This is a genomic window from Negativibacillus massiliensis (assembly GCF_900148495.1).
Classification (GTDB): Bacteria; Bacillota; Clostridia; order Oscillospirales; family Ruminococcaceae; genus Negativibacillus; species Negativibacillus massiliensis.
Genome location: NZ_FTRU01000008.1, coordinates 1,153,433 through 1,210,456, shown reverse-complemented (window position 1 = coordinate 1,210,456; position 57,024 = coordinate 1,153,433). Strand labels below are relative to the sequence as shown.

Annotated in this window: 59 protein-coding genes, 1 pseudogene and 1 riboswitch (2 of these 61 only partly in view); of the genes and pseudogenes, 35 read left to right on the top strand and 25 right to left on the bottom strand. The window is 44.7% G+C overall.

Annotated features, from left to right (window positions below):
• Positions 1-464, bottom strand: partial view of an ABC-F family ATP-binding cassette domain-containing protein gene (locus tag BQ5375_RS11625; protein WP_022132354.1) — the 5' end (the start) only. 1,369 nt of this gene lie to the left of the window's left edge; the window shows 464 of its 1,833 coding nt (coding positions 1-464); it begins with the start codon at positions 462-464; its stop codon lies off the left edge, out of view.
• A gap of 323 nt (positions 465-787) precedes the next feature.
• Here BQ5375_RS11625 and BQ5375_RS11620 point away from each other — a divergent pair, with 323 nt between their 5' ends.
• The 6 genes from BQ5375_RS11620 (at position 788) to BQ5375_RS11595 (ending at position 5,343) form a co-directional block, all read left to right on the top strand.
• A complete protein-coding gene (locus BQ5375_RS11620; protein ID WP_022132353.1) occupies positions 788-1,456 on the top strand; it encodes a trimeric intracellular cation channel family protein in 669 nt (222 codons plus the stop codon).
• A 195-nt stretch (positions 1,457-1,651) separates the two neighbouring features.
• A complete protein-coding gene (locus BQ5375_RS11615; protein WP_022132352.1) occupies positions 1,652-2,194 on the top strand; it encodes a flavodoxin family protein in 543 nt (180 codons plus the stop codon).
• Between the two features lie 15 nt (positions 2,195-2,209).
• Positions 2,210-2,836, top strand: coding sequence for a cyclophilin-like fold protein (locus tag BQ5375_RS14555; protein ID WP_022132351.1), 627 nt, complete (start codon positions 2,210-2,212; stop codon positions 2,834-2,836).
• Positions 2,837-2,851: 15 nt separating this feature from the next.
• On the top strand, positions 2,852-3,604 hold the full coding sequence (locus BQ5375_RS11605; protein WP_022132350.1) for a carboxymuconolactone decarboxylase family protein: 753 nt from the start codon (positions 2,852-2,854) through the stop codon (positions 3,602-3,604).
• A 31-nt stretch (positions 3,605-3,635) separates the two neighbouring features.
• A complete protein-coding gene (locus BQ5375_RS11600) occupies positions 3,636-4,157 on the top strand; it encodes a flavodoxin family protein (protein WP_022132349.1) in 522 nt (173 codons plus the stop codon).
• Positions 4,158-4,176: 19 nt separating this feature from the next.
• A complete protein-coding gene (locus BQ5375_RS11595) occupies positions 4,177-5,343 on the top strand; it encodes an iron-containing alcohol dehydrogenase (protein ID WP_022132348.1) in 1,167 nt (388 codons plus the stop codon).
• A gap of 39 nt (positions 5,344-5,382) precedes the next feature.
• Here the strand turns inward: BQ5375_RS11595 and trhA are convergent, their stop codons facing one another.
• Positions 5,383-6,039 carry a PAQR family membrane homeostasis protein TrhA gene (gene trhA, locus BQ5375_RS11590; RefSeq protein ID WP_022132347.1) on the bottom strand — a complete coding sequence of 219 codons (657 nt, stop codon included), beginning with the start codon at positions 6,037-6,039 and terminating at the stop codon, positions 5,383-5,385.
• A gap of 185 nt (positions 6,040-6,224) precedes the next feature.
• On the opposite strand from trhA, the gene BQ5375_RS11585 reads away from it, so the two are divergent.
• Positions 6,225-6,815 (top strand): DUF1836 domain-containing protein, encoded by a 591-nt coding sequence (locus tag BQ5375_RS11585; protein WP_022132346.1) that lies wholly within the window; start codon positions 6,225-6,227, stop codon positions 6,813-6,815.
• Between the two features lie 278 nt (positions 6,816-7,093).
• On the opposite strand, the gene BQ5375_RS11580 is transcribed toward BQ5375_RS11585, so the two are convergent.
• Positions 7,094-7,366, bottom strand: coding sequence for a DUF1905 domain-containing protein (locus tag BQ5375_RS11580; protein WP_022132345.1), 273 nt, complete (start codon positions 7,364-7,366; stop codon positions 7,094-7,096).
• Positions 7,367-7,386: 20 nt separating this feature from the next.
• The gene (locus BQ5375_RS11575) at positions 7,387-8,766 is read right to left on the bottom strand and encodes an NAD(P)/FAD-dependent oxidoreductase (RefSeq protein ID WP_076917961.1); all 1,380 of its coding nucleotides are present in this window, start codon (positions 8,764-8,766) and stop codon (positions 7,387-7,389) included.
• Positions 8,767-8,980: 214 nt separating this feature from the next.
• On the opposite strand from BQ5375_RS11575, the gene cls reads away from it, so the two are divergent.
• Complete coding sequence (gene cls, locus BQ5375_RS11570; protein WP_076918168.1) at positions 8,981-10,504, top strand: cardiolipin synthase; 1,524 nt, start codon at positions 8,981-8,983, stop codon at positions 10,502-10,504.
• A 48-nt stretch (positions 10,505-10,552) separates the two neighbouring features.
• On the opposite strand, the gene BQ5375_RS11565 is transcribed toward cls, so the two are convergent.
• On the bottom strand, positions 10,553-11,329 hold the full coding sequence (locus tag BQ5375_RS11565; RefSeq protein WP_022132342.1) for a hypothetical protein: 777 nt from the start codon (positions 11,327-11,329) through the stop codon (positions 10,553-10,555).
• Between the two features lie 82 nt (positions 11,330-11,411).
• The gene (gene glgB / locus BQ5375_RS11560; protein ID WP_022132341.1) at positions 11,412-13,247 is read right to left on the bottom strand and encodes a 1,4-alpha-glucan branching protein GlgB; all 1,836 of its coding nucleotides are present in this window, start codon (positions 13,245-13,247) and stop codon (positions 11,412-11,414) included.
• A gap of 229 nt (positions 13,248-13,476) precedes the next feature.
• Between glgB and ald the strand changes: the two genes are divergently transcribed.
• Entirely contained in the window at positions 13,477-14,586 is a 1,110-nt protein-coding gene (gene ald, locus BQ5375_RS11555) for an alanine dehydrogenase (RefSeq protein ID WP_022132340.1), read from the top strand.
• Between the two features lie 59 nt (positions 14,587-14,645).
• Here the strand turns inward: ald and BQ5375_RS11550 are convergent, their stop codons facing one another.
• Positions 14,646-15,836, bottom strand: a complete 1,191-nt coding sequence (locus tag BQ5375_RS11550) for a pyridoxal phosphate-dependent aminotransferase (protein ID WP_076917960.1) — start codon at positions 15,834-15,836, stop codon at positions 14,646-14,648.
• Between the two features lie 87 nt (positions 15,837-15,923).
• Complete coding sequence (locus tag BQ5375_RS11545; RefSeq protein WP_022132338.1) at positions 15,924-16,694, bottom strand: DUF8091 domain-containing protein; 771 nt, start codon at positions 16,692-16,694, stop codon at positions 15,924-15,926.
• Between the two features lie 492 nt (positions 16,695-17,186).
• On the opposite strand from BQ5375_RS11545, the gene BQ5375_RS11540 reads away from it, so the two are divergent.
• The 5 genes from BQ5375_RS11540 to BQ5375_RS11520 all read left to right on the top strand — a co-directional run bounded on the left by BQ5375_RS11540 (position 17,187) and on the right by BQ5375_RS11520 (position 22,090).
• Positions 17,187-18,272 carry a PucR family transcriptional regulator gene (locus BQ5375_RS11540; protein WP_022132337.1) on the top strand — a complete coding sequence of 362 codons (1,086 nt, stop codon included), beginning with the start codon at positions 17,187-17,189 and terminating at the stop codon, positions 18,270-18,272.
• A 345-nt stretch (positions 18,273-18,617) separates the two neighbouring features.
• The gene (gene ftsE / locus BQ5375_RS11535; RefSeq protein WP_022132336.1) at positions 18,618-19,313 is read left to right on the top strand and encodes a cell division ATP-binding protein FtsE; all 696 of its coding nucleotides are present in this window, start codon (positions 18,618-18,620) and stop codon (positions 19,311-19,313) included.
• A complete protein-coding gene (gene ftsX, locus BQ5375_RS11530) occupies positions 19,303-20,229 on the top strand; it encodes a permease-like cell division protein FtsX (RefSeq protein ID WP_022132335.1) in 927 nt (308 codons plus the stop codon). The genes ftsE and ftsX overlap by 11 nt, the downstream gene beginning before the upstream one ends.
• 25 nt (positions 20,230-20,254) lie before the next feature.
• Positions 20,255-21,571 carry a murein hydrolase activator EnvC family protein gene (locus BQ5375_RS11525; protein ID WP_076917959.1) on the top strand — a complete coding sequence of 439 codons (1,317 nt, stop codon included), beginning with the start codon at positions 20,255-20,257 and terminating at the stop codon, positions 21,569-21,571.
• A gap of 102 nt (positions 21,572-21,673) precedes the next feature.
• Complete coding sequence (locus BQ5375_RS11520) at positions 21,674-22,090, top strand: hypothetical protein (RefSeq protein ID WP_022132333.1); 417 nt, start codon at positions 21,674-21,676, stop codon at positions 22,088-22,090.
• Here BQ5375_RS11520 and BQ5375_RS11515 read toward each other — a convergent pair.
• From BQ5375_RS11515 to BQ5375_RS11500, 4 genes are all read right to left on the bottom strand, one after another.
• Positions 22,087-22,590, bottom strand: a complete 504-nt coding sequence (locus tag BQ5375_RS11515) for a GNAT family N-acetyltransferase (protein WP_022132332.1) — start codon at positions 22,588-22,590, stop codon at positions 22,087-22,089. The two genes, BQ5375_RS11520 and BQ5375_RS11515, sit on opposite strands and share 4 nt — an antisense overlap.
• A 79-nt stretch (positions 22,591-22,669) precedes the next feature.
• Entirely contained in the window at positions 22,670-24,622 is a 1,953-nt protein-coding gene (gene lysS, locus BQ5375_RS11510) for a lysine--tRNA ligase (protein ID WP_022132331.1), read from the bottom strand.
• A 357-nt stretch (positions 24,623-24,979) separates the two neighbouring features.
• Positions 24,980-25,450, bottom strand: coding sequence for a transcription elongation factor GreA (gene greA, locus BQ5375_RS11505; RefSeq protein WP_022132330.1), 471 nt, complete (start codon positions 25,448-25,450; stop codon positions 24,980-24,982).
• A 261-nt stretch (positions 25,451-25,711) separates the two neighbouring features.
• Entirely contained in the window at positions 25,712-26,572 is an 861-nt protein-coding gene (locus tag BQ5375_RS11500; RefSeq protein WP_076917958.1) for a hypothetical protein, read from the bottom strand.
• Between the two features lie 185 nt (positions 26,573-26,757).
• On the opposite strand from BQ5375_RS11500, the gene BQ5375_RS11495 reads away from it, so the two are divergent.
• The 3 genes from BQ5375_RS11495 to BQ5375_RS11485 are packed head-to-tail and all read left to right on the top strand — an operon-like array spanning position 26,758 to position 29,716.
• Positions 26,758-27,192 carry a MarR family winged helix-turn-helix transcriptional regulator gene (locus BQ5375_RS11495; RefSeq protein ID WP_022132328.1) on the top strand — a complete coding sequence of 145 codons (435 nt, stop codon included), beginning with the start codon at positions 26,758-26,760 and terminating at the stop codon, positions 27,190-27,192.
• A gap of 56 nt (positions 27,193-27,248) precedes the next feature.
• The gene (locus BQ5375_RS11490; protein ID WP_022132327.1) at positions 27,249-29,477 is read left to right on the top strand and encodes a heavy metal translocating P-type ATPase; all 2,229 of its coding nucleotides are present in this window, start codon (positions 27,249-27,251) and stop codon (positions 29,475-29,477) included.
• A 38-nt stretch (positions 29,478-29,515) separates the two neighbouring features.
• A complete protein-coding gene (locus BQ5375_RS11485; protein WP_022132326.1) occupies positions 29,516-29,716 on the top strand; it encodes a heavy-metal-associated domain-containing protein in 201 nt (66 codons plus the stop codon).
• A 515-nt stretch (positions 29,717-30,231) separates the two neighbouring features.
• Here BQ5375_RS11485 and BQ5375_RS14550 read toward each other — a convergent pair.
• The 3 genes and pseudogenes from BQ5375_RS14550 to BQ5375_RS11475 form a co-directional block, all read right to left on the bottom strand.
• Positions 30,232-30,438 carry a hypothetical protein gene (locus BQ5375_RS14550; protein ID WP_235850016.1) on the bottom strand — a complete coding sequence of 69 codons (207 nt, stop codon included), beginning with the start codon at positions 30,436-30,438 and terminating at the stop codon, positions 30,232-30,234.
• Positions 30,421-31,329: pseudogene (pyrB, locus tag BQ5375_RS11480) on the bottom strand (aspartate carbamoyltransferase); the annotation flags it as partial. The pseudogene pyrB and the gene BQ5375_RS14550, both read right to left, overlap by 18 nt.
• Positions 31,330-31,535: 206 nt before the next feature.
• Positions 31,536-32,894, bottom strand: coding sequence for an MATE family efflux transporter (locus tag BQ5375_RS11475; protein ID WP_022132900.1), 1,359 nt, complete (start codon positions 32,892-32,894; stop codon positions 31,536-31,538).
• Between the two features lie 231 nt (positions 32,895-33,125).
• On the opposite strand from BQ5375_RS11475, the gene BQ5375_RS11470 reads away from it, so the two are divergent.
• Together BQ5375_RS11470 and BQ5375_RS11465 are read left to right on the top strand one after the other, a co-directional pair.
• Positions 33,126-33,599 carry an HAD family hydrolase gene (locus BQ5375_RS11470; protein ID WP_022132899.1) on the top strand — a complete coding sequence of 158 codons (474 nt, stop codon included), beginning with the start codon at positions 33,126-33,128 and terminating at the stop codon, positions 33,597-33,599.
• Between the two features lie 211 nt (positions 33,600-33,810).
• On the top strand, positions 33,811-34,149 hold the full coding sequence (locus BQ5375_RS11465; RefSeq protein ID WP_076917955.1) for a hypothetical protein: 339 nt from the start codon (positions 33,811-33,813) through the stop codon (positions 34,147-34,149).
• A 135-nt stretch (positions 34,150-34,284) separates the two neighbouring features.
• Here BQ5375_RS11465 and BQ5375_RS11460 read toward each other — a convergent pair whose 3' ends face one another.
• On the bottom strand, positions 34,285-35,430 hold the full coding sequence (locus tag BQ5375_RS11460; RefSeq protein ID WP_083687613.1) for a MalY/PatB family protein: 1,146 nt from the start codon (positions 35,428-35,430) through the stop codon (positions 34,285-34,287).
• 264 nt (positions 35,431-35,694) lie between these two features.
• On the opposite strand from BQ5375_RS11460, the gene BQ5375_RS11455 reads away from it, so the two are divergent.
• The 10 genes from BQ5375_RS11455 to scfB all read left to right on the top strand — a co-directional run bounded on the left by BQ5375_RS11455 (position 35,695) and on the right by scfB (position 44,987).
• A complete protein-coding gene (locus BQ5375_RS11455; protein ID WP_022132897.1) occupies positions 35,695-36,243 on the top strand; it encodes an adenylyltransferase/cytidyltransferase family protein in 549 nt (182 codons plus the stop codon).
• A gap of 293 nt (positions 36,244-36,536) precedes the next feature.
• On the top strand, positions 36,537-37,451 hold the full coding sequence (locus tag BQ5375_RS11450; RefSeq protein ID WP_076917954.1) for a phosphate ABC transporter substrate-binding protein: 915 nt from the start codon (positions 36,537-36,539) through the stop codon (positions 37,449-37,451).
• A 150-nt stretch (positions 37,452-37,601) separates the two neighbouring features.
• Positions 37,602-38,462, top strand: coding sequence for a phosphate ABC transporter permease subunit PstC (gene pstC, locus BQ5375_RS11445; RefSeq protein WP_076918166.1), 861 nt, complete (start codon positions 37,602-37,604; stop codon positions 38,460-38,462).
• A gap of 3 nt (positions 38,463-38,465) precedes the next feature.
• Positions 38,466-39,314, top strand: coding sequence for a phosphate ABC transporter permease PstA (gene pstA, locus BQ5375_RS11440; RefSeq protein ID WP_022132894.1), 849 nt, complete (start codon positions 38,466-38,468; stop codon positions 39,312-39,314).
• A gap of 43 nt (positions 39,315-39,357) precedes the next feature.
• Positions 39,358-40,113 carry a phosphate ABC transporter ATP-binding protein PstB gene (gene pstB / locus BQ5375_RS11435; protein WP_022132893.1) on the top strand — a complete coding sequence of 252 codons (756 nt, stop codon included), beginning with the start codon at positions 39,358-39,360 and terminating at the stop codon, positions 40,111-40,113.
• Between the two features lies 1 nt (position 40,114).
• Positions 40,115-40,777 (top strand): phosphate signaling complex protein PhoU, encoded by a 663-nt coding sequence (gene phoU / locus BQ5375_RS11430; RefSeq protein ID WP_022132892.1) that lies wholly within the window; start codon positions 40,115-40,117, stop codon positions 40,775-40,777.
• Positions 40,778-40,803: 26 nt separating this feature from the next.
• Positions 40,804-41,484, top strand: coding sequence for a response regulator transcription factor (locus BQ5375_RS11425; protein WP_022132891.1), 681 nt, complete (start codon positions 40,804-40,806; stop codon positions 41,482-41,484).
• Positions 41,481-43,205: a sensor histidine kinase gene (locus BQ5375_RS11420; protein ID WP_022132890.1), complete on the top strand. Its 1,725-nt coding sequence runs from the start codon at positions 41,481-41,483 to the stop codon at positions 43,203-43,205. Before BQ5375_RS11425 ends, BQ5375_RS11420 begins: the two co-directional genes overlap by 4 nt.
• A 64-nt stretch (positions 43,206-43,269) precedes the next feature.
• Positions 43,270-43,413, top strand: a complete 144-nt coding sequence (gene scfA, locus BQ5375_RS11415) for a six-cysteine ranthipeptide SCIFF (protein WP_022117453.1) — start codon at positions 43,270-43,272, stop codon at positions 43,411-43,413.
• Positions 43,414-43,589: 176 nt separating this feature from the next.
• Entirely contained in the window at positions 43,590-44,987 is a 1,398-nt protein-coding gene (gene scfB, locus BQ5375_RS11410) for a thioether cross-link-forming SCIFF peptide maturase (protein ID WP_076917952.1), read from the top strand.
• A gap of 96 nt (positions 44,988-45,083) precedes the next feature.
• Here the strand turns inward: scfB and BQ5375_RS11405 are convergent, their stop codons facing one another.
• The gene (locus BQ5375_RS11405) at positions 45,084-45,731 is read right to left on the bottom strand and encodes a LexA family protein (protein WP_022132888.1); all 648 of its coding nucleotides are present in this window, start codon (positions 45,729-45,731) and stop codon (positions 45,084-45,086) included.
• Positions 45,732-45,979: 248 nt separating this feature from the next.
• On the opposite strand from BQ5375_RS11405, the gene BQ5375_RS14360 reads away from it, so the two are divergent.
• Both BQ5375_RS14360 and BQ5375_RS11400 read left to right on the top strand, forming a co-directional pair.
• Positions 45,980-46,144, top strand: coding sequence for a hypothetical protein (locus BQ5375_RS14360; protein ID WP_022132887.1), 165 nt, complete (start codon positions 45,980-45,982; stop codon positions 46,142-46,144).
• Between the two features lie 244 nt (positions 46,145-46,388).
• Entirely contained in the window at positions 46,389-47,015 is a 627-nt protein-coding gene (locus BQ5375_RS11400; RefSeq protein WP_022132886.1) for an RICIN domain-containing protein, read from the top strand.
• A 56-nt stretch (positions 47,016-47,071) separates the two neighbouring features.
• Here the strand turns inward: BQ5375_RS11400 and BQ5375_RS11395 are convergent, their stop codons facing one another.
• The 8 genes from BQ5375_RS11395 to asd form a co-directional block, all read right to left on the bottom strand.
• Positions 47,072-47,965, bottom strand: a complete 894-nt coding sequence (locus BQ5375_RS11395; protein WP_022132885.1) for a DUF3298 domain-containing protein — start codon at positions 47,963-47,965, stop codon at positions 47,072-47,074.
• Positions 47,966-48,445: an RNA polymerase sigma factor gene (locus BQ5375_RS11390; protein WP_022132884.1), complete on the bottom strand. Its 480-nt coding sequence runs from the start codon at positions 48,443-48,445 to the stop codon at positions 47,966-47,968. It lies immediately after the preceding gene.
• 114 nt (positions 48,446-48,559) lie between these two features.
• A complete protein-coding gene (locus BQ5375_RS11385) occupies positions 48,560-49,501 on the bottom strand; it encodes a glycosylasparaginase (protein WP_022132883.1) in 942 nt (313 codons plus the stop codon).
• Complete coding sequence (locus tag BQ5375_RS11380) at positions 49,498-49,707, bottom strand: hypothetical protein (RefSeq protein ID WP_076917951.1); 210 nt, start codon at positions 49,705-49,707, stop codon at positions 49,498-49,500. Before BQ5375_RS11380 ends, BQ5375_RS11385 begins: the two co-directional genes overlap by 4 nt.
• On the bottom strand, positions 49,697-50,161 hold the full coding sequence (locus BQ5375_RS11375; protein ID WP_022132882.1) for an ACT domain-containing protein: 465 nt from the start codon (positions 50,159-50,161) through the stop codon (positions 49,697-49,699). The genes BQ5375_RS11380 and BQ5375_RS11375 overlap by 11 nt, the downstream gene beginning before the upstream one ends.
• A 50-nt stretch (positions 50,162-50,211) precedes the next feature.
• Entirely contained in the window at positions 50,212-50,958 is a 747-nt protein-coding gene (dapB, locus tag BQ5375_RS11370) for a 4-hydroxy-tetrahydrodipicolinate reductase (RefSeq protein WP_022132881.1), read from the bottom strand.
• A 99-nt stretch (positions 50,959-51,057) separates the two neighbouring features.
• A complete protein-coding gene (dapA, locus tag BQ5375_RS11365) occupies positions 51,058-51,951 on the bottom strand; it encodes a 4-hydroxy-tetrahydrodipicolinate synthase (protein WP_022132880.1) in 894 nt (297 codons plus the stop codon).
• A gap of 14 nt (positions 51,952-51,965) precedes the next feature.
• A complete protein-coding gene (gene asd / locus BQ5375_RS11360) occupies positions 51,966-53,045 on the bottom strand; it encodes an aspartate-semialdehyde dehydrogenase (RefSeq protein ID WP_022132879.1) in 1,080 nt (359 codons plus the stop codon).
• A gap of 188 nt (positions 53,046-53,233) precedes the next feature.
• A riboswitch (Lysine riboswitch) is annotated at positions 53,234-53,416 on the bottom strand.
• A gap of 302 nt (positions 53,417-53,718) precedes the next feature.
• On the opposite strand from asd, the gene queA reads away from it, so the two are divergent.
• From queA to BQ5375_RS11335, 4 genes are all read left to right on the top strand, one after another.
• Complete coding sequence (gene queA, locus BQ5375_RS11350) at positions 53,719-54,765, top strand: tRNA preQ1(34) S-adenosylmethionine ribosyltransferase-isomerase QueA (protein ID WP_022132878.1); 1,047 nt, start codon at positions 53,719-53,721, stop codon at positions 54,763-54,765.
• Between the two features lie 522 nt (positions 54,766-55,287).
• Positions 55,288-56,418 (top strand): tRNA guanosine(34) transglycosylase Tgt, encoded by a 1,131-nt coding sequence (gene tgt, locus BQ5375_RS11345; RefSeq protein WP_076917949.1) that lies wholly within the window; start codon positions 55,288-55,290, stop codon positions 56,416-56,418.
• Positions 56,419-56,559: 141 nt separating this feature from the next.
• Positions 56,560-56,904: a preprotein translocase subunit YajC gene (gene yajC, locus BQ5375_RS11340; RefSeq protein ID WP_022132876.1), complete on the top strand. Its 345-nt coding sequence runs from the start codon at positions 56,560-56,562 to the stop codon at positions 56,902-56,904.
• Between the two features lie 80 nt (positions 56,905-56,984).
• Positions 56,985-57,024, top strand: partial view of a TIGR04086 family membrane protein gene (locus tag BQ5375_RS11335; RefSeq protein WP_022132875.1) — the 5' end (the start) only. The gene runs 410 nt beyond the window's last position; only the first 40 of its 450 coding nucleotides appear in the window; its start codon is at positions 56,985-56,987; its stop codon lies off the right edge, out of view.

The window sequence follows — 57,024 nt, the reverse complement described above, 5'->3', positions numbered from 1 at the left end:
TCCAGAATCAGTACCTCTGCTTCAGCAGCAAGGGCGCACGCCATGGCTACACGGCGCTTCTGGCCGCCCGAGAGGAGACTGATTTTCTGGTCATAGTCGTTCAGTCCCAGTTTTGTCAAAATCGTTTTGCACTGGTATTCATCTGCCTGCTGGCGCACCTTTGCCTCTTCCGCGAGCTCCTCGCTGATGGCAACACCTTTCATGACCTGCTCCAGAACGGTTGCATTCTCGCTAAACACAGGATTTTGTGGTAGATAAGCCACACGAACACCACCGGCACGGGTGACGGTTCCGCTGTCGGGAAAGTCCAGTCCGGCAATAATTTTAAGAAGGGTGGATTTTCCAGTTCCGTTAACACCAATCAGACCAATTTTATCTCCCTCGTTGACTGCAAGGGAACATCCATCCAAAAGCTGGCGGTCGCTGTAACCTTTGGAAAGGTTTTCTGCGTTGAGTAAAATCAAAACAATAGGCCTCCATTTCTCTATCAAAAAGTAAAGAATCATCATATTTTGCTATTTAGATTATACGGCAGATAGGGGAAAACTGTCAATCAAAGGTTATACAGGACAATGAAATTGGAAAAGTAATAGGAGCTATGTGATGAAAGAAGATGATATTTGTTTATTACAACAATTTTTATAAATTCATTATGTCTTTATTGACATTTTAAGCTCTTTGCGTTATTCTTGAACACAAGACAGTGAGTTGTCAGATATGCTGCAAAACTTGACAATATTTTGTCAGTATCAAACAAAGAAACATGGATGAAAGGGAGTGCATCAGGATGTCAGTTTTGGAAGTGGTTGTTTTTGCGCTGGAGATGATTGGAACGGTCGTATTTTCGATTTCCGGAGGTCTAGTTGGAATCGAAAGAGGGCTGGACTATTTTGGAATACCGGTTTTGTCGATGACCACAGCGGTGGGAGGCGGCATGCTGCGGGATCTGATTTTAGGCAAGACACCGCCAAGTATGTTCCTTAATCCAATTTATGTTGTTGTGGCAATTGTCACTTCATCCCTGATGCTTTTCCTGCTGCATCGATATGGAAACTTTGTGGAGAATGGAAAATTTGTCAGCTTTATGGGGCTGATTACCTTTTTTGATGCTTTAGGCCTTGGAATCTTTACTATCATCGGGGTTAACACGGCATTGGACAGCGGATATCACAACGCTTTTCTTGCAGTCTTTGTCGGTGTTATGACCGGTGTGGGCGGTGGAATGCTGCGGGATATCATGGTAAGACGCACTCCTTTGGTTTTGCGTCGAGAAATCTACGCCGTAGCGGCTATTCCGGGAGCGTTGATCTACTATTATCTGCAGAATTTCCTTCCGAAAACACTGTGTATGCTGTTATGTGCCGCACTGATTGTTGCACTGCGGCTGATATCCATCCGTTTCCACTGGAATCTTCCAAACTCGGTAGAACCGGGAAGAAATACGACAGCACAATAGATAAGATACAAAAATCTCTGTTCGTTTGTTCGGACAGAGATTTTTTGTAAAAAAATAAAAACAGGGTATTGACTTTGAGTGAACTCCAGGTTCTATAATAGGGGCAAAGAAACCCAACTGAGGTTTATCCATGATAAAAGATCTTATTCTTTTATCAAAACAACAGATTTGTTATGACAGGAAAGGAAGAAAAAAATGAGCAAAAATATTTTGGTAATCAAAACAAGTCTTCGTGGCAATAGTAATTCGGATGCACTGGCAGATGCGTTTGTAGATGGTGCACAGCAGGCTGGAAACCATGTCGAAACAATCAGCCTGAAAGACAAACAGATTGCGTTTTGTAAAGGTTGCCTGGCTTGCCTGAAAACAGGCAGCTGTATCATCCGCGATGATGCACCGGCAATTGTACAGAAGATGCATGATGCAGATGTAATCGTTTTTGCTACACCGATCTACTATTATGAGATGGCAGGACAGATGAAAACAATGCTGGACCGTGCAAATTCTCTTTATGGTTCAGATTATGCATTTGGTGATATCTATCTTCTCTCCACTGCAGCAGAAGACGCAGAGGGCGTAGACCGCAGAGCGCTCAGCGGCCTGGAAGGATGGATTGACTGCTTTGAGCGCGCAAGACTGGCAGGAACCGTATTTGCAGGCGGCGTAGATGCTGCAGGCAGCATCAAAGGCCATCCAGCTCTGAAAGAAGCTTATGAGATGGGAAATAAAATTCAGTAAAAAGGAGAGGGAAGAATGAGAAATTCATGGGCATTGATGCTGATAACCTGTGTGGTTTGCTGCATTTTTCTGACTGCCTGTGAGACACAAAGCACGACAGACTCACAGCAGATGGGGACAGAGTCTGCCCCACAGAGCGAAAGCAGCGAAATTTCGGAAGAAGATGAGCAGCAAATTCAGAATGAAGCAAAGATCCCAAAAAAGGAAGAACTGGCATCAGAGGCTCTTTTATCAGAAGATAAGGAAGAGGCAGTGCCCGGAATTTCTCAGTCATCCCAGACAGGTGATATGCTGAAAATAGAAATCGGACAGGAAACTTTTACCGCGACACTGGCAAACAATTCGTCGGTGGATGCACTGAAGGAACTGTTAAAAGATGGACCGCTTACTCTTAAGATGAGTGACTATGCCGGCATGGAAAAAGGAGCTGATCTGGGAGTTACTTTGCCACAGAACAATCAGCAGATGAACACAACTGCCGGTGATATTATTCTGTATCAGGGAAGAACGCTGGTCATTTATTATGACACCAATTCCTGGAGTCTGACTCCAATTGGAAAAATCAATGATCTGGATGAAGCATTACTAAAAGAAACATTAGGCAGCGGAGATGTTACTGTAACATTTTCCCTGCAATCATAATAGGGGGCAATCAATATGGCAGTAAAACAGACAGCAGGCAGAGATACTTTGGGAGAATTTGCCCCGAAGTTTGCACAGTTAAATGACGATGTGCTGTTTGGAGAGGTTTGGAGCCGTGAGCAGGCATTATCTTTGCGGGACCGCTCTTTGGTGACCATTACCTGCCTGATGGCACAGGGACTGGTGGATTCTTCTTTCCAATATCATTTGATGACTGCAAAACAGAATGGAATTACCAGAACAGAAATCGCAGAGATTTTGACCCATGCCGCCTTCTATGCAGGATGGCCAAAGGCATGGGCAGCATTCAGAATGGCAAAAGATGTATGGGCAGAACCAGAAGCTGCAAACGCAAAGGAAGAGCATCAGCGTTCGATGATATTCCCAATTGGCCAGCCAAACGATGCTTTTGCAAAATTCTTTGTCGGCCAAAGTTATCTCGCTCCGATTTCTACCAGTCAGGTTGGAATTTTTAATGTAACCTTTGAGCCAGGATGCCGCAATAACTGGCATATTCACCATGCAAAGAGCGGCGGCGGACAGATTTTAATCTGCATCAGCGGCAGAGGTTATTATCAGGAATGGGGAAAAGAAGCGCAGGAACTGCATCCAGGGGATGTTGTCAATATTCCGGTTGGGGTAAAACATTGGCACGGAGCAGCTTGTGACAGCTGGTTTTCTCATCTGGCGCTGGAAGTACCAGCAGTGGAAGGCAGCAATGAATGGCTGGAAGCGGTAGATGAGGAAACTTACAGTAAGTTAAAATAGTGATTGGACACAACAGAGGAGCTTTGAAACAATGAATATTCTGGTACTCAATGGCAGTCCACGCCCAAACGGCAATACAGCGGCTATGGTGAAAGCATTTGTGGATGGGGCAGAGACAAACGGACATCAGGTTACGGTGATTTCGGTTTGCCAGAAGAAAATTGCCGGATGTCTTGCATGTGAATATTGCCACACAAAAGGAAACAGAACCTGTATTCAGCAGGACGATATGCAAGAAGTTTATCCCCTGCTTGATAAGGCAGAGATGATTGTACTGGCTTCACCAGTTTATTATCACAGCTTTACCGGTCAGCTTCAATGTGCCATCAACCGAATTTATGCACTGGATAAGCCTAAAAATCTAAAAAAGGCTGCCCTGATTTTAAGTTCGGGCAGCGATGATGTGTATGGTGGTGCAGTCTATGAATATCAGAATTCTTTTCTGGACTATCTGAAACTGGAAAATATGGGAATTTTTACCGCCTTTGGAGAACAGAATCAGTCCGAAGAAAAGATGAAGGAACTGTACGAATTTGGAAAAGCTCTGAAATAAACGCTTAGGAGGAATATAGATGCTTGGAAATTTTAGCTACTGCAATCCAACCAGACTCTATTTTGGAGAAGATTCACTGAATTATCTGCATGATGAATTGTCCAAATATGGTCCAACAGTGATGCTTTGCTATGGAAGTGGTTCCATTAAGAAAAATGGTATTTACGATCAGGTAATGGATATCCTGAAAGCAAGCGGAAAAACGGTTGTTGAAGATGCGGGTGTTATGCCAAATCCAACTGTTGAAAAGCTGTATGAAGGATGCCGCCTTGCAAAAGAAAATAACGTAGATTTTATTCTGGCGGTCGGAGGCGGTTCGGTTTGTGATTATGCCAAAGCGGTATCGGTTTCTGTATACTGCGAAGAAGATCCATGGGAAAAATATTATCTGAAGATGGAGGACGTCTCCTGCAAAATTGTTCCGGTAGGTTGTGTTTTGACCATGGTAGGAACCGGCTCTGAAATGAACGGCGGTGCAGTTATCACAAACCACAGTCAAAAACGCAAGATCGGTCACGTGTTTGGGGATCAGGTATTTCCTAAGTTTGCAATCCTCAATCCGAGATACACCTTCACTCTGCCAAAATATCAGATGGTAGCGGGATTCTATGATATTTTTAACCATATCACAGAGCAGTATTTTTCCGGAGAGGACGACAGCACCTCTGACTATATCGCAGAAGGCTTGATGCGCTCGCTCGTTCATTCCAGCCGGATTGCAGTAAAAAACCCAGAAGATTATGAAGCACGCAGCAACATCATGTGGACGGCGACTTGGGCACTGAATACCCTGATTGCACAGGGTAAGAGTACCGACTGGATGGTTCATATGATTGGTCAGTCGATAGGAGCTTATACAGATGCAACCCATGGTATGACTTTAGCAGCTGTTTCACTGCCGTATTACCGCCATATCTGTCCGTATGGCTTAAAGAAGTTCTGCCGCTTTGCTGTAAATGTATGGAATGTTGATGCAGCAGGAAAAACCGAAGAAGAGGTTGCAGCCGAAGGACTTTCCCGAATGGAAAGCTGGATGAAGGAAATTGGGCTGGTCATGAATATTACCCAGCTGAGTGTCAAGGAAGAAATGCTGGAAGGCATTGCAGATGGAACCTTCATTATGCAGGGTGGATATCATGTGCTGACCCATGATGAAATTGTAGAAATTCTAAAAGAAAGTATGTAAATAAAAAACACCTTCGCATATTAAGCGAAGGTGTTTTTACTATAATACAACATAAAAGACGACTGCCAAGAAGTGGAAGAAGGTACCAAGTAGAATAAATACATGAAACAGCTCGTGGAATCCAAAGATGGAAGAAAAGTTTGGTTTCTTTGCGATGTAAAATCCAGCGCCAACAGAATAAGCGATGCCACCTGCAAGAAGCAGTGCAATAGCACCAGCAGGAATCATCTGAAGCGCTTTCCAGTCAAATACAATTGCCCAGCCCATCAGCAGATAAAAGCTGGTATAGAGCCATCTGGGGGCGTTCATCCAGAACATCTTGACTAAAATACCGCACAGTGCGATTGCCCAAATAACGCTGACAAAGATGATGCCATAGCTGCCTTCCATAAATTTCAGACAGATTGGGGTATAGGAGCCGGCAATCAGAACATAGATCATTGCGTGGTCCAGTTTGCGCAGCCGCTCCTGTTTAAACAGAGGGCCATTGTAAAAATGATAGATGGAACTTGCACTGTATAACGCAAGCATGGAGAATCCAAAGACCAGAATGGATACCAGCATTCGTACCGAAAAATCTCCGTTAATTGTGTTTAGCAGAACAAGAAAGATAGTTGCAGCAGTCGAAAAAATCATTCCCAGAAAATGTGTGTAGCTGCTCATGGGTTCTCTGGCGTTCTTAAAAAGACGATACATATTAAGCCTCCTTACATAATGTAGTTATTAAAACTACTTTATGTATTTTATAATAACAAATAAAGGCAACGTTTGCAATACATCTTGCGAAAATTTAAAAAATAATATAAAATAAGAAACAATGGAAATGATCTGCGGGATAACCCTGCCTTTTCAGAAAAGGGAAAGGAGAAGAAAAAAAGAGTATGGAAGTAAATAAAGGGAGCCTGGGAAAGATTATCAGCTCTACGGTCAATCAAAATCGTCTGGAACCTGATCAAATTCCAGAACTAGATTTATATATCGATCAAATTTTAATGCTGTTCGAGGACAAACTGGGAGAAACCCGCCGGCGGGAAAAGGATAAAATCCTGACCAAGTCGATGGTAAACAATTACAGCAAAGAAAAAATGATTCGTCCAATGCGTGGGAAAAAATACAGCCGTGAACAGATTTTACAGATTCTGATCATCTGTAATCTCAAAAATGTACTTTCGATTGGGGACATCAAACAGGTAATGACCCGTTTGATGGAAGAAGGGGTTCGTTCCGATGGTCTGGAAGAAATTTTCGAGAAGGATACCGTCAATCAGCTCAAACTCAAAGAGGGCATTAGTACTATTGTAAACGGCCTGAGGGAGAACTATGCAGAAGAAATGGACATCAAAGCGCTTGTTTCGCTTTTGTTGAGTCTGGCAAGTATCTCCAGTTACTGCAAACGGGTTTCGGAAGCAATGATTGACAGCTTCTTTGTGCAGGATGAAAAGACAAAACCTTCATCCAAATCAGCAAGATAACAATAAAAGCAGAAGCCGCATCCCATACGGAATACGGCTTCTGCTTATTTTTTATTACACAACAAATGAATGAAAGATTTAAAATAATGTAATTATATTATCAGTCAAACTGAGAAAAATCAAGAGGAAAGAATCAAAAAAAACAAAAAAACTAGTGAAAAACGTCAAAAGTTGCAAATTTTTTTGGGAAAAGTCAATCAGTTTCTATCATGCTGACAGAAAAAAGGCGGTCTGAATTTCAGACCGCCTTTTTATTTTAGAATAAGGTTTTTGTTTGTTTAAGATTCGCGCTCCCAAAGGACAACAGAAATGGTATCGCCGGGAACTTTTTGCAACTTCTGCCGAATGTCCTTGCGTACACCAATAATGTGACAGGGCGTTCCCATACGGATCAAAGAGCCATCATAAGGGACTCCGTCAAATTCAGCATGAACCTTGACACGACCTTTGCCAAATTCCTTTTTTACATCAAAAGGGATTTCGATGTAAGCACCATCGATGTCAGGAACCTTCTGCAAAACTGCAGAGAAATGATAAATCTTTTTATCCATACACAAATTTTCTTAACAGACTAATTTTCCGAACAAATCTGATCAGCAACATACAATCCGTTTGCAGCTGCCTGAGAAAGAGAACGGGTGAAGCCTGCGCCATCGCCGATAGCATAAATGTTTTTGCAGCCGGAAATCATGAAATTTTCGGTCTGAGGACGGGCAGAATAATATTTGCACTCGATACCATAAAGGAGGGTATCGTAGTTTGCAGTACCAGGAGCAACCGCATCCAAAGCATGAAGTGTTTCAATGATGTTGTCGAGCTGACGTTTTGGCATACAAAGGCTGAGGTCACCCGGAACAGCATTGAGGGTTGGCTGAGTGGTGGAGTTAGCTAGACGCTTTGCATCGGTGCGTCGTCCATTTTCCAGGTCACCCAAGCGCTGAACCAGTACACTGCCGCCGGAGATCAGGTTTGCCAGACTTGCTACGTGGCGTGCATAATCGATTGGCTGTTTGAACGGTTCGGTGAATCGAATGGTAGAGAGCAGTGCAAAGTTGGAGTTTTCTGTTTTGCGGCTCTGGTCGCGGTAAGAGTGACCATTTACAGTCAGTACGCCATCTGTATTTTCGGTTACAACGCTGCCGCGCTCGTTAAAGCAGAACATTCTGGTTTTGTCCCCATATCCTTTGGAACGGTACCAGATTTTTGGCTCGTAGATACGTTTGGAGAAATCTTCCCAGACAATGGCAGGAAGTTCAACACGTACGCCGATGTCAACCTGATTATTGCTCAGCGCAATGTTGTTTTCTGTACACCAGCGGGAGAAGAAACGGCTTCCAACGCGTCCTACGGCAAAGATAACCTTTCCAGCTTTACAGGAAGAATCTCCCTGTTTGCTGTGCATCAGGATTTCCAGAGTATCACGATTTACATCGGTAACCTCTGTATCAGTGATGATGTCGCAGCGGGTGCGAAGATCCTCGATCAGACGGCGCATTGTCTCAAAGTTGGAATCGGTTCCAAGATGTTTGAGCTGTGCCTGATTCATGTGCAGGTCGTGGCGCAGACAAAGTTTTTTCAGCTCATTGTCCGGAGAAAAACGTTCTGTGGTTGCGCCAAAGGAAACCAGAATCTTGTCAGCCTGCTCGATGTAATCAATAACTGTTTGAGGCTTGAGAAATTCGGTCAGCCATCCGCCGTATTCGGTGGAGATTACGTATTTTCCATCTGAAAAAGCGCCTGCACCGGCCAGACCTTCCATAATTGCACAGGAAGGACATTTAATGCACTTGTCTACTTTTTTGGTAACAATAGGGCAGGTGCGCTGTTCGATGGCATGTCCTTTTTCGATGATACACACCGAAGCGGAAGGATTCTTTTCGGTGATGCGGTAAGCAGTCATTAATCCGCCGATGCCGCCACCGATAATGGCAATGTCGTAGTAGTTTTTCATAGTACAATCCTCCAGAGAAATTTGAGTCGGCGTAATAACTTTTTCTCTTTTTTTCTTTTGCCTTCACATTTTTCCCATACATATTTAAGTTTATCATAAAATCAAAAGAAAAACCAGTCCTTCTTTTAATTTACAAAAAATTACATGATTGAAAAGCAATAGGGGATATGATAAGATAGATGAAAAGAAAGCCGAGAAAGGAAGAAAAAAGATGCTGAAAAAGGTTCTGCGTTTTTTGACACAACGCGTTGTAATTACAGCGTTGTTCATTTTGATTCAGGCAGTACTGCTGTTTGGGATTATCTGGAAACTCAATAATTATTTTGTTTATTTCTATGCAGCAAGTGTTTTGCTGAGTGTTGTAATGACATTAAAAATTATCAACGACAAAAGCAATCCGGCATACAAGATTGCCTGGTTGATCCCGATTTTGCTGCTTCCGGTATTTGGCGGATTAATCTATATTCTGTTTGGTTCAGACCGTACCGGACATTACATGCGTAAAAAATTAAAGCAGATCGGAACGGAAATGAGGGAACCGATTCAGCGAATGAGTGAAGCTTCGGGTATTGAAAAGGAATCAGAAGATGCTGTCAATCAATCGCAGTATATCACCCGCAATGCCTACAGCCCGCCATATAAAAATACACAGACAGAATATCTTCCAATGGGAGAAATCAAATTTGAACGAATGGTGGAAGAACTGAAAAAAGCAAAGAAATACATCTTTATGGAGTATTTCATTATTCAGGAAGGAAAGATGTGGAACACCATTCTGGATATCCTGAAGGAAAAGGCAGCTCAGGGCGTAGATGTCCGCGTGATTTATGATGACATGGGATGTATCATGACATTGCCGAACGGATACAACAAAAAACTGGAAAGCTACGGAATCAAATGCAGTGTCTTTAATCCGTTTGTGCCGATTTTGTCCAGCAAATTCAATACCCGTGATCACCGAAAGATCTGTGTAATTGACGGAAATGTCGGCTTTACCGGAGGAATCAATCTGGCAGACGAATATATCAATGCCTATGAAAAGCATGGACATTGGAAGGACACTTCGGTCATGCTTAAAGGAGAAGGTGTATTTGCACTGACAGCAATGTTCCTGTCCATGTGGGACTACCTGCATGAAGAAAAGGAAGATTACTCCAAATACTATCCTACCGAATGGGATACCAGTGCCCCGGGCTATGTTCAGCCATTTACCGACAATCCACTAGATGACGAGGCAGTGGGAGAGACAGTATATCTTAACCTGATCAACAAGGCAAAACACTATGTTTATATCACAACCCCATATCTGATTCTGGACAGCGAAATGATCACCGCTTTGAGCATTGCAGCAAAAAGCGGAGTTGACGTCCGAATCATCACACCGCACATTGCGGACAAATGGTATGTGCATGCTGTTTCTCGCGCTCACTATGAAAATCTGACCGAAGCAGGGGTAAAGATTTATGAATATACGCCCGGCTTTATTCATGCGAAAACCTTTGTAGTGGACGACGATTATGCAGTAGTGGGAACCATCAATCTGGATTACCGCAGTTTATATCTGCATTTTGAGTGTGCTGCATGGATGTATCAGACAGACAGCGTTGCGGCGGTAAAGGAAGACTTCTTTAAGACCCAGCAGCTAAGTCAGGAGATCACCCTGGAAGAATGCAGGAAAGTTTCTTTTGTGCGCAAACTTGGCCGTTCGGTATTAAGAGTATTTGCACCTTTGATGTAATGAAAATAAAAAAGGAAGAGCATTTTGCTCTTCCTTTTTTGTATGCTGTTATTTGGAAAGAAGGTCGAGAAGATAGCTGTTTAAAGCATCTGAATCAGAAAAATCAACGAAATCTTCCGGTGTAAAAGTAACATTTCCAACTTCCTGAGCATTTCCCAAAAGATCCTGACGCATTGCATCAAATTCTTCTAAAGAGATTTCGTTTGCACCGGCCATAATGCTGTCATAGTAGGTATCCACTCCGTCGTAGGTAGTGGAGAACAGGATTTCCTGCAAAACTTTTCCGTCTTCCATCATGATATAGCTTTCCTCTGTTTCGTTTTGAGTCTCAGAGGTCAGTTCCCGAACTGCAACATGTTTGAGAATCGCGCCATTTTCTCCCTGATACACAGTGAAGTTCAGTTCCGGTGAGGTGTTGGAGAGAACAAAGGTTCCAAGCTCTTCGGTTTTATCGCCGCTGATCCGGTAGACTACAGCGTTAAAGTTTACATCGTTGTCATACAGGAAGATCAGCTCTTTTGCTCCATCGTTGTCCATATCTTCCAGAAATGCACGCCCCTGTTGATTGCTGGTAACGCCTTCCTCTTCGATTTGTGCCCATTTGTCTGCCCAAACAGTACAGAAATCTTTGGCAATTTCTTCGTTGGAACGACTAAACGAAACATCAGTGGTTGAAGTATTTTCTTCCACGCCAGATTCATCAGATGTTTCCTGTGTGGTTTGTCCGGAAGATTCCTGCTCGTTCTGCTGAGAGCATCCAAACATTCCAACTGCAATCACTGCTGCCAGAATAGATGCGAATATTTTTTTATTGTATTTTGTCATGGCAATTCCCCCATTTTACAAATCCAAATCATTTTTTCTGATTCTATTGTACCATAGGATTTGTATGAAAGAAATGCAGGAATTATGAAATCTTCTTTTTTATGTTTTTCTTTTGAGGTTCAGATGGCTTTAAAACGACACCGCTGAGAGCGGGAACAGTCAAGGAAAGAGTGATTTTATCACTGTAAGGATATTTGCTTTTGACAGTAACATCGCAAACGTTTGTTTCCTCCGGATCAAGTGTATCCAGAATCGAAACAAGACCACAATCCAGTTCCAACGTACATTGAGCATCCTTGTCCGAAAGATTGATGGCAGCAATCAGGCTGTTTTGCTGATAATCGCTGCGCTGAATGACAAAAATAGACGGTCCCATATGCAGCCAGCGAAAATACCGACTGTCGTAGTCCTGTTCCCACAGGCAGGGAAATTCAAGATATAGCTTGTGGAGTTTTTGCAGAAACTGATGAAATTTTTGATGAGCAGGATAGCTTAAAAGATTCCAGCCGGGTTCACGCTGTTCGCTCCATTCCAAAAATTCGGCAAGTTCGTTGCCCATAAAGGAAAGCTTTTTGCCCGGATGGAAGAACAAATACAGATACAGGCATCGCAGCTGTGCAAATTTTTGCTCATAGTTGCCCCAAAGCTTGTCAATGATCGTTTTCTTGCCATGGACCACCTCATCGTGTGAAAGAGGGAGAAGGTGGTTATTCTGATAAAAGTAGCTCATCGAGAACAAAAAGCGATTGGTCATGGCAGAACGTTCTCCAAATGGGGTAGCAAGGTAATCCAGAGTATCGTGCATCCATCCCAGATCCCATTTGTAGTCAAATCCCAGTCCGCCATAAACTACTGGTGCAGTCACTTTTGGGTAGTCACTGGAATCTTCCGCAATCAGCATGACTTCGGGGTGTTCCTGCCACAGGTCATAATTGACACTGCGCAAAAACCAAAGGCCGGCATCATTTAGTCCATCTTCTTTTTTTTCATTGCGGTAAATTAGGTTTGCAACAGCATCGTAGCGGATACCGTCCGCATGGTAGACGGAGATCCAGAAATTTAAAGAGGAGCGCAGAAAGCTGATAACGTGAGGCTTTGTAAAATCAAATAAAGCGGTGTCCCATGGGCTGTAGCGCTGATTTTCGTCATCCGGCTCGTACATACAGGAACCATCAAACAAATGAAGCGCATGAAAATCCCGAACGAAATGGGTGGGAACAAAATCAAAGATAACCCCAATTCCTGCCTGATGACAGCAATCGATCAGCTTCATCAGCTGTTCGGGTTTTCCATAGCGGCTGGTAGCGCTGAAGTATCCCGAAACTTGATATCCCCAGGAGGCATCCAGAGGATATTCGGTCAGTGGGAGCAGTTCGATATGGGTATATCCCATCTCTTTTAAATAAGGGATCAGCTGGTCGCAGATTTCATCATACTGGTAGAAACATTCTGCATCCTCTCCATCTTTTCGTTTCCAGGAGCCGAGATGCAGCTCATAGATGTTGAGCGGGCGATCGAAGTTTTTACCGCGTTTGGAAAGCCATTCGCTGTCCTGCCATATGTGGTGATTTAAACAGGTGATGACAGAAGCATTTTCTGGTCGGAGTTGACTGCTGAACGCAAACGGGTCAGCACGGTCCCACACCTCACCGCTCTGGGTAGTGATCTGGTATTTATAACGCTGTCCTTCCTGCGGGTCAGGGGAGACCAAGGTCCACACGCCGCAGTCCAGCCGCTGCATCTGCCAGGGCTGCCAGGAACTGAAGTCACCGATCAGGCAGACGTTTTTTGCATTGGGGGCATAAACGGTAAAGCGCACCTGAGAGCAGTTATCCTCCCATACAAAGTGTGCGCCGAAGTGTTCATATCCAAACAGCCCCCGTCCGCGCAGATATTCGATTATTTTTTCTCTATCCATTCTCACGCCACCTTCCTGTAATTTCTGATTCTATTATACGATTTTCCAGTGCAGTTGAACAGTACCATCTGACTTTTCGTCAGAAATTTTAAAAAATAGTTGATAAAAAATTATCAACTATTGAAAAATTACTGTGAATCATGCATAATGTAGAAGGAGAGAAATCTTGGAACATAGTTTGGAGAGGTCTTTCCAAATATCGGATTCGAGGAAAGTGAGGCATGAATTTATGAAGATCGGAAGCGTTAAGGAAATTAAAAAGTATGAGTACCGTGTTGGTCTGACCCCAGATAATGTAAAGAGTTATGTCAATGCAGGACATCAGGTATATATTGAACGCAACGCCGGAGTCGGTTCTGGTTTTATGACCGAGGACTATGTCAAAGCCGGTGCAATTATTCTGGAAAGCGCAAAGGAAGTCTGGGCAACTGCAGATATGATCGTTAAGGTAAAAGAACCGCTTCCCGATGAATACCCACTTTTCCGAAAAGGGCAGATTATCTATACCTACCTGCATTTGGCAGCAGACCGTGCACTGACCGATGCAATGCTGGCAGCAGGAGTGTCCGGAGTTGCTTATGAAACACTGGAAGACAGAGGCTATCTGCCGCTGCTTGCACCGATGAGCCAGATTGCCGGCAGACTGAGTGTGCAGGAAGGTGCAAAATATCTGGAGAAATTGTATGGTGGTTCCGGTGTATTGCTTTCGGGTGTACCAGGAACGCCAAAAGCAAAAGTTGTCATCCTTGGCGGCGGAAGCGTCGGAACCAATGCGTGCAAGATTGCTGTGGGCATGGGTGCGGATGTTACCATCATGGATATCAACATCCACCGACTGGAATATCTGGATGATATTTTTGGCTCCAGAATCCAGACACTGTATTCCAACGATGTAAACGTCGAGAATGCACTGAAAACGGCAGATCTTGTCATCGGCAGTGTATTGATTCCGGGCAAGAAAGCGCCGAAGATCATTCGTCGTTCCTACCTGCGTGAGATGCGTCCAGGTTCGGTTATCGTTGACGTAGCGGTTGACCAGGGCGGTTGCTGTGAAACCACCCATATGACCTATCACGATGACCCGATTTACAAAGTAGATGGAATCGTACATTATTGCGTGGGAAATATGCCGGGTGCTGTTCCAAGGACATCCACCATTGCGCTGACCAATGCAACTTTGAGCTATGGCCTGCTGCTTGCAGAAAATGGTCTGGAAGCTGCCTGCCACAAAGATCCAAGAATGTACTCCGCAGTCAATACCTATGACGGTAAGCTGACCTACAAGAACGTTGCAGACAGCTTCAAGATGGAATACACTGATATCCATGAATGCTTTTAAATACTATTAAAAGATAAATAAAAAAGATTCGTCCACTTTTAAGTGGGCGAATCTTTTTGTTAAGAATGAAAGATTTCTTTTGCAAGCTTTTCAAAGGCAGGCAGCGAGCGCAGAATCTGTTCCTTGCTGACACAGTAGGAGAGACGGAAATGTCCTTTTCCGGCAAAGGAAGAACCTGGAACCAGCAGGATGTTATATTTTTTTGCAAGTTCGCAGAAAGCCTTATCATCACCATCTGGTACTTTCGGGAAGAGGTAGAATGCACCCTGTGGTTTGATACACTCAAATCCCAATTTAGTGAGGTGCTGATATAGAATATCGCGATTTTCCTGATAGATGCTGACATCGACGCTTGCATCCAAAGTTTTTGCGATTACCTTCTGGAACAGGGAAGGCGCATTTACAAATCCAAGGATTCGGGTAGCAACGTTGAGCGCCGAAAGAATATCGGAAAAATCATCCATATCGTTGTTTACAACGATATAACCGATTCGTTCTCCCGGAAGGGAAAGAGATTTGCTGTAAGAATAGCCGATGAATCCATTATGGAAGTAGTGAAGAATGAAAGGAACGGTGACTCCGTCATAAACGATCTCACGGTAAGGTTCGTCCGAAATGACATAGATGCTGGTGGAAAGCTCCTGTTCCTTTTCGGTCAGCACCTGTTCCATCTGGGAAAGCAGCTCTGCCGGATAGACAACACCGGTTGGATTGTTTGGTGTATTCAAAATGATGGCTTTGGTTTTGCTGGTGATTGCTGCTTTCAAAGCAGTCAGATCTGGCAGGAAAGTTTCCGGATCAGTATTGACGATCACCAGCTTACCGTCAAAATTCTGCACATAGTTTGTGTATTCGCTGAAAAATGGCGCAAAGACAATGACCTCATCTTCCGGATTGAGCAGGGTCTTTAAAATGACATTCAGTCCACCTGCTGCCCCACAGGTCATGACGATATTCTGTGCAGAAAATGCAGTGCCATGCTGATGATTGATATGTTCCGCAATGGTTTGACGAACATCTTCATAGCCGGAATTGTTCATGTATCCATGAACAGTTAACGGATTTTCTTCATTCAAAATATCGGTGATCGCAGTGCGGATTTGTTCCGGCGGTGTGACACTTGGATTGCCGATGCTGAAATCGAATACATTCTCTGGTCCGTACAGCTTGGCAAGACGATTGCCTTCCTCAAACATAGCGCGGATGACCGAACTGTTTTTGACAAGATTTTGCATTTTATGAGAAATCATGGTGAAAACCTCCAAAAAGGATCAATTTCATTTGACACTTTATCGATTCAAAGCGATAATATTATTATAATACTTCCCTTTTAAAAATCAAGGGAGGATTTGTTCTTTCACGCGATACAAATAAAAACGATTTTTGATGCCGACCTGTTCAATCAAACCAAGTTTACGCAGAACCAGAAGGAAATAGGAAGTCTGCCGGCTATTGAGGCGGCAAAGACTACGGATATCGGAGGAGCAAAACTCCGGCGGAAGATCGTCGGGCAGAAACTGTAAAAGATCGGAAGGGGAGTTTAGCGCGACTTCACCTAAAATAGAGGAGGGTACCATCTGAGAGCGAGAGGAGCCTTTTTTTGGGTTCTTGTCGTATCCATCCAGCAGACGGTATTCTTCACTTTCCAAAAGGGGAAGGGTGAGTGAAAATTTTTCCTGCCATAACAGGTCCAAAATACTGTACAGTTCCCGAAACAGGTCATAGGCGGCTGTCTTTTTGGGAGATTTGCGGCGTGAAGTAATTTCACCGGTTTGAGGGTCAATCCAGACAACCCATTTGACCAGCACCACAGGATAGACAATCCTAACCGGATAATGTTCCAAAAAGAAGGAGAGTTTCTTTCGCATCTGTCCAAATCCTTTGGTTTGGATTTCAATGACACCATTTTGATCTGCAATATCTGCAACAAAACGTCCCAGATTGATTTCCTGACAGCTGGGATTAGGGCAGTAATAATTTTTCAGGATAGCATGCTGCACCTTTTCGGAAAGAGAGCCGATACCGTGCTGTAAAAAATTATGATCGAAAACAAGATCCCGGCATCGGATAAACTCCTCCGGTCTGGGAGATTGAATCTGTAATGGCATGTTGGGTCACTCCAGTTTGACGGATTAAGAATCATTCAGCATGATTATACCATTTTAAGAGTGAAAAAACAAAAGTCTGGGAAAATATGGAGAAAAAAGAAATAAAATTTGAAAATTTTGTAACAGGGGAAAATAATTTTGCAAAGTTATCTGTAAAAATACAATGATATTTCTTTAGAATTAGGGTGAACTGACAAAAAACAAAATATTCTGTTTGTTTTTATGCAAGTATACTGTGGCTTACAAATATGATAATTTGCAGATGGAATCCTTTGTATAGGGTTGCTAAGTGAAATTTTAACAAGGTTTTTCCACCAAAAAATGGGAGAAATTTGACAATTTTGGTGGGGATAGAAAAAAATGATTGAAGTTTACCAACTTTTCTTCAATTTTATATTGCATTTTGATTAAAAATTATGTACACTATATATAACAGAGTAAAGAGCGTCAATTGGGATATTGACGAATAAGGATAGAAGAGGGGATTTGTTCATGTCTAACAGATTGTTTCAAGGAATTGTTCATCAGATGAGAGACTCCATCGACCGTGTCATCGGCGTGGTAGACAGCTATGCGGTCACCATCTCCTGCAGCGACTTGACACGCATTGGAGAAACCAATGAATATCTGGTTTTGGACCTCAACGAAAATACGGACATTTTTGTCCGCGACGGTTACACCTACAAACCGTTTGGAACAAGAGCAAAACCAGATTATGCGGTATTTGTAGAAGGAACCGATGAAATTGCAACCAAATTCTGCAATATTCTGGCAATCTCTTTTGCAAGCATCAAACAGTATTATGATGAAAAGTATGACCGCAACAACTTTATTAAGAATGTTATTCTGGAAAACATTCTGCCGGGTGATATTTATGTCAAGGCAAGAGAACTGCACTTCAACACCGATGTAAACCGTGTTGTTCTGCTGGTACGTGTTGTCTCTTCCAATGATATTTCCGCGTTCGATGTTATCCAGAACCTGTTCCCGGACAAGCAGAAAGACTTTGTATTCAATATCAGTGAAAAGGATATTGTTCTGGTCAAGGAGATAAAGGCGGGTATCAACAGCAAAGATATCGAAAAACTTGCACGCTCGATTGTAGACACTCTGGGCAGCGAGTTCTATACCCGCGTTGTTGTTGGTATCGGAACCATCGTTTCGGGTGTGAAAGAGCTGAGCAAGTCCTTTAAGGAAGCGCAGGTTTCCCTGGAGGTTGGAAAGGTATTTGATACAGAAAAAGCAATTGTCAGCTACAACAACCTTGGTATTGCCCGTCTGATTTATCAGCTGCCAACCACACTGTGTGAAATGTTCCTCAAAGAGGTATTTAAGAAAGGCTCCATTGACAGCCTTGACCACGAGACCCTGTTTACTATCCAGAAATTCTTTGAAAACAATCTCAACGTTTCGGAGACTTCCAGAAAACTGTTTGTACACAGAAATACTCTGGTATATCGTCTGGAAAAGATCAAGAAACTGACCGGCCTGGATTTGAGAGAATTTGATCACGCAATTGTGTTTAAAGTAGCATTAATGGTAAAACGTTATCTGACCGCAAATCCAGTAAAATATTAATTTTTGCCACAATGACAGGCTCGGGAAGATTTCTCGAGTCTGTTTTTTTGGTCTGTATTTCAAAAGAAAATATAATTTTTTGTTTTTCGTCTGTAACTTGTCTTGGAAAGAAAGACAAAACAAAGTAAAACATTACAAATGTCGCCAGAAAATGTAAACTTTTTTTCAAACTCGAGAGCGAATATGAGCAAAGTGTTGCGAGAAAAAACAAAATGTATTATAATTGTGAATGTTAAATCAGAAAAAATTGGCAGGAAAGCTCGTAAAAGATCATGAGATGCGGGCAGAAGAAACTTGCCGCCAGAAAAGCTGTCTGGTAATTATTTATGATAAGGCGGTGTTGGGGTGATTGAATTTACCAATGTCTCCAAAGTCTACGATAATGGAACCAAGGCACTGAATAATGTCAGCCTTCGTGTAGACAAGGGAGAATTCGTATTTGTTGTTGGTCCTTCGGGAGCAGGAAAGAGTACCTTTATCAAACTGTTGCTTCGTGAAGAGACTCCGACCAAGGGAATTGTAAAAGTAAACGGATATAACTTAAATAAAATCAAGAAACGTCAGATTCCGCAGTTCCGTCGTTCGCTGGGCGTTGTGTTCCAGGACTTTAGATTGATTCCGCAGATGACCGTTTATGACAACGTTGCATTTGCACTGCGTGTTACCAATGTAACCAACCGCTCGATTCGTCAGCGCGTTCCTTATGTGCTGGGACTGGTTGGCCTTGCGGCAAAGGCAAGAAACTATCCGGATCAGCTTTCGGGTGGTGAGCAGCAGCGTGTCGCACTGGCAAGGGCTTTGGTAAATAACCCACCGCTTTTGATTGCGGACGAGCCTACCGGAAATATCGACCCAGAACTTTCGCTGGAAATCGTAGAGCTGCTCAACGAAATCAATAAATACGGTACAACAGTTGTTATGGTAACACATGAGCACGAACTGGTGTCCCGCTTTAACCGTCGTGTTATTACCATCGACCACGGCAGCGTGGTTGGAGATGGCTCGCTGAACGATGATTGGGGGGATTTCTATGAAGGGTAGCAGCATGGGTTACCTGCTCAAAACAGGTTTTAAAAATGTGTACATGAACCGACTGATGTCCTTTGCATCGATTGGTGTTCTGGTTGCCTGCTTGATGTTGATCGGCAGTGCGGTTCTGCTCTCGCTGAACATGCAGGTAATTGTAGGCGCTGTTGAGGATGAAAACGAAATGGTTGCCTTTTTGAACATGGATGTTTCGGACGAACAGGCAAAACAGATCGGTGAAGAAATCAAGAACATACCGGAGATTGAGGAATACTACTTCTACTCTTCGGAAGAAGCATGGGCAGAAGAACAGAAAAAATGGGGCGCAGCAAGCGCTATGGTAGAAGTTGACGTGGACGGAAACGATTTGGGTCCGATTCTTCCAGATGCTTATCGTATTAAACTGAAAGATGTCAGCCAGACTACCCTGGACAGCGTGGAACAGCAGCTTCTGGAAATTGATGGAATTGATCCGGATATCCGCACACCAAGTGAAGAAGCCACCATCCTTTCGGATTTGGAACGAGCAATCTCCACTGTGGGTGGTGTCATTGTCATCATTCTTGCAGTTGTCTCGGTGGTTATTATTGCAAATACCATCAAAATTACGATCTTCTCGCGCCGCAAAGAGATCAGCATTATGCGACTAGTTGGTGCGACCAACACCTTCATCAAAATGCCATTTATCATTGAAGGTATGCTGATCGGACTGATTTCTGCGCTGATTGCATTTGGCGGTCTGTGGGTCGCATACAACTACGCCACCCAGTTTATTATGACCAATCCTTCCTCTTGGCTGGAAATCGCGATTGGCAGATTGATTAACTTCAAAGATATTGCACATTACATGTTAGCAGGATTTGCAATCGGAGGCTGCGGTCTGGGTATCATCGGAAGTAACCTCTTTATCCGCCGTCATTTGAAGGTGTAGCCATAGAAAGGAAGTGCAGGCATCTGTGGAACAGAAAAAAACAGGTGGTTTGTTAAAATGGATTGCAGTTGCTCTGGTGGCAGCAATTCTGCTTGCTTTGCCTGCTTCGGCGTCTTGGGAGACAGAAACCAGCACGCAGGATGACGATTATATCAGCGTGGAAGATTCGGAAACCTTACGCCAGCAGGAAATCGACGAGGCAAACCAAAAGAAAGCAGAACGCGAGCAGCAGAAACAGGAATATCAGAGCCAGATTACCGACTTGCAGTCCGAGCTTGATAAACTCAAAGAGGAACAGGCGGAACTCCAAAACAAGCTGGCTGGTGTTACTGATAAAAAACAGCAGGCTCAGGCAGTTAAAGATTCGCTGGATGCGGATTTGAACAATGTGTTGAGTCAGATCAGTACCTTGACATTACAGATCGATGCAATGAATGAATCGATCAAGATGACACAGGAGGATATCGAAACCTCTAAGAAAAATATTAATGAACAGATCAACCTTCTGAGAAAAAGAATCCAAACTTCCTATAAGGCTGGATACAGTGATGCTTTGTCGGTTGTACTGGGAGCAGACAGCTATTATGACAGCTTGGTCCGCACCAAGGTAATTACCGAGATTGCAGACCGCGATCAGGAGATTATTACCGAGCTGACTCAGGAAAAGGAAGAGCTGGAAGAAAAAGAACAGCAGCTCAAACAGGAACAGGAAGAACTGGAAAAAGCTAACAGTGAGCTGGAAGATTCCAAGAGCTCCCTGAGCAAGAAGATCAGTGCGGCACAGGCTGAAATTGAAGATATCAGCAAGCTCGAATCCGAGTATATGGCAGACGTAGCGGCAAGCCAGCAGAAAGCAAAAGAGATGGAAGATGAGATCTCGGCGGTATACGCTGCAATCGACAGTCTCTCCACTGCTGAAAACAGTGAGTATGTCGGCGGTGAGATGAAGTGGCCGCTGCCAGGATACAGCACCATTTCTTCCGGTTATGGTTGGCGCTTTAATGGTACAGACTTCCACACCGGTATTGATATCACCGGCGGCGGATGTATGGGTGCAGATATCGTTGCAGCCAACACCGGAACGGTTGTTAAGGCAAACACCTCCTACGTTGCAGGAAGCGGCTATGGTATGTATATCATTATTGACCATGGCGGCGGAAAGAGCACACTGTACGGACACTGCAGTCAGCTGCTGGTATCCGAAGGTCAGGTCGTTTCCCGTGGACAAACAATTGCAAAAGTTGGTAGTACCGGATGGTCGACAGGTCCGCATCTGCACTTTGAAGTGCGTGAAGGCGGTCAGCACGTCAACCCGCTTCCATATTTGCAGGGCAATGGTTAAAATCAAAAACCTCCTTCTCTTGTCAGAAGGAGGTTTTTTTGGTATTCTTATAAAGAGAGAAGAATAAAATAAAGAGAATCGAACAGGAAGGGAGGGATGACGATGAAAAACAACAGAATGGATGAATGGATGGAGGTACCGGTTGCCCTGATTAGTACCCTTTTGATGCTGTTGGTCAGCTGGTTTGTTTTTGATCTGTTTGGATTTTCCTGCGACCAGACCTGGCAGTTTATTTTATTTATGATTGGTTTTCTTGCTCTTGATCTGCTTTTTGGTGAGCTTTCAGACCGTTTGGAATTGTGGTTGGTCAAGAACCGATGGATACGGGGATTTTGGGAAGTGACCTTAAGCCATGCTATGATCGATTTTCTCAGCGCTTTGGGAATGTTGTTGATTTTGCGTCATCTCCCTGGAATCCATATCAAAGCGGTGGGAGCTTACCGTTTTGCATTTGTTTGGGGCTTAACCTCGGTTGCAGTCTGCTGCTGGGATGAATGGGGTCCCAGAGATGAGGATTAACCCAAATCAGAAAAAGCAAGAGAGAAACGGATTTCAGCCCCAACGGGGTCCTGTTTGCGAGCACCATCTGGGGTAAATCCCATCTTAGTATAAAAACAGTGCGCTGCAGTGTTGCTTTCCAATGCCCACAGGGTTACTTTGTTCATCCCCAGTTTCTTTAACTCATCAAAGGCATACAGCATCAGTGCTTTTCCAATTCCTTGTTGTTGGTATTCTTTTAAAAGGTAGATTGCCCGAATCTCACCAGTGAGGCTGTCAGCGTCCGGATCGCGACTTTTGCAGTAGCGACAGAAGCCGGCAGGAGAACCATCCACCAGTGCGATTAAAAACTGTTTGCATCCTTCCGCCTCGAATCGCTGCTGACTGCGCTGAGCAGAAAGTTGGTTCAGAAAGTTTTGATCGATCAATCCAGTATAAGTTTGCAGCCAGGATTGGTAGTGGATCATACCCAGATCGGCGGCATCGGAAAGAGAGGCAGGACGAATAATAAGGGATGTCATTTTGTAGCCTCCTTTTTTATTTTTTACTGATTGCTAAAATCCCCCTGAGAATTTCTCAGGGGGATTTTTTGTGTAAACTTTAGTAAAGTTTTGCACCAGCAGGGATGCGGTCATTGACCATCAGAAGGTTCAGACCTTCGTGACCGTCTTCTTCATGAACCGCAGAAATCAGCATACCGCAGGAATCAATACCCATCATCTTGCGAGGTGGCAGGTTTACGATTGCGATGCAGGTCTTGCCAAGCAGTTCTTCTGGTTCATAGTATTCATGAATACCGCTGAGGATAACACGGTCAGTGCCGGTTCCGTCATCCAGAACAAATTTCAAAAGCTTTTTGCTCTTTGGAACTGCGGTACATTCTTTTACCTTTACAGCGCGGAAATCCGATTTTGCAAAGGTATCAAATTCTACCATCTCTTCAAAGAGTGGCTCGATCTTTACTTTGGAGAAATCGATTGGTTCTGCTTTTACTTCTTCCGCAACTGGAGTGGTTGCAACAGGTGTGGTTGCAGTAGCTTTCTTTGCTTCTCCGCCGATTGGCTTCATAGTAGGGAAGAGCAGAACGTCACGAATGGATGGCTGGTTGGTCAGGAACATAACCAGACGGTCAACACCCATACCGAAACCACCTGTTGGCGGCAGACCGTATTCCAGAGCAGTGATGAAGTCGTTGTCCATATCGGTAGCTTCTTCGTCGCCCTGTGCTTTCAGCTCCAGCTGATGTTCAAAACGTTCTTTCTGGTCGATTGGGTCGTTAAGCTCGGAGAATGCGTTTGCAAACTCACGGCCGGTGATGAACAGCTCGAAACGTTCGGTGTAGCCCGGGTTATCTGCCATTCTCTTGGACAGAGGGGAGATTTCAACCGGATGACCCATCAGGAAGGTTGGCTGGATGAGCTTGTCCTCAACGAATTCATCGAAGAACAGATTGAGAATATCGCCTTTGAGGTGACGTTCTTCGTACTGAATGTTGTGCTCTTTTGCAACAGCTCTTGCTTCTTCCAGAGTGTGGATTTCGTTGAAGTCTACGCCGGCATATTTCTTAACAGCGTCAACCATGGTGATACGTGCGAACGGTTTGCCAAGGTCGATTTCTTCGCCGCCATAAACGACTTTGGTTGTGCCCAGTACCTTTTCGGTAACATAGCGCAGCAGCTCTTCAGTCAGGTTCATGATGTCTTCGTAGTTGGAATATGCCTGATAGAACTCGAGCATGGTGAATTCCGGATTGTGTTTGGTGTCCATGCCTTCGTTACGGAATACACGGCCGATTTCGTAAACCTTATCAAAGCCGCCGACAATCAGACGTTTCAGGTGCAGCTCAAGAGCGATACGCAGATACATATCGATGTTGAGGCTGTTGTGATGTGTGATAAATGGACGAGCAGCAGCACCGCCTGCGATATTGTGCAGAACAGGGGTCTCAACTTCCAGATAACCTTTTGCATCCAGGAAGTTGCGCAGCTCTTTGATGATCATGGAACGTTTTACGAATACGTCACGAACTTCTGGGTTCATGATAAGGTCAACGTATCTCTGACGGTATCTCAGGTCAGTGTTGGTCAGACCATGGAATTTTTCCGGCAGAGGCAGCAGGGATTTGGACAGCAGGATTGCCTCGGTAGCACGGATCGAGATTTCACCGTGTTTGGTACGGAAAACCTCACCCTTTACGCCAACGATATCACCAATGTCCCATTTTTTGAACTGGTCATAGATTTCTTCGCCAACAATGTCGCGTTTGATGTAGACCTGAATTCTGCCGGAAGAATCTGCAACGTCAAAGAAGGATGCTTTACCCATTGCACGTTTGCTCATGATACGTCCAGCAATGGAAACAGGCTGATTCTCCAGCTCATCAAAACGCTCAGCAATCTGCTGTGCGTAGATGGTGCGGTCATAACGGGTCTGTTCAAATGGGTTTCTGCCAGCTTCTTTTAAAGCGGCAAACTTTTCGCGGCGAACACGAAGCACTTCAGAAAGTTCTTCAGCGGTCGGTTCGGTGTTCTGGTTTTCCAGATTTTCTGCCATGTATTTTCCGTCCTTTCGGTATGATAATTTACAATAAAAAGTATCTGCATGAATGCAGACAGTTACACCCTATATTATAACTTTTTTTTCGACGAAATACAATCAAAAAATAACGGCGATTTCTTGCGTTATTTCGTTACTTTATACCAAAGCAGCTTGAAGCTGTACACTGTATCGCGCTTTGGTTTGGTGGGAAGTCTCGGTTTCAGCACACGGCGACGCTTAAGTTAGCACACTCGCTCGGCGAGTGAAAAAATTTCGATAGAACCAAAAATTTTTATTTGCCTTTGGCACCAAGTTTCTGCAAGAAAAAAAGCAGGGTGAATTCACCCTGCTTTTTCTAAAAGAAATAATCTGTTATTCAACGTTTACGATCTGATACTCGATTTTAGCACCGGATGGTACCGTTACCATAACCGAATCGCCTGCTTTGTGACCAAGCAATGCTTTGCCGACAGGGGACTCATCAGTGATGGTGGACATATCGTTGCTCGATTCAACCGAGCTGATGATACGGTAGGTCATTTCATCGCCAAATTCCACGTCACGGATGGTAACAAAGCTGCCGATCGAAACAGTACCTTTGTTATCAGATTTTGCAACGATTTTTACATTTTTCAGCTGATTTTCCAGAGTAAGAATACGAGCTTCTACGATTGCCTGTTCATTTTTGGCTTCATCGTATTCGCTGTTTTCGGAAAGGTCGCCAAAACCGCGTGCAACACGAATCTTTTCCGAGATTTCTGCACGGCGGGTAGTTTTCAGTTCATTGAGTTCTTTGACCAGGTCGTTGTAGCCTTCCTGGGTCATAACGATTTCGTTAGCCATGATGCATGCTCCTCTCAGCGGCAGATGGTGGCATGGTCCACAAAAGCCGCCGTTTTATTTAATGGGTTATTTTGGATGTACAAACATCCTATCAACAAGATACCCTTTATGCAGTCGTTTTCAGTTTTTGGGGTAACGTTTGTGATAATAGTTGTATTATAGTCAAAGAGAAGGATGCTGTCAAGCAGGAATCAGACAAAACACTTAAAAATAATGGAAACAGATTCAAATATTTTGTAAATTTTTGAGCTTTTAAATCCTTTATCCCAAAACTCCTTCGCGAAATCGTTCCAAAAGAAGACCGGCAGCGTCATACGGGGTAAGGAGAAGCTGTCCGCTGTCAGAATTTTGGCGGCAGATTTGTCGACAGGAAGTTTTCTTTAATACGGAGCATCGTCCGAGGCTGTATAATGCAGAAAGAAACTCAGCTGCGGGAATATCTGTTCCTGTAATGCCGGTCAGGGAAGGAGGAAGAATGGGTACAGGTGAGTGAAACAAAATGGTATGCTCTGGGACAGTATCTGGAGGAAAGGGGAGAATGCAGGGAATATCATGATGTACCAGCTGATTTTCCGGTGAAAAAATCAGCTGGCAGTCCAGTAATATGTGTGATTCAGAAGAAAATAAAACAGGTGCTCCATACTCCTGCATCATCCGGTGTGCAAATTGTTCGGCAGCAGACAGATTTTCGGTGAACAGATGGACCTGCGGCAGGTGACGCAGTGCAAATTCGGCAAGTTCCGGATGATGAAAAACAGGATCGACAATGCCGAGAACTTGACAGGGAAAAGGAATTCCGCTGAGCGTGAGCAGCTCAATAGCAGAATTTAAGCAAAGTATCTGCATAAATTCAGGATACTGTTTGCACGAAAAAAAGTTCATTCCGTTTTTTTCTAGACGCTGACGGGTTTGGGGTGGGATATTGGGGGAAAGGATAACCGGAGAAGGGCAAAGTTCACACAGCTTTTTTGCAGAGAGGTGTTTGATGCGCCCTAACTGTACATATTGTATCTTTTTGCCAAACAGGGAAAGTGTTGTACTTTTTTCAATCATTCGGGGAAAAAAGGGAAGAAACCGTTTATTATGACGCAGTGGAAGTGGGCAGGAAATGATGGACAACAACAAAGTGCCTCCTTTCATAAGGTATTGTTAGCATTACTATATGCACAAACAGAAAAGTTCATGAAAGATTTTGAAAAGGATGCCGGCTAACAACTAGACTAAATTTATCCGTTTTACCTCTTGACATTCTGTGCTTTGCTTTTTATAATGTGTATATACACGTTACAGGAAAGGAGAGAGCATGGATGACAGATGAGTTGTATGGTTGTCACTGTGGTGGAAGTAATTGCTTCTGTGCAAACATCAAGCGGGCAGAAAATAAAATTACCAGTATTTATAATCATCATCTGGAACAGGCGGGGATTACACGAGGACAATATGCCCTTCTTGTGCACATCGAGGAAAATCCTTGTGTCAGCGTCAGTCATCTGGCACAGCTGGTTGGTTTGGAGCGCACCACTCTGGTGCGAAATCTGAAACCGCTGGAAAACAGAGGACTGATTCAGGACACTGCCTGCAAAGGACGCAGCCGCAGCCTGGAGCTTACTGAGGAGGGGAAACAGGTACTTTCCCATGCTAGGATATTCTGGCAGAAGGCCCAAACAGAGATGGAAGAGGCGCTGGGACCGGAGATGATAGAGCAGTTTCATCTTTTGGTGGAACGGATTATGCAGATATAACGGAAAACGATAAGAAGATAACTATCCTGATGTAAGAAAAAGAGAGGATGATTTTGTTGAATGAGACCAAACATGTAAAGATCAATGTACAGGGAATGACCTGTGCAGCTTGCTCCGCTTCGGTGGAGCGTGCACTGCGACGTGTGGATGGAGTAGTGCAGGCAACGGTAAATCTTGCGACGAACAGTGCAACAGTTCTGTGTGACCCATCCGTTTCTCCGGAGCATCTGGTGGAAGTGGTGAACAAAACAGGCTTCACCGCTGCTTTGGCGGATGAAGATGAAGTCAATGTAGCATTGACCCATACCATCAGCAAAAAGAGATTGATTACCGCTTTGATCTGCGGAGCAGTTGTTCTGTATATTGGAATGTCACACATGCTTCCAGTTCGTCTGCCTCTGCCAGCTGTTATTGATGACAGGGTAAACCCGTTAAACTTTGCGCTGATTCAGCTGGTGTTTACTGTTCCGGTTCTGATTTGTGGAAGAAACTTCTTCATAAACGGAATGAAAAATCTGATCAAACGCCATCCAAATATGGATTCTCTGGTGATGATTGGAACCACAACCGCTTTCCTGTATAGCTTGTATAACACCGTTACAATTGTGCAGGGAAATGCACATGGAGCGCATAATCTGTATTATGAATCGGCGGCGGTAGTGGTTGCTTTGGTGTTGTTGGGTAAGTTTTTGGAAGAAAACAGCAAAAACTCAGCAAAGAAAGCAATCAATTCTCTGGTATCCATGATTCCGAATACAGCCATCCTTTTAAAGGATGGGCAGGAAGTGGAAGTTCCCGCAAAACAGGTGCGTGTCAAGAATATCGTGCTGGTAAAACCGGGAACACGAATCCCAGTAGATGGAACAGTTCTGTCTGGTCAGGCATCGGTGGATGAATCCATGCTGACCGGAGAAAGTCTGCCAGTCTACAAAGAAGTGGGTTCCCATGTTTCCGGCGGTACCATCTGTAAGGACGGTATGCTCCAGATTGAAGCGACCGGAGTTGGCGGCAACACAGCAATTTCTCAGGTGCTGCGTTTGGTTACCGAAGCGCAGGAAAGAAAGGCTCCGGCGGCAAGACTCGCCGACAAGATTTCGGGAATTTTTGTGCCGACAGTAGTTTCGATTGCGATTATCACTTCGATTTTGTGGGCAATCAGCGGCAAGGAACTTGCCTTTGTACTCAATAACTTTGTAGCGGTGCTGGTGGTTGCCTGTCCATGTGCACTGGGACTTGCAACACCGATTGCAGTCATTGCCGGTACCGGACGCGGAGCAAATCTGGGAATTCTTTATCGCGGCGGAGATGTCATTGAAACTGCTGCCGGAGTTAATACCGTTATCTTTGATAAAACAGGAACCATCACCTATGGAAAACTTAAAACAGCAGCAGTTACACCAGCAAAGGGAATTGAGGAGCTGGAACTGTTGGGATACTGTGCGTCAGCAGAATCCGGCTCGGAGCATCCGATCGCTGCGGCAATTCTGGACCATGCACAGCAGGACGGCATTACCGTGATTCGTCCAGAGTCCACACAGAGTATTCCGGGAAGAGGAATCATTGCAAAGGTGGACGGCAAAACAGTGATTGCCGGAACGATGGCATTGATGGAGCTGGAAAAAATTGAAATCCCAGAGGATGAAGATACCACTGTTTTACCGGGATGTACCGCAATCTATGTTGCACTGGATGCAAACTATATCGGAATGATTTCCCTCTCCGATACCATTCGCCCGGATGCCCGAGATGCGATTGCACAGCTGAATGCGATGGGAATCGAGACGGTTATGATCACTGGAGATAATGAAGGAGCAGCAAAACTGATTGCGAAGGAAGCAGGAATTGCTTCGGTAAGAGCACAGGTACTCCCACAGGACAAACACCAGGCAGTAGAGGAGTTTAAAAAGCAGGGACGCATTGTAGCAATGGTTGGAGATGGAATCAACGATGCTCCAGCTCTGGCAGGAGCCAATGTCGGCATTGCTCTTTCCTCTGGAACGGATGTAGCGGCAGAATCTGCAGGAATTATCCTGATGAGGGAAGATCTTCATGCAGTGGTTGATTCGCTCAAACTTTCCCGCAAGACCATGCAGATCATTCGTCAGAATCTGTTCTGGGCATTTATCTATAATATGATTGGAATTCCGATTGCAGCAGGATTGCTGGTTTTGTTTGGTGGTCCAGCATTTTCTCCGGTATTTGGCGGAGCAGCAATGGCATTTTCGTCCGTATCGGTTGTTTCCAATTCTTTGAGACTGACCCGTTATCAGCCAAACAAAAAGTAAGGCTGTTATCGATATCAACTGATTATAGGAGGCTTTTTATGGAAATCAAATTTATCACCGAAGGTATGGCTTGCAGCAAATGTGAAGCAAGAGTAGTGGAAAAACTTTCTTCCATGGCGGGAGTAGATGCAGTAACTGCAAAAGCAGCAGATGGTTCGGTTGTAGTAACTGGCGAGAATCTGGATCGCGATGCACTTGCTCAGGCAATCGAAGACCTCGGTTTTGATGTAATCGAGTAGCAGGCTGAGCCTGCACGCAGCTCGCGTAGTCGGCTAAATGCGAACTTGAGAGCCTCGCTCTCGCGCAGGTCGCTTGCCTCCGGCTGCACTCGTTGGTGCGAAATTGTAGTTTCAGCACGCGGCAACGCTTAAGCTAACACACTCGCTCGTTAGAACAAGAAGGCTTTGACAGAATAAAATAAAAGTTATTATTTTTCTGCTCAACAGCACAGACAACAGAAAAATCTCCCACTGGGAGGTTTTTCTGAAAAGTGCATGCCGTCCGTTTCCAAAGGGTGCTTTTCTCTTACAAAAGCCCCCTCTTTTTCAATCCAAATTTTGGATTGAAAAATTCACCCGCAAAGGCGCTTTCACGGATAAAGTGTTTCGCACTCTGCGGAGTGCGCCCAGAGTTTCACTCTGGACTGGACAACTTTTGAAAAAGTTGACAAAACTTTTATTTCCCTATGGCGAAAAAGTATTGGTCATAACACAAAAAACGGGCAAATCCTTTTGGATTTGCCCGTTTTGCTTGATTAAAGTTGTGCTTCGCAGTAGATGCAGCGGTAGGTGTTGGATTCTTTGTCCACCAGACGGAATGCCTGTGGCAGTTCCTGTTCGATGGTGGTGATGCAGCGAGGGTTGTTGCAGTGATGCTCACCGATCACTGGTTCAGACTCGTCGCGCTGTGGAGCTGGCAGTTCCTTGTTGAATGGAGCAGGAGTAACACCTAAGAGCTTCATGATTAGTGCCATACGGATGATCTTGCCAAAGAATACCTGTTTAAAGTATGCAGCACGTGGATCTTTGTCTACTGCAACCGAGATTTCGTTTACACGCGGCAGTGGATGCAGGATATACATGTCCGATTTTGCAGATGCAAGTTTTTCTGGAGTCAGGATGTAGCAATCTTTCAGACGCAGGTATTCTTCCTCGCTTGCAAAACGTTCTCTCTGAACGCGGGTCATGTAGAGGATATCAAGCTCTGGCATTGCCTCTTCCAAGGTATGAACTTCGGTGTATGGAATCTGTTTTTTGTCCAGAATTTCTGTTTTAACATAGTCTGGAATTTTCAGCTCATCTGGAGAGATCAGTACAAAACGGATACCTTCGTAGCGGGAGAGAGCAGTGATGAGAGAATGAACGGTTCTGCCGAACTTCAGGTCGCCGCACAGACCAACAGTCATGTTGTCTACTCTGCCTTTGAGCTGATGAATGGTCATCAGGTCGGTCAGTGTCTGAGTTGGGTGCTGATGGCCGCCATCGCCTGCGTTGATAACAGGAATTGGGGAGTTCATTGCAGCAACCATTGGTGCGCCTTCTTTTGGGTGACGCATTGCAGCAATATCAGCATAGCCTGCGATAACACGGATGGTATCAGCAACGCTTTCGCCTTTTGCAGCGGAAGAAGAATCAGCGGAAGAGAATCCGATAACGTTGCCGCCCAGTTCCATCATGGCAGATTCAAAGCTGAGTCTGGTGCGGGTGCTTGGTTCATAGAAGAGGGTTGCAAGCTTTTTGCCTTTACAAACTTCAGAATATTTCTGCGGGTTTTTGATGATGTCGTCGCCGACCTGTAAGAGCTGGTCGATTTCCTCCAGGGACAAATCCATTGGATCGATTAAATGACGCATAAAATGACCTCCCGAAAATTTTTTAGCATAAAGAAAAGCCCTTCCACCGTAAAAAAGGGCATGGAAGGGCAGGGATATTCTATAACTAATTGCCAATGCCCTTTCCAGCCTCTCGGTGCTGTCTTTAAAGGGAATTTTCTGTTAATTAAGGATACTATAATCTTTCCCAAAAGTCAATAGTTTGACAAAAAGCGCGGGCAAAAAGTTTAGGAGGAAATTTCACAGGTGTTCCACTTTCCGCTTTTGAGGTAAAACAGACACAATGCAATGGAAAACAGGGTAGCAACCGGAGCAGCTGCGCCAATTCCATACAGGGACAATTCCTTTGGTAGGAAGCTTGTGAGCAGAAATGCCAGAGGGATTCTTACCAGGAAAGTTGCAGCAACGCCGTTTGCCATGGTAAATGTGGTGCAGCCGCATCCGTTTAAGAAGCCATTCATGCAGAAGTAGAAGGAAACAAACATAAAGTCAAAACTAAATGTCCTCAGATATTCAATGCCAGCAGCTGTAACCTGTTCATCCGCCTTAAAAAGAGCCAGAGCGCTCTGCGGCAGAATCTGCACCCAGAAAAAGAAAAACAAAGAGCATAAAAAGGCAAATGCAATGCCTGTCCACATACATTTTTTAGCACGCTGCGGTTTTTGTGCCCCCATATTCTGGGCAGACATGGATGCAATTGCACTGGAGAATGCTCCGGCAGGAAGCATTGCAAAACTTTCAAATTTTGCACAGATGCCGACAGCGGCAGAAGCAACCACACCCAGAGAATTGACGATAGCATTGATAACCAGAAATGACAGGCTGACCATGGTTTCCTGAAGAGAGACAGGAAGTCCCAGACGAATTAAACGCTTTGCCTCATCCGGATAGATGCGGAAGTTTTTGAGTGAAAAGGTGAAGATGAAGTTATTTTTCTGCAAAAAGAAGATTGCGAGCAGCATACTGATTCCCTGAGACAGAATGGTTGCCAATGCAGCCCCGGCAGCTCCCATTTTGACTCCTCCAACAAGGGCAATGTCAAGGACGATATTGCATACACAGGCGATGGCAACAAATTTAAGCGGGTTTTTAGAATCTCCCAGTCCGCGCAGGATAGCACTGATGGCGTTATAACCAAAGATAAAAAGAGTGCCGCAGGAACAGATTCGGACATAACTGAGTGCAGCAGAAAGTGCTTCTGGTGGTGTTTGCAGCAGAGAAAGAACGGTTGGAGCAAAGAAAAATAGCAGTCCGGTAAAAAATACCGCAAGCAATGCAAACAGAGTCAGTGTTGTGCTGATGGTTCGGACTGTTTCTTCCTGACGGCGGGCACCGGAATATTGCGCAATCAAAATGGTACTTCCCATAGTAAGTCCCGCTACCATACTGGTTAAGATCTGCATGACCTGACTGCCGATGGATACAGCAGAAATGCCGGCAGCGCTGTCAAACCAGCCTACAACAATCATATCCACCGCGCCATAAAGTGCTTGAATCAGGTTTGCAAACAGGTAAGGAAGGGCGAATACCAGTAACTTTTGAGTAATACTGCCTTGTGTTAGATCCTGTACATGTAATTTTGACATCATACCACTCCTCAGTAGTTTTGTGTTTGGAAAGTTTTTTATAAAACAAAAACCGGATAAGAGATAAACAACAGCGTTCATCTCTTATCCGGTAAAACTGCACCGCTTTTATAAAAACAGCTTTCCTCCGAGTTCGTGTTTAGTCTAGCACAGCAGATAAAAAAAGTCAATTGTTCTTCCAAAGAGAATATGATAAAATAAGAAAAGTAAAAGGAAAGAGAGGAATCTTTTATGATAACAGCAGAAATCCCAGGATGGGGAAGCTTAGAGATAAAAAATCTGGTTCTGGATTTTAACGGAACCATTGCGACCGATGGCAGATTGATTGAAGGGGTAGCTCCGCTGCTTGCTGAGATCAAACAAAAGAATGTGGATATCTATGTCATCACCGCTGATACCAACGGAACAGTGCGAAAAGAATGTGAAGGACTTCCCGTAGAGGTAATGACCTATGACAGCGGAACGGTGGCAGTGAACAAAATGGAACTGGTTGCAAAATTAGGCGCCCTTCATACTGTCTGTATTGGCAATGGGAGAAACGACAGCAAAATGTTTGCTGCAAGTGCTCTTTCGATTGCGGTGATTGGTCAGGAAGGCACCTTTACGAAGGCGGCAATGCAGGCAGATATCTTGACAGTGGATATCCTGTCAGCACTTTCTCTCCTTACAAAGCCAAACCGTTTGAAAGCGACTTTGAGAGGCTAGGTCAGGTTTTAACTTTTTTAAGATAAAAGAAAATAGTGTTCCTGACTTTGGGCTAGGTCATGTTTTAGCTGGGAATGCTTGTTTTATTGCTTTTCAGGAAAGAAAACAGCATCTGACCCAAAGGTGGAACCAAAGGGAACGATAGGGCATAAGATAAGAACGTGAGGGGCACAAAACCACACAGCCCCTACACCGTAAGGAGGATTTTATTATGTCTTGTCATTCTTGTAATTCCTGCAACTCCCAGTCTTCCCAGAGCAGCTCGATCTCCGATTTCTTTCCATCTGGTTATCGCTTTACCTCGGGTTATCCAAAATACCCATACTACATCAGTGTTCCTGTCTTTGTAGAAGAGGAGGAAGAAGAAAGCTGCAACTGTAACCATAATTGCTGCTGCTGTGTACAGACCTGCTGCTGCCCATGCCAGCATTGTGCAAACAGACCTTGCCCACTGCCTGCTTCTTCGTCCAATTGTGGATGCACCGGCACATCCAGCTCCTCCGGTTGTGGCTATAACCGCATCCGCTGCACAACCCGTTTTTGCAGATAACAGCCGGAAAGAAACCCACTGCCTGGAAATGCTGCCTGAGCTTTGTCTCAGGCGGTGTACTTACAAAATCTGATCCTTACGAAAAAAGCTCTGCCGATTGGCAGAGCTTTTTTAAATGAATAGTTGTTTTGTTTATTAGAGAGAAGCAACGCCTGCTTTAATGCGTTTTACAGCTTCTTCAACGTAGGAACGAGGACAAGCCATATTAGCACGGACAAAACCACTGCCTTCTGGACCAAAGAAGGTACCGCCGTTAAATGCAAGGTGGCATTTCTCTTTGAAGAAAGCGGTCAGTTCTTCGTCGGTCATCTTTAATCCACGGCAGTCAACCCATGCCAGATAGGTGCCTTCTGGTACATGCATTTTCAGAGGAGCGATGGAATTGATTTCTTTTGCAAAGTATTCCAGGTTGCCTTTGATGTATTCGTTGAGCTCATCCAGCCACTGGTCGCACTGGGTGTATGCAGCGATAACAACCGAGTCAACGAACGCATTTGCGCTGCCAACATGCAGATTGCCGAGCAGAGTCTTGAATTTATTGCGCAGTTCTTCGTTTTTGATGATAATGTTGGAAGCCTGGAGACCTGCGAGGTTAAAGGTCTTGCTTGGTGCAGTGCAGAGAATGGTCTTTTCTGCAAGTTCATCCGAGATATTGTTCATTACAATATGATCTTTAAATACCAGATCGTTGTGGATCTCGTCTGCGATGAGGTAGAGGTTGTGTTTGAGGCAGAACTGAGCGATCTTGGTGAGTTCTTCTTTTGTCCATACACGGCCTACTGGATTGTGTGGGCTGCACAGCATGAATGCTTTGGTGTTAGGAGTGATGCGTTTTTCCATATCATCAAAGTCGATGGTGTAGTAGCCGTCGTTGTTAACCAGTGGGCTTTCGATCAGCTTTCTGCCGCAGGCAGTGGTAGCACCACGGAATGGACCATAAACAGGAGAAAGAATCATAACTTCTTCACCAGGTTCGGTAACAGCTTGTACACCCAGTGTCAGAGCGATAACAACACCTGGAGTGAACACGATCCAGTCTTTTTCAACATGGAAGTTGTGGCGGCGCTGCATGAAATCGATAACTGCCTGATAGTATTCATTGCTCAGCTTGCTGTAAGCATATACATGGTGGTTTGCACGTTTTACAAATGCCTCGTAGATTGGAGCAGGTGCTTCAAAATCCATATCAGCAATCCACATTGGAAGGATGTCTTCACCCATGGCATCCCATTTTACACATTCAGTATTTCTTCGATTGTATTCGCGGTCAAAATGATACATAATTCCGTCCTCCTGACTGAAAAAATAATAGCTGAGGTGTATATTTTTAAACATAAAAAGTATATTCCTTATTTTGGGGAATGTCAATTCGCTCGATTTTACAAGAGAAAGCATGAAGTTTTAGATATGTTGTTTAAATCATGTGACTAAAAGGATACATGATGTTGAATTTTTCCCAAAAATAGGCTATACTTTGAGAAAGAATGAGTAAAATGAATTTTTTATCATACATGAGCAGTATAAGAACAGAAGGAGAGATTCAGAGTGGTTGCAATTGGAGCGGTTCAGGGGCGCTTTCAGGGACTGCATATGGGGCATATGGAATTTTTGCTGGAAGCAAAGAAACGGTGTCAGTTTTTGATTATTGGTGTGACCAATTATGACATCCATTCCCAATATATTAAGAATGATGCCAAGCTCAATCGTTTCCAAGAGCAGGCAAATCCTTTTACCTATTTTGAACGTCTGATGATGATTACCGAAAGTATGGTGGAAGCAGGTGTTCCGAGGGAAGAGTTTACGATTGTTCCATTTCCAATTGAAGTACCAGAGAAAATCCCGAATTTTGTACCGGAAGATGTTGTCTTTTTTCAGACAATCTATGATCAGTGGGGAAGAAATAAGGTAGAACAGCTGCAAAAGATGGGATATCAGACCGAAGTGATGTGGGAGCGAACCGATGCAGATCGCTTGACCAGCGGAACTCAGGTGCGCAAATTGATGCAGGAAGGCGGCGACTGGGAGAGTCTGATGCCGAAAGCAGCAGCGAAATATGTAAAGGAACATCATCTGGAAAAAAAGGTGTGTCGGTAAACAGAAAAAAGATAAAAAACTGTTTGCTCCGATTATAATGCGGTCTTTACATAAGAGAAAGAATCATACGAAATCTTTTTATTTAAGTAGCACAAAAAACATAAGCACAGGGTAGATTTGGAAAAATCCCCTGTGCTTTTTTGTTTAAAAAGACGGATTTCTTTTACGCAGTTTTAACAGAACTTCTGTTTTCGATTTTACACAAGAACCTTATACTGTAAATCGACCTGAGAGTTAAGAAATGACAGAAGAGTAAGTCAGGTAAAAAATTGTTCAACAAACAAAAGGAGATTATGAACATGATTTACAGAAAATTATTTGCAGCAATCCTGGCAGGAGTAATGGTAATGAGCATGGCAGCTTGTGGCGGTTCCGAGAGCGGCACAGCTGAATCTACAGAAACAGCACAGACTGAAGAAACAAAAACTGAAGAAACAAAAGAAGAAGAGCCAGCAGAAGAAACAAGCGAACTTTCTGGCAGCGTTTCTACCAACGGTTCCACTTCTATGGAAAAAGTAATCGGTATCCTTTCCGAACAGTTTATGGCAGAAAACCCAGGCGTATCTGTTACATATGACCCAACCGGTTCCGGTACAGGTATTGAGGCAGCTTCCAATGGCTCCGCAGACATCGGCCTTTCTTCCAGAGCACTGAAAGATGAAGAAGCATCCGCTGGTCTGGAAGGCACAACCGTAGCACTGGACGGTATCGCAATCATCGTTAACGCAGAAAACCCAGTAGAAGACATGAGCGTTGAACAGATCGCACAGCTGTTCACAGGCGCAGCTGACTGGAGCCTGGTAGGCGGCGAAGGCGAAGTTGCTTGCATCGGTCGTGAAGCTGGTTCCGGTACAAGAGATGGTTTTGAATCCATCACAGGCACTGAAGATACCTGCGTACTTTCTCAGGAACTGACCTCCACAGGTGCAGTAATCGAGGCAGTAAAATCCAACCCAGCAGCAATCGGTTATGCTTCTCTCTCTGCAGTAGAAGGTCAGGAAGGCATCAAGATGGTAACTGTTGACGGTGTTGCTTGCTCCGAAGAAACTGTTCAGGACGGTACCTACAAAATCCAGAGACCATTTGTTATGGTAACAAACAGCGCAAACGAACTCAGCGAGCCAGCACAGGCATTCATGGACTTCGCTCTCTCTGATGCAGCAGACGATCTGATCCGTGATGCTGGCGCAGTTCCAATGGCTGAATAAGAAATAGACAAGACACGCACGACCACCGGATAAGGAGCATCATTTATGCAGGAACAAAATGTAGCAAATATCCCTTTGGCAAAAACTCAGGGTGATGCAAAGAATACTTCCAGAATCAGTGGTCAAAAGCACAGAAACATAAGAGAAGCGATGGAGATGGCGATGCACGCCATCTTCCTCTTATGTGGAGTAGTAGCAGTTGGCTTCGTGCTTTTGATCAGCATCTATCTGATTGTATCAGGTATTCCAGCAATCAGAGAGGTAGGACTTGTTGACTTCCTCTTTGGACAGAGATGGGCACCAACTAACAAACAGGATCCAGCATACGGAATTCTGCCGTTTATTCTGACTTCTATCTACGGTACAGCAGGAGCTGTAGTTGTTGGGGTGCCGATTGGTTTGATGACAGCGATCTTTCTTTCCAAATGTGCATCTCCAAAAGTTGCAGGTATCATCCATACCGCTGTGGAACTGCTGGCAGGTATTCCATCGGTTGTATATGGTTTGGTAGGTATGATCGTACTGGTTCCGGCAATCCGCGAGATGTTTGATCTTTCCTCCGGTGCATCGCTGCTGGCAGCAATCATTGTACTGGCAATTATGATTCTGCCTTCCATCATCAATGTATCAGAAAATGCACTCAACGCAGTGCCAAAAGAATATGAAGAAGCATCCCTGGCACTGGGAGCTACCAAGATTGAGACAATCTTTAAGGTAAGCCTTCCAGCAGCAAGAAGCGGTGTTGCAACCGCAGTTGTTTTGGGTGTTGGACGTGCAATCGGTGAAGCAATGGCAATCATCATGGTATCCGGTAACGTTGCAAATATGCCGGGACTGTTTACCTCAGTTCGTTTCCTCACCACTGCAATCGCATCCGAAATGTCTTATGCAGCAGCTGGCTCCTTGCAGAGACAGGCACTTTTCTCCATTGGTCTGGTACTGTTCTTATTTATCATGCTGATCAATGTAGTCCTCAACGTATTCATCAAAAACAAGAAAGAAGGAGCCTAACCGATGAAAGAACTTGCATTACGGCGCAAGGTTTATGACCGGACGCTCAAAGGTTTGATGTATTTTTGCACTGCGCTGACCTGCGCTCTGCTTGTGTTCCTGATCGGGTATATTTTCTACCGCGGAGCAGGTACAATCAGTTGGGAACTGCTGACCAGTCAGAGCAGCTATATTAATGATACCATCGGTATCCTTCCAAACATTCTTAATACGCTTTATATCATTTTCATTGCAATGATTATTGTACTGCCTTTAGGGGTAGGTGCGGCAATCTATCTGACAGAATATGCCAAAAACCGAAAAGTCGTTGCACTCATCGAGTTTGCGACTGAAATCCTGACCGGTATTCCATCGATCATTTTTGGTCTGGTTGGTATGCTGTTCTTTATTCAGTTTGTTGGACTCAAACAGGGTATCCTTGCCGGAGGTCTGACTCTGGTTATGATGATCCTCCCAACCATTGTGCGTACCACTCAGGAAAGCCTCAAGACTGTTCCACAGTCTTACCGTGAAGGTGCTCTGGGTCTTGGTGCCGGAAAATGGCATATGATCCGCACTGTTGTTCTGCCAAACGCAATTGATGGTATTGTTACCGGATGTATTCTTTCCATTGGACGTATCGTAGGAGAATCGGCAGCACTGCTGTTCACCGCAGGCTTTGGTCTGGTACTCAATGGATTCGTTCAGTCTTTGCAGTCTTCTTCTGCAACTTTGACTGTTGCGCTGTATGTTTACGCAAATGAACGCGGCGAAACCTCGGTTGCATTTGCAATTGCAACCATTCTGATGATCCTGACTTTGATTATCAACCTGGCAGCAAACCTCACTGGCAGAAAACTCAAGAGAAAATAAGTGTTCAAAGAAACATTTCATAAAGAAAGGTATGGGGCAAAGAATGTCAACCATTATGTCGGCACAGGGACTTAATCTCTGGTACAGCAATAATCAGGCGCTTTATGACGTCAACATGGAGCTGCCCAAAAATCAGATTACCGCGCTGATCGGACCTTCCGGCTGCGGAAAATCCACCTTCTTAAAAACACTCAACCGTATGAATGACCTGGTAGAGGGTATCCGCATCGAAGGAAAGATCCTGTATGATGGTCAGGATATCTACGATCCTCAGGTTGATACAACCTGGCTTCGTAAAGAAGTTGGTATGGTGTTCCAGAAACCAAACCCATTTCCAATGTCTGTTTATGATAATATTGCCTATGGTCCAAAACTGCAGGGCATCCGTTCCAAAGTTCGTCTGGACGAGATCGTTGAGAAATCGCTTCGTGGTGCAGCAATCTGGGATGAGGTAAAAGACCGCCTCAACAAGAGTGCACTCGGACTTTCCGGTGGTCAGCAGCAGCGTCTTTGCATTGCACGTGCGCTTGCAGTAGAGCCAAAAGTTCTTCTGATGGATGAACCAACCAGTGCGCTGGACCCAATCTCCACCTCCAAAATCGAGGAGCTTGCAACCGAGCTGAAGAAGGATTATACCATTATCATGGTTACCCACAACATGCAGCAGGCAGCCAGAATTTCGGACAGAACCGCATTTTTCCTTCTGGGCAAAATGATTGAATACGGTGAAACTGAGCAGATTTTCTCGATGCCAAAGGATAAACGCACCGAAGACTATATTACAGGAAGGTTTGGTTAATATGAGAACAAGGTTTGACGAGCAGCTCAGACAGCTGAATGTCGAGCTGATTCGCATGGGAAGCCTGTGCGAAGAAGCAATCTCGATTGCAGCAAAATTTCTGGAAGGGGACAAAAAAGCCCCAGTCGATAAAGTGTTTGCCCTTGAGCATGAGATGGATCAGCTGGAACATGATATCGAGACACGCTGTATGCGTATGCTTCTGCAGCAGCAGCCGGTAGCAAGAGACCTGCGTATCATTTCCGCAGCGTTAAAGATGATTTCGGATATGGAACGTATCGGAGACCAGGCAGCTGACGTAGCAGAACTGACTCGTTATGTAGCAGATACTGTTGCACAGGGAAGACTGCATATCACCAAAATGGCAAAAGCCGCTGTTATGATGGTAAGCGAAAGTGTGGAAGCTTTTGTTCAGGGAGATCTTGACCTTGCACATAAGGTTGTTGCGGAAGACGATACCGTAGATAACCTGTTTATTCAGGTAAGAGGCGAACTGCTTCAGAAGCTGAAAGAAGAAACCGGCGATCCGGAAGCAATTCTGGATTTGATGATGATTGCCAAATATTTTGAACGAATTGGTGACCATGCCGTTAATCTTGCTGAATGGGTGGAATATTCCATTACAGGTCAGCACAAAAGTGATGAACATCACCAGGATTTATGATACAATACATATTGAGGTGATGAAAAATGATTTATGTGCTGGAAGATGATGAAAGCATTCGTGAACTGATTATTTACACACTCAATGGACAGAACATGCAGGCAAAAGGCTTTGGAACACCAAGCGAATTCTGGGATGCTGTCCATGAAAAGACGCCCTCTTTGGTACTGCTGGATATCATGCTGCCGGAAGAGGACGGCTTTTCCATTTTGCAAAAACTGCGTGCAGCACCGGCGACCAAACGTTTGCCGGTTATTATGCTGACCGCAAAAGGAAGCGAGTACGATATCGTCAGAGGCTTGGATATCGGAGCAGATGACTATGTTCCAAAGCCATTCCGCATGATGGAGCTGCTTTCTCGTATCCGTGCATTGCTGCGCCGCAGCGGTGCGGACAATGATCGCCAGGAAGAATACCGTGTGGGCAGCCTTTATGTCAATCCGGTTCGCCATGAAGTACAGGTGGACGGAAAAGATGTTGTCCTGACCTTGAAGGAATTCGAGCTTTTAAATCTTCTGATTTCCAGACAGGGAATTGTGTTTACCCGCGCTCAGCTGCTGGACGAGATTTGGGGCTATGGCTTTGACGGTGAAAGCCGTACAGTGGATGTCCACGTTCGTACCCTGCGTCAGAAGTTGGGTGAAGCTGGAAACTACATCGAGACGGTACGCGGAATCGGTTATAAGATCGGTGGAGAAAAATCATGACGCGAAGAATTTTTCGTGCGGTCTTAAGCGTTTCATTTCTGGTTTGTATTGTGGGCATGGTAACGGTGTTCATGATCCTCTTCCACTATTTTGATGGTCAGCTGACCAAAGAATTGAGCAGTGAGGCAAAGTACCTTGCACTTTCCGTAGAAAATTATGGAATGCAGGCACTGGAAGATCTGCCGGATAACTCGGAAAGGGTTACATTGGTTGCTCCGGACGGAAGGGTACTGTTTGATAACCATGCAGACCCCGATAAGATGGATAACCATGCAAACCGGGAAGAGATCGTGGAAGCCATGAAGAATGGTTCGGCAAAGGCGGTTCGCCGCTCGGATACCATTCAGAAACAGACAGTTTATTATGCTCTGAAACTTTCCAACAATTGTGTTCTGCGTGTATCCAGTACACAGTATACAGTGGTAGCGGTTTTGGCAGGGATGATTCAGCCATTTTTATGGATTACCTTTGCAATCCTGATGGCAGTGGGGCTGCTGGCTTCTCGAATCTCCCGCAAGATTGTCGAACCACTCAACCAATTGGACCTGGAAAATCCAGACAATAACGAATCTTACGATGAGCTTGCACCGCTGCTGACCAAGATCAGTTTTCAGCAAAAAACGATTCAGCGTCAGCTCCTGCAGGCAAAACAGCAGCAGGAAGACCTTCAGATGATTACCAATTATATGAAGGAAGGAATCCTGCTGATCGACAATAAAGGTGAGATCTTGTCGGGCAATACCAGTGCGCTGAAAATACTGGGAATTTCTCCGGACCTTCAGATCTTTATTGGTAAGCATAAAAAGAATATTCTGGCAATCAACCGAAGTGAACCATTCCGCAAAGCGGTGGATGCGGTGCTGGAAGGAAGACACTGGGAAACGATTTTGGAAGCGGATGGCGGATACTGCCAGATGACAGCAAATCCAGTAGTTCGTGACGGTGAAGTTGAAGGTGGGGTTTTACTGTTTGTGGATGTAACCGAACAGAGGCAAAATGAAATGCTTCGCCGCGAGTTTACTGCAAACGTTTCTCATGAGCTCAAAACGCCGCTTACCTCTATTTCCGGATTTGCAGAAATTATGAAAGACGGTTTTGTTAAGCCACAGGATGTGCCGCAGTTTGCTGGAAAGATTTTTGATGAATCCCAGCGACTGATCGCACTAGTGGGGGATATTATCAAGATTTCGCAGCTGGATGAAGATATGCTTCCTTATGAGAAAGAGGAAATTGACCTGTACGAACTTTCGGAACAGATTGTCAGCCGTCTGCAAAATGTGGCACAAAACAAAGGAATCACGATGACACTGACCGGAGAACCGGTAACGGTAAAAACAGTGCGCAAAATCGCAGATGAAGTGATCTATAACCTGTGTGACAACGCCATCAAGTACAATCGTCCGGATGGATCAGTCAAGGTAAGTATTACAAGGGAAGACCATCAGGTATTGCTCAAGGTGGAGGACACCGGTATCGGTATCTCTCCGGCAGATCAGCGCAGAGTCTTCGAACGTTTTTACCGCGTTGACAAGAGCCATTCCAAACAGATTGGCGGCACTGGTCTGGGTCTTTCAATTGTGAAACACGGCGCAGCATATCTGGGAGTCAAGATCGGACTGGAAAGTGTGCTGGGAGAAGGAAGCTGTTTCTCTCTGTCTTTTCCAGATGAAGAATCTTTGCCACAAAAATGCGACAGCGAAGATTTAGGACTTGAAACCTAGAAAAAGATATGATATAATATGATAACAACCAATAGAACTTAATTATGGAAAGGAATGTTGTTACATGAAACACGTAAAAACTTTAAATAAGGCAAACCTGAAAGAAACTGCTGCAAAAGGCGGCTGCGGCGAATGCCAGGCTTCCTGCCAGTCTGCTTGCAAGACTTCCTGCACAGTTGCTAACCAGAAATGCGAGCACGCTAAATAATTGTGCGTTAGATTTTGTATTTAAGGATAGGGGCCGCTTGGCTGTGTTCAGCCACGCTGTCCCTATCGTTTTGTCTGTCTGGAGAATGGGACAGGACTTTTTATTAAAAACAGGGCAGTAAAACAAAAATGACGTCAAGCGGTCTTTGATCCGCATGGAATAATAGGAGAGAAATCATGTTACATAGTTTTCAGTTAAATGGATACAACATCATCATGGATGTCAACAGCGGCGCGGTTCATGTTGTTGACGAGATGGTATATGATATGGTGCAGCTGCTGGACGCCTCTTTCCTGGCAAACTCCTTTGACAGCAACACCAGTGAAAAACTTGAAAAAGAATATCCTGCATCGGTTTTTGCACCGCTGGAGGCAAGATATGACCGTGCAGCTTTGGAAGAAGCTTACGGCGAAATCTATGAAATGTATGAAAATGGTCAGCTGTTCACCAGCGATGACTACGAACAGTTTGCGGACATGATGGTTTCCGCACCAATCAAGGCAATGTGCCTGAACGTTGCGCACGACTGCAATCTGCGCTGCTCCTACTGCTTTGCAGCACAGGGCGATTTTGGCGGAGGACGCAAACTGATGACAGCAGAAGTCGGCAAAAAAGCAATCGACTATCTGCTCAAATATTCTGCAAACCGCCACAATCTGGAAATGGACTTCTTTGGCGGTGAGCCTCTGATGGCATTTGATGTTGTCAAAGAGGTTGTAGAATATGCTCGCTCCAAGGAGAAGGAATACAACAAAAACTTCCGCTTTACCATTACCACTAATGGTTTGCTCCTGACTGATGATAAGATCGATTTCATCAACAAAGAGATGCACAACGTTGTTCTTTCCATCGATGGCAGAAAAGAAGTCAATGACCGTATGCGTTTCCATGTGGATGGCAGCGGTTGCTATGACCAGATTATGCCAAAATTCCAGAAGCTGGTAAAAGCAAGAGGGGACGGACAGTACTATGTTCGCGGTACCTTCACCAAATTCAATAAAGATTTTGCTGAGGATGTTCTGCACTTCTACGAAAAAGGCTTTGACCAGATTTCCATTGAGCCGGTTGTTACCGATCCAAAACTGCCTTACGCACTGACCGAAGAGGATCTGCCAGAGGTATTTGCAGAATATGAAAGACTGGCAAAAATCATCATTGAAAAACGCAAGAATGGTGAGTTCTTCAACTTCTTCCACTTTATGATCGACCTGGATCAGGGCCCTTGCGCTATCAAACGTCTGCGTGGCTGTGGCTGCGGCAACGAGTATGTTTCGGTTACTCCAGAAGGCGATGTATATCCATGTCACCAGTTTGTTGGTAAGCCGGAATGGATCATGGGCAGTGTACATGACCAGTCTCTCAATACTGAGATTAAGGATTCCTTTGCAAAGACCACTGTTTATACAAAACCAGAATGCAAGAACTGCTGGGCTAAATTCTATTGCAGCGGCGGATGCAATGCAAACAATCTTGAATATGCAGGCTCCATCAAGAAACCATACAAGGTTGCTTGTGAACTGGAGAAAAAACGTCTGGAATGTGCAATCATGATTAAAGCTGCACTGGCAGACTAAAATTAAGATAAAAATTAAAACTCCGAAATAGCGTAAAGCTGTTTCGGAGTTTTTTTATAAGAAAAGTATTTATGTTATTTTAGGTTACGGCTAGAATCAATCAATCAGGCTGGTAAAACCAACTGCTTTGCCAAGAATACGAACCTGGGAAAGTTCTTCTCCCGTGTAGACCAGAGGCTCGTAAGCGGGATTAGCAGGGGAAAGGACCAGCTTATCAGGATATTTATAGACCCTTTTGAGCGTTGCCGAGTTTTCGATGCAGACAGCGGCAATCGAACCATTGTCGACATCGGGTTGTTGGCGAATGTAAACGATATCCCCATCGTGGATATGAACGCCGATCATGCTGTCCCCATGGCAGCGCAGTGCAAAGTCTGCCTTAATGTGTTGGGGAACTTCCAGAATTGCTTCCACGTTTTCTTCCGCGAGAATAGGAGTTCCGCAGGCGATATCGCCGATCAGCGGAATCTGATAGGTTTTGGGTAAAGGGATCAGATTATCGATTGAAGAATGAAGGGGGGGATTCATCTGATCGGTCTGACATAGCAGCCATGCAGGATCGACCTGAAGAGCTTTCGCGATTGCCTCAATAACGGGCAGCTTCATCTTTTCAATTTTGCCTTTTTCATAGCGCTGTATCGTTGAGACGGCTACACCAACCTCTTTGGCGATGTCACCCAGATTCATACCCAATTCTTCCCGTCTGGATTGAATACGCTTTCCGGTTTGGATGTTTTTTTCCACAGCTTTCCCTCCTTTTTTCTTATTATACCACGTAGTTTTGCAGGACGCAACCGCAAAAATAAAAAAATTGCGCAGCGCTATTGACTTCTTGTTTGCATAGTGCTAAAATCAAATCAGAGCAAAGAAAGAAAAAAGACGGAATACTTGTAAAATTTGGGGAGAATCGAGGGATAGATTGCTAAAAAGTGCAATTTTTTTGCTTGTAAAGTTGCACAGTGCAATCAAACGAGCGATAAGGAGGGCTAAAAATGTTTGCATTTTTTTATTTAGGTGCTGCGTTGTTTGGAGGAATGATTTTGCTGGGAGTTTGTGGGATGCTGGCAGAACGCTACGTTGCAGCAAAAGAAAGACAAGAAGAATTTTTAATTGAGAGAGAAACGTTTGAGGTGGAACTTCACTCTAAAGCATGTTAGTCTGGTAAGAGCAAAGTAAAAAGAGAATAAAATAAAAAGGCAAGTTTAGTTTAAAAAAAGTAAAAACAGAAAGGGAAAAGGAGAAAGAAAATCAAGAATAAAAAGAAGGGAAAAACAGGTAAAAGAAAACAAAAACAGAATAGGCAAGAAATTTGACCACTTGACCGACAGGTGATATAATAAATCTAAACCAAAGCTTCATGACACTGGAATATGATATCATCTTGAGAAAGAAGAGGTTCAAATGAAAGTTTATAAAACAAAAGAGTACCGTATCATGTCGGTTACATCAGGTAAATTACTGACCGCAAATGAAGACCAGCTGATTACTGTGGAAGCTGCGGATGAACAGAAAGCACAGAACTGGAAATTCTTCCCGGAAGAAAACGGCTGCTATCGCATCGTCAGCACAAAAAGCAAAAAAGTAGTGGACATTATTGCTGGCGGAACAGTGAATGGTGCATGGGTTCATCAGTGGGAGACAGTCAGTGCAGATAGCCAGCTTTGGAAACTGGAAGAGGATGGAGAAGCAGTGCGCATCTCTTCGCTGTCCAGCGGAAAATATCTGGATGTTGCTTTGGAAGATAACCGCCATGTACAGATTTGGGAAAGAGGCGGCGAAAATCAGCTGTGGAAGATCGAAGTTGTAGAAAAGAAAAAAGAGGATTTGGCAGCACTGAAGAAAAAGGATCCATCCTCCATTAAAAAACCAGAGCCAACTGCAATCAAACAGAAAGAACCTTCTGCCATTAAACATAAAGAGCCATCCGCACTCAAACACAGAGAGCCATCGGCAATCAAGGAAAAAGAGCCGGCAGCAATCAAACCGGCTTACCAAACTCCTTCCAAGAAAAGAAGCAGAAAGAAATAATAAGATGCAAAAAAGCTGTACCAAACGGTACAGCTTTTTTGTGTGGATAAATCCTTTTATTTAGATGGAAGAAGGATTTCTTGAGGAATGACAAATTCTGGTCTGCCTGTGCTTCCTGGTGCGATTTCATATTTATCAAATACGATCACAACCTGATTGTTGGAGTTAATATAGAATTTTGTCTGATCATTGATGGTCTGGAATGCGTTTTCATCGGTAAAGAAGAGAGGGTATTCGCTTTGAGCGTTGCGCTCTTCGATCTGGGAACGTATTTCCTTATTTGCAATCTCAATATAGTTATCACCCAGCAGCTGCTGAAGGGTCAGTTCTTCTCCTGTCTGCGCATTCAGATTATAGTAAGCGACCGTTTCAGAGAAGTTGTACCAGCTTTGATACATATAGAGAGCAAAAGAGAGAACGTCGTCAGACTGTGATTTAATTTCGTAATTTACATCAACCTTGATATTTTTCTGCTCAAACTCTTCTTCTGTTCCGCCAGTTTCCAGAAAAGCTTTTTTGTACTCATCAATCTGAGTCTGTGCGTCTGCAAGATACTGGTCAACAACAGCTTGAATCTGCGCATTAACATCAATGTTTTCTGTTTTACCGCTATCATCGGCGACAGCAGGTTGTTTTACGGTAATTTCTGTGTTGTCTGTTTTTTCGGTGTAGTTGCGGATGGTGAGAACCTGAGACAATGTTCCTAAAATGGGAAGGTTTTGGATGCTGGCTGCAAAAGCAGGAGAAGCGTTGACGCTGACAACAAAAACGCAGCTAACAGCAGCCATAACAACAGCAGCTCGGGAAAAAAAGCGTTTTTGACGTCCAAAAGAATAGCGGCAGGTACGGTTCAAGACAGCCCGTTCCCGCATTTTTTCTTTTGTTTGGTCGATTAACTGCTCAGAAGGGGATATCTTGGAAAAAAGATCACGGTAGGATTGATCGTTCATTTAATTGTCCTCCTCTAAAATAGATTTTAATTTTTGTCTGGTCCGTGTCAGCCTGGAACGAATGGTAGATTCGCGTTGAGACAGGATAGAAGCAATTTCACGGACCGATAACTGTTCATAGTAAAAAAGATGAATCAGGTCACGATCTTTTGCAGGCAATTTCTGTAAAGCACAGAACAGTGCGGATTCCTGTGGAAAAATTGTCTCCTCAGATTCTTCCGGCAGATGGTCCAAAGGAACGGTACGTCGCCGCCATGCACTGCGCCACAGCTGATTGCAGCAGTTGATCGTGACACGAATCAGCCATGCTTTGCGATGTTCTTCCGATTGAAAGGGAGTCGTACAATCGATGAGTTTTAAAAAGACCTCCTGAAAAATATCGTCAGCATCGCTTTTTGAACCGGTATGAGAAAATGCCAACCGGTAAACCATGTCAGAATAAAGTGAAATAACAGAGTCAATAGATTCGTTTGTATACAAGCGTAAGGACCTCCCTTCATAAGTAATATCCATCAGAAAAGGAAAATGCTGCAAAAAAATGAAAAAAATAAGAGGTACAGTAAAAATGTACCTCTTGATGGTTTTACAGATCGATTAATCGCCGCGATAGCTGTTAAGCCAACCCTGATCCGGCTGAAAGATGGAGATTTTTCCACCGATGTTGGAAGCAACATAAAGCTGGGTGGAAAAGTTTTGATCGGTGACAACGAACGGGAAAGCGGATAACGTGGTGGCAGCTCCTGCATTTCCATAGCAGTCCATTGCGATGACGGAGATGCTTCCGCAGCTGTGATTGCATCGCAGGAAACGCTGTAAATGCTGCTGGAGAGCAGTTTCGCAGGCGGTCTGAGGGTCCATTCCGTTGCGCATTTTCTCTACGATAGAGAAGGAAAGACAGCCTTTCATGATGTCTTCTCCAACGCCGGTAGCTGCAGCACAGCCAACTTCAGAATCAGCATAAAGTCCTGAACCGATGATTGGGGAATCGCCAACACGACCGGGCATCTTTAAAAACAAGCCGGAGGTGGATACGCCGCACGCCATGGAACGACGATGGTCCATACCAATGACACAGACGGTATCATGTTCTTTGTAGGCTTCCAGCATTTCGGAATCCCGCATCTTATCTGTCTGGTCATAGCGTTTTTTACTCTCAGGGGAGAGCATATTCTGGAAGGCAAAGCCCTTAGACTGAGCATATCGGGTGGCACCGATATCGGAAAGCAGACAATTTCTCTGATAATGGCTGAGGTCAAAGGCAACTTCAATCGGGTTTTTGATATTCTTTACCGACATAACGCCGCCAAATCCCAGTGTATCGCCGTTCATATAAGTAGCATCCAGTTCGACCTCACCGTTTAGATTAGGAAGTCCACCATAGCCAACCGATGAAATAGCAGGGTCATCCTCAACGGTTTTGACCGCCATCAGGATCGCTTCGTGAACCGGAACGTTTCGTTTTAATAAAGGAGCTGCCCGCTTCATGCCAAGCAGGGACATTTTCCACGTAGAAATCATGCAGCAGTTTTTTATCATGATTCTTCCTCCTTTGTGCGTGGAGAAAATTTTTCACAGACAGGCTGTGTCGGGGAAATACGGGTACCTTCCCCGATTTTATAGTTGCGGCTGTAAAAACTGCCCCTTTTGCGGCAGAAGAAGAAGGGTGGACGGCGATAATCGGTCGCGCGGTCATCCTTCCAGCACCAACGGCAGTCGATACAGCAAAGAGATTTAGATTCCATAGTGCTGTTTTAATGCATCCAGTACGGAAGAAAGTTCGTGCTGTGCAATCAAAATGGAGATATCCACTTCAGAGGTTGTGATTAGCATGATTTCATTGGTAATGGAAGACACAACCGAAAATGCTCTTGCAGCGACACCCGGCATGGAGCGCATTTCTTCACCGTAGAGCTGTACTTTGCAATTGCCGCTTGAAACAATCGGACGTACCGAAGGATGCTGCTCCCGAAAGAGTTGGATGATGGCAAGTGCCCGAACCAGATCCTCCGATTGAACGGTAAAGGAAACGTTTGCACTTTCACCGATTGGAGCAGATTGGGAAATCATGTCGATGTTGATATCCTGCACAGCGAATTCTGTCATGATCTGGGAGGTGACCGAAAGGTCTCGGGGAATGTTGTTAAAGCTGATGAGACAGACATCTTCGGTCACAGAAATTTTGCTGACACCATTCATAGAATCAGATCCTTTCTCTTGGAAAAAGGTAAAGTTTTCTAAGCTCTATCTTAAACCAAATCGCCCATATTGTAAAGTCCCGGTTTGCAGTTTGCCAGGAAAAGAGCAGCATTGATGGCGCCGGTTGCAAAGATTTCCTTACTCATGGCGGTGTGTGTCAGCGAGATGATCTCATCATGACCAGCAAACAGGATTTCATGTTCACCTACAATTGTTCCGCCGCGGACAGCATGGATACCGATTTCGTTTTTGCTGCGTGCAGCACGGCGGCTGTGGCGGTCGTAGACATACTGTGGAGCATCTTTAAGTTCTTCCGAAATGGCATCAGCAAGCATCAGTGCGGTGCCGCTTGGAGCATCCACCTTGCGGTTGTGATGTTTTTCGATGATTTCGATATCAAAATCGTTACCCAACACTTTAGCAGCTTTTTTTGCAAGTTCTGTCAGGAGGGATACACCCAGCGACATGTTGGCAGAGAAAAAGACTGGGATGGTTTTTGCAGCCTCATGGATTGCTTCCACCTGTTCAGGAGAAAGTCCTGTAGTTGCAATAACAGCAGGAATCTTGTGTTTTACTGCATAATCGAGCAGGGAATTGGTAACCGAAGGATGAGAAAAATCGATAATGACATCGCAGGCAACATCACACTGCTCCGGAGAAGAGAAAACCGGATAGCCGCAGTCGATGGAGTGAATGTCGATGCCGGCAGCAATGTGGCAGTCATCGCGCTCAGAAACAGAGCGGGTGATGACCTGTCCCATTTTACCTCCTGCACCGGAAAGAAGAATTGATACCATAATAAAACGTCCTTTCTTTTGCCGGAAATCCGAAAAGAATTTCCATTCTTTCTTTTATCCTTAAAAAGGGGGCCGGGAAAAAGCCCGACCCCGATCTGTTTATTCTTTTATCAGGCCCTGTTCCTGCATCAGAACGCGCAGGTGTTCTTTTGCCTGCGGCTGCATCGAAACCAGAGGCAGACGGCATTCGCCGCACTCCCAGCCCATCATGTTCATGGCTTCCTTGACAGGAATTGGATTTACGTCAGAGAAAAGCGCATTGATCAGCGGCAGGAGTTTTAACTGAAGTGCACGGCTTTCTGCAATCTTTCCTTCAAAGAACAGACGGCAGATGTCGTGAGTTTCGCGTGGCATAATGTTGGAAAGAACCGAGATAACGCCCTTTGCACCCAAAGAAAGCAGAGGAACAATCTGGTCATCGTTGCCCGAATAAAGATCCAGCTCATCGCCGCAAGCCTGTGCGATCTGCGCAATCTGAGAGATGTTGCCGCTAGCCTCTTTGGCTGCAACGATATTCGGATGTTTTGCAAGCTCCCGATAGGTAGCAGGGGTGATGTTGACACCGGTACGGGATGGAACATTGTACAGGATGATCGGCAGATCGGTCGCGTCCGCAACTGCGTTAAAGTGACGGATGAGACCTGTCTGAGAAGTTTTGTTGTAATATGGAGTAACGTGGAGAAGAGCATCTGCGCCAACCCGTTTTGCTTCTTTGGACATCCATACAGCATAAGAAGTGTGGTTGCTGCCAGCACCTGCAATGACCGGAACGCGGCCATTTACACGTTTTACAGCATACTCAATGCAGTCTACATGTTCCTGGTCGGTCATGGTAGCGGATTCACCGGTTGTGCCGCAGATAACGATAGCATCGGTGCCATTTTCGATTTGATTATCGATGATCTGACCCAGTCGGTCAAAATTGATGGATTCATCCGGATTCATCGGGGTTACGATGGCAACGCCCGCGCCGGTAAAGATGGTCTTTTTCATAAATTAGCCCCTTTTTAGTCAAGATAGCCTTTGCTTGCCAAGGTTTCTGCCATCAGAACAGCACCGCCTGCTGCGCCGCGGATGGTGTTGTGGGAAAGGCAGACAAACTTATAGTCATACTGGCTGTCTTCGCGCAGACGACCGACCGAAACGCCCATACCATTTTCCAGATTGCGGTCCAGTTTGGTCTGTGGGCGGTTGTCTTCCTCAAAGTAGGTTAAAAACTGCTTTGGAGCGGAAGGCAGATTGTGCTGCTGTGGGTAACCTGCAAAGTTTTTCCAGGCATTCTTGATTTCCTCAATGGTTGGTTTTTTCTCAAAGGATACAAATACGGCAGCAAGATGACCGTCTGTAACCGGTACACGGATGCACTGGGTGGTGATGGAAGGGGTGGAAGCTGGGATAATCTCAGAATCCGAAACAGTTCCCCAGATTTTCAGCGGTTCTTTTTCGCTCTTTTCTTCTTCACCGCCGATAAATGGGATAACGTTATCTACCATCTCCGGCCAGGTTTCAAAGTTTTTGCCAGCACCGGAAATTGCCTGATAGGTGCAAGCGAGCACTTTGGTGATGCCCCATTCTTTGAGTGGGTGCAGAGCAGGAACGTAGCTTTGGAGAGAGCAGTTGGATTTTACAGCAACGAATCCGCGTTTAGTGCCCAGACGTTTTCTCTGTGCTTCAATGATCTGTGCGTGGTCATCGTTAATTTCTGGAATCATCATTGGAACATCCGGTGTAAAGCGGTGTGCAGAGTTGTTGGACATAACCGGACACTCATATTTTGCATATGTTTCTTCCAGTGCACGGATTTCATCTTTTTTCATATCCACTGCACAGAAAGCAAAGTCAACGCTGTGTGCAATTTCTTCTGCGTCAGCAACAGCATCCTTTACTACGATGGATTTTGCTGCTTCCGGGATTGGAGTGCTCATCATCCAGCGTCCGCTGACAGCTTGTTCATAGGTTTTTCCAGCAGAGTGTGCAGAAGCAGCAAGTGTGGTTACATGAAACCACGGATGATGCTCCAGCAGGGAGATAAAGCGCTGACCGACCATGCCGGTAGCACCGATGACGGCTACATTGTACTGTTTCATTTGTGATACATCCTTTCAGAAATATGAGGATAAAACACTGTATGCTTTCTTATTTTAAAAAATGCTGATTTTAAAACAGGAAAGCAGGATATGAAAAAAGCCGGTTTAAAAAAACCGGCGAACTGTTGATAGGGGCATTTTCCTGTTTTTCAGAAAAGAAAACAAAAAGCAAAGATGAAAATCAGGAAAAACCGGATAGCGCTTCACCACCTTTTCAAAGGATGGTGACAGTTGTGCCCTTATTCAGGACACACCCAGGGCAGCATCCGCCGAAATGCTCCCTTCGGCACCGTTCCCTTTGGCAAAGGACTCAAACAGCTTTGGCAGCCTTATCCTGTGCTACTGATGAAAGGTGCGCCTCTATCGTTTCATATAAAGTTTAAAGTGTTTGGGTATATATTAGCATTGCATCACCCTACTGTCAATACAGATTTTGACTTTTTTTGATTAAACTGTAAAAATGTAGAATCTTTTGCAGAAAACAGAAAGTTTAAGACGGAGAAAAGCAGCGTTTTTGTGGGGATAGACGGAAAAAGATCGGGGAGCTTTTGTCTTTGTTGACATCGGCAAAAAGAAACCGTACAATATAGACTGATATTCTGATACAAAGGGGAATGAGAACCTGCTCATCTCTCCAAAACATTCTACACCTGTACAGTGAAGGAGAAACAATATGAAAAAATCAGATTTTTGGTTTGATCTGCCACAGGAGCAGATCGCCCAGACCCCGATTGAACCAAGGGATCATTCCCGACTGCTTGTAATGGATCGGGAAAGCGGAAAATGTAGCCACCATCATTTTTATGATGTGCTGAATTATTTAAAAGAAGGGGATCTGCTGGTTGTCAACGATTCCCGCGTTATTCCAGCAAGACTTTATGGAACGAAGGAAGACACCGGCGCAAACATTGAAGTCCTGCTTCTGGAACAGAAGGAAAAGGATGTTTGGGAAACACTGGTAAAACCGGGCAAAAAAGCAAAACCGGGCGTAAAGCTCATTTTTGGCGAAGGATTATTAAAAGGTGAGGTTTTGGAAACCGTAGAAGGCGGAAACCGTCTGATTCGCTTTAGTTACGAAGGAGACAGCATCTTCCCGGTACTCGAACAGATCGGAAATATGCCGCTCCCACCTTACATCACCGAAAAGCTTCAGGACAATGAGCGCTATCAGACTGTTTATTCCCACGAACTTGGCTCGGCAGCAGCGCCGACAGCAGGTCTCCACTTTACCAACGAACTGCTGGATAAGATCAAGGCAAAAGGCGTTAAGGTTGCAACCGTAACCCTGCACGTTGGTTTGGGAACCTTCCGTCCGGTCAAAGAGGACGAAATTACCGACCACAAGATGCACTCCGAGCACTATTATCTGCCGCAGGAAACTGCCGATCTGATCAACCAGACCAAGGCAAACGGCGGACGTGTCATCGCAGTTGGAACGACAAGCTGCCGAACCCTCGAAACATTGGGTACCAAACAAGGACTGCCGCTGCACACAGAAGAAGGTTATACCGACATTTTCATCTATCCAGGTTATCAGTTTAAGGTGCTGGATGGACTGATCACCAACTTCCATCTGCCGGAAAGCACTCTGATTATGTTAGTCAGTGCTTTTGCAGGCTATGAGCATACTATGGCAGCCTATGACCTTGCAGTAAAGGAGAAATATCGTTTCTTCTCCTTTGGCGATGCTATGCTGATTGTAAACGATGCAGATAAATAAGCAGGCTGAGCCTGCCCGCTGTTTGCCTTCGGCGCAAAGACAGGTAGTTGGGTGAAAAACAAAAGTTTTACTCAATTTTTTTCAAAAAATTGTGGGTTTCCAAAGGGCAACGCCCTTGGCGCACTCCGCAGAGTGCGGAACCTTATCGTTCAGGCGCATTTGGGAGTAAATTTGTCAATCCAAGTTTTGGATTGACAAATAGGGGGTTTTTGCAAGAGAAAAACCCCCTCTGGAAACTGCCGAGATGCACCATCCAGAAAAACCTCCCAGTGGGAGATTTTTCGTATTTGGCGCTGAAATTCAAATGCAGATAAAACTTGATTGGGTTTTCATCTGCATAACTGTGTGCAGATGCGCGCTCCCGTGCGCCAGAACCGAAACGACTTATTGCCCCTATCGATTTTTATCTTTTGTTTTTTTATATGTTGCGACAAGTGCCCAAAGGCTCTGCCTTTGGAAACCGCAAACTTTTGTGTACAAAAGTTTGACAAAAAACTTTATCATAGTAATTCGGAGGATTTTATGTATACATTGTTAAAACAGGAAGGACGTGCCCGCCGCGGTGAATTCAAAACGGTACATGGCACAGTCCAGACACCGGCCTTTATGAACGTTGGTACTTCGGCGGCAATCAAAGGCGGTATTTCTTCCTATGACCTGAAAGATTTGAGATGTCAGGTAGAGCTTTGCAACACCTATCATCTGCACCTGCGTCCAGGCGATGAAAAGATCAAAGCACTGGGCGGCCTGCACAAATTTATGGGTTGGGATGGACCGATTCTCACCGACAGCGGCGGCTTCCAGGTATTTTCTCTGGCACAGTTGAGAACCATCAGCGAGCAGGGAGTAAAATTCCAGTCCCATATTGATGGAAGACGCATCTTCATGGGACCGGAAGAGAGCATGCGCATCCAGTCTAACCTTACTTCCACTATTGCAATGGCATTCGATGAATGTATCGAAAACCCGGCAACCAGAGAGTATACGAAACGTTCCATCGACCGCACCGTTCGTTGGCTCAGACGCTGCCGAGCAGAAATGGATCGCCTCAATGCGGCAGAAGGTACCATCAACCCGCATCAGATGCTGTTTGGTATCAACCAGGGTTCTACCTTCCCAGATTTGCGTATCGAACACATGAAGCAGATTTCGGAGATTAACTGCGACGGCTATGCGATCGGAGGTTTGGCAGTTGGAGAACCTGCTCCGGTTATGTATGAAATCATCGAAGAGGTTGAACCATATATGCCAAAGGACAAGCCTCGTTATCTGATGGGAGTTGGTACACCGGTTAATATCATCGAGGCGGTTTATCGCGGCGTGGACCTGTTCGACTGTGTTATGCCAAGCCGAAATGCACGTCATGGTCATCTGTTTACCTGGCAGGGCATCATCAACATCAACAATGCAAAATATGAGCTGGATGACAGTCCGATTGATGCAGAGTGTGACTGTCCGGTTTGTCAGCGTCATTCCCGCGCTTATATCCGTCATCTGCTCAAAGCAAATGAGATGCTGGGTATGCGCCTTGCTGTTATGCACAACCTGTATTTCTATAATACCCTGATGGAAAAGATCCGTGCAGCACTGGACGAGGGAAGATATGAGCAGTTCCGTGCAGAGATGATTCCACTGTTGGGCAGAAGAATTTAACGAGTGAGAATTTTGTCTGTATTTTACAGAGAAACCACTTGCAAAGTACAGCTGAAACAGGTATAATGTTGCTTGTATATCAAAATGCAGGGGATTTTTCCCAGCGCATTTTTGCTTATTTTAACGGAGGTGCAAAAACCCATGGCAAACTTTTATCTTACCGCAGCAACATCGGATACTGCTACTATGCTGGCAACCTTTATTCCACTGATTCTGATGTTCGTTGTATTCTACTTCATCCTGATCCGTCCTCAGAAAAAGAGAGAAAAAGAAGTTCAGAAGATGAGAGAAAACATCGAAATTGCAGATGAAGTTGTAACAATCGGCGGCATCATCGGCAGAATCGTCAGCATCAAAGATGATACTGTTGTAATCGAAACAGCAGGTGACAGAAGCAAAATCCGTCTGGCTCGTTGGTCCATTCAGCAGAACATCACTGCAACTGAGAGAGCTGCTCAGGAACAGGCTGATAAAAAATCCAAATAATCCGCTTGATTTTAGCGAATAAATATTGGACACCCCGAATATCCTGTAACAGAAAATGCAGGATACGGGGTGATTTTTTTATGGAAAAAAGGAATATCCGTGCAAAGGGAAAATCAACAG

Excerpts from the sequence above, each read along its gene's own strand:
- BQ5375_RS11620 (WP_022132353.1), top strand. The coding sequence starts at position 788 with ATGTCAGTTTTGGAAGTGGTTGTTTTTGCGCTGGAGATGATTGGAACG.
- BQ5375_RS11615 (WP_022132352.1), top strand. The coding sequence starts at position 1,652 with ATGAGCAAAAATATTTTGGTAATCAAAACAAGTCTTCGTGGCAATAGT.
- BQ5375_RS14555 (WP_022132351.1), top strand. The coding sequence starts at position 2,210 with ATGAGAAATTCATGGGCATTGATGCTGATAACCTGTGTGGTTTGCTGC.
- BQ5375_RS11605 (WP_022132350.1), top strand. The coding sequence starts at position 2,852 with ATGGCAGTAAAACAGACAGCAGGCAGAGATACTTTGGGAGAATTTGCC.
- BQ5375_RS11600 (WP_022132349.1), top strand. The coding sequence starts at position 3,636 with ATGAATATTCTGGTACTCAATGGCAGTCCACGCCCAAACGGCAATACA.
- BQ5375_RS11595 (WP_022132348.1), top strand. The coding sequence starts at position 4,177 with ATGCTTGGAAATTTTAGCTACTGCAATCCAACCAGACTCTATTTTGGA.
- trhA (WP_022132347.1), bottom strand. The coding sequence starts at position 6,039 with ATGTATCGTCTTTTTAAGAACGCCAGAGAACCCATGAGCAGCTACACA.
- BQ5375_RS11585 (WP_022132346.1), top strand. The coding sequence starts at position 6,225 with ATGGAAGTAAATAAAGGGAGCCTGGGAAAGATTATCAGCTCTACGGTC.
- BQ5375_RS11580 (WP_022132345.1), bottom strand. The coding sequence starts at position 7,366 with ATGGATAAAAAGATTTATCATTTCTCTGCAGTTTTGCAGAAGGTTCCT.
- BQ5375_RS11575 (WP_076917961.1), bottom strand. The coding sequence starts at position 8,766 with ATGAAAAACTACTACGACATTGCCATTATCGGTGGCGGCATCGGCGGA.
- BQ5375_RS11565 (WP_022132342.1), bottom strand. The coding sequence starts at position 11,329 with ATGACAAAATACAATAAAAAAATATTCGCATCTATTCTGGCAGCAGTG.
- glgB (WP_022132341.1), bottom strand. The coding sequence starts at position 13,247 with ATGGATAGAGAAAAAATAATCGAATATCTGCGCGGACGGGGGCTGTTT.
- ald (WP_022132340.1), top strand. The coding sequence starts at position 13,477 with ATGAAGATCGGAAGCGTTAAGGAAATTAAAAAGTATGAGTACCGTGTT.
- BQ5375_RS11550 (WP_076917960.1), bottom strand. The coding sequence starts at position 15,836 with ATGATTTCTCATAAAATGCAAAATCTTGTCAAAAACAGTTCGGTCATC.
- BQ5375_RS11545 (WP_022132338.1), bottom strand. The coding sequence starts at position 16,694 with ATGCCATTACAGATTCAATCTCCCAGACCGGAGGAGTTTATCCGATGC.
- BQ5375_RS11540 (WP_022132337.1), top strand. The coding sequence starts at position 17,187 with ATGTCTAACAGATTGTTTCAAGGAATTGTTCATCAGATGAGAGACTCC.
- ftsX (WP_022132335.1), top strand. The coding sequence starts at position 19,303 with ATGAAGGGTAGCAGCATGGGTTACCTGCTCAAAACAGGTTTTAAAAAT.
- BQ5375_RS11520 (WP_022132333.1), top strand. The coding sequence starts at position 21,674 with ATGAAAAACAACAGAATGGATGAATGGATGGAGGTACCGGTTGCCCTG.
- BQ5375_RS11515 (WP_022132332.1), bottom strand. The coding sequence starts at position 22,590 with ATGACATCCCTTATTATTCGTCCTGCCTCTCTTTCCGATGCCGCCGAT.
- lysS (WP_022132331.1), bottom strand. The coding sequence starts at position 24,622 with ATGGCAGAAAATCTGGAAAACCAGAACACCGAACCGACCGCTGAAGAA.
- greA (WP_022132330.1), bottom strand. The coding sequence starts at position 25,450 with ATGGCTAACGAAATCGTTATGACCCAGGAAGGCTACAACGACCTGGTC.
- BQ5375_RS11495 (WP_022132328.1), top strand. The coding sequence starts at position 26,758 with ATGACAGATGAGTTGTATGGTTGTCACTGTGGTGGAAGTAATTGCTTC.
- BQ5375_RS11485 (WP_022132326.1), top strand. The coding sequence starts at position 29,516 with ATGGAAATCAAATTTATCACCGAAGGTATGGCTTGCAGCAAATGTGAA.
- BQ5375_RS14550 (WP_235850016.1), bottom strand. The coding sequence starts at position 30,438 with ATGAAGCTCTTAGGTGTTACTCCTGCTCCATTCAACAAGGAACTGCCA.
- BQ5375_RS11475 (WP_022132900.1), bottom strand. The coding sequence starts at position 32,894 with ATGTCAAAATTACATGTACAGGATCTAACACAAGGCAGTATTACTCAA.
- BQ5375_RS11470 (WP_022132899.1), top strand. The coding sequence starts at position 33,126 with ATGATAACAGCAGAAATCCCAGGATGGGGAAGCTTAGAGATAAAAAAT.
- BQ5375_RS11465 (WP_076917955.1), top strand. The coding sequence starts at position 33,811 with ATGTCTTGTCATTCTTGTAATTCCTGCAACTCCCAGTCTTCCCAGAGC.
- BQ5375_RS11460 (WP_083687613.1), bottom strand. The coding sequence starts at position 35,430 with ATGTATCATTTTGACCGCGAATACAATCGAAGAAATACTGAATGTGTA.
- BQ5375_RS11450 (WP_076917954.1), top strand. The coding sequence starts at position 36,537 with ATGAACATGATTTACAGAAAATTATTTGCAGCAATCCTGGCAGGAGTA.
- pstC (WP_076918166.1), top strand. The coding sequence starts at position 37,602 with ATGGAGATGGCGATGCACGCCATCTTCCTCTTATGTGGAGTAGTAGCA.
- pstA (WP_022132894.1), top strand. The coding sequence starts at position 38,466 with ATGAAAGAACTTGCATTACGGCGCAAGGTTTATGACCGGACGCTCAAA.
- pstB (WP_022132893.1), top strand. The coding sequence starts at position 39,358 with ATGTCAACCATTATGTCGGCACAGGGACTTAATCTCTGGTACAGCAAT.
- phoU (WP_022132892.1), top strand. The coding sequence starts at position 40,115 with ATGAGAACAAGGTTTGACGAGCAGCTCAGACAGCTGAATGTCGAGCTG.
- BQ5375_RS11425 (WP_022132891.1), top strand. The coding sequence starts at position 40,804 with ATGATTTATGTGCTGGAAGATGATGAAAGCATTCGTGAACTGATTATT.
- BQ5375_RS11420 (WP_022132890.1), top strand. The coding sequence starts at position 41,481 with ATGACGCGAAGAATTTTTCGTGCGGTCTTAAGCGTTTCATTTCTGGTT.
- scfA (WP_022117453.1), top strand. The coding sequence starts at position 43,270 with ATGAAACACGTAAAAACTTTAAATAAGGCAAACCTGAAAGAAACTGCT.
- scfB (WP_076917952.1), top strand. The coding sequence starts at position 43,590 with ATGTTACATAGTTTTCAGTTAAATGGATACAACATCATCATGGATGTC.
- BQ5375_RS14360 (WP_022132887.1), top strand. The coding sequence starts at position 45,980 with ATGTTTGCATTTTTTTATTTAGGTGCTGCGTTGTTTGGAGGAATGATT.
- BQ5375_RS11400 (WP_022132886.1), top strand. The coding sequence starts at position 46,389 with ATGAAAGTTTATAAAACAAAAGAGTACCGTATCATGTCGGTTACATCA.
- BQ5375_RS11395 (WP_022132885.1), bottom strand. The coding sequence starts at position 47,965 with ATGAACGATCAATCCTACCGTGATCTTTTTTCCAAGATATCCCCTTCT.
- BQ5375_RS11385 (WP_022132883.1), bottom strand. The coding sequence starts at position 49,501 with ATGATAAAAAACTGCTGCATGATTTCTACGTGGAAAATGTCCCTGCTT.
- BQ5375_RS11380 (WP_076917951.1), bottom strand. The coding sequence starts at position 49,707 with ATGGAATCTAAATCTCTTTGCTGTATCGACTGCCGTTGGTGCTGGAAG.
- BQ5375_RS11375 (WP_022132882.1), bottom strand. The coding sequence starts at position 50,161 with ATGAATGGTGTCAGCAAAATTTCTGTGACCGAAGATGTCTGTCTCATC.
- dapB (WP_022132881.1), bottom strand. The coding sequence starts at position 50,958 with ATGGTATCAATTCTTCTTTCCGGTGCAGGAGGTAAAATGGGACAGGTC.
- dapA (WP_022132880.1), bottom strand. The coding sequence starts at position 51,951 with ATGAAAAAGACCATCTTTACCGGCGCGGGCGTTGCCATCGTAACCCCG.
- asd (WP_022132879.1), bottom strand. The coding sequence starts at position 53,045 with ATGAAACAGTACAATGTAGCCGTCATCGGTGCTACCGGCATGGTCGGT.
- queA (WP_022132878.1), top strand. The coding sequence starts at position 53,719 with ATGAAAAAATCAGATTTTTGGTTTGATCTGCCACAGGAGCAGATCGCC.
- tgt (WP_076917949.1), top strand. The coding sequence starts at position 55,288 with ATGTATACATTGTTAAAACAGGAAGGACGTGCCCGCCGCGGTGAATTC.
- yajC (WP_022132876.1), top strand. The coding sequence starts at position 56,560 with ATGGCAAACTTTTATCTTACCGCAGCAACATCGGATACTGCTACTATG.